The 44,124-nt window shown below is 34.9% G+C and carries 41 protein-coding genes and 2 tRNA genes; 23 read left to right on the top strand and 20 right to left on the bottom strand.

What is annotated here, in order from left to right:
- The first annotated feature begins 226 nt into the window (after nucleotides 1–226).
- The 3 genes from proS to rpsT all read left to right on the top strand — a co-directional run bounded on the left by proS (nucleotide 227) and on the right by rpsT (nucleotide 2,252).
- Entirely contained in the window at nucleotides 227–1,705 is a 1,479-nt protein-coding gene (gene proS / locus VKY47_RS12640) for a proline--tRNA ligase (RefSeq protein WP_324313174.1), read from the top strand.
- A gap of 196 nt (nucleotides 1,706–1,901) precedes the next feature.
- Nucleotides 1,902–1,973: transfer RNA gene (locus VKY47_RS12635), tRNA-Glu, on the top strand.
- Between the two features lie 27 nt (nucleotides 1,974–2,000).
- Nucleotides 2,001–2,252 (top strand): 30S ribosomal protein S20, encoded by a 252-nt coding sequence (gene rpsT, locus VKY47_RS12630; RefSeq protein ID WP_324313173.1) that lies wholly within the window; start codon nucleotides 2,001–2,003, stop codon nucleotides 2,250–2,252.
- Between the two features lie 142 nt (nucleotides 2,253–2,394).
- On the opposite strand, the gene rho is transcribed toward rpsT, so the two are convergent.
- Nucleotides 2,395–4,134, bottom strand: coding sequence for a transcription termination factor Rho (gene rho, locus VKY47_RS12625; protein ID WP_324313172.1), 1,740 nt, complete (start codon nucleotides 4,132–4,134; stop codon nucleotides 2,395–2,397).
- A gap of 197 nt (nucleotides 4,135–4,331) precedes the next feature.
- Between rho and VKY47_RS12620 the strand changes: the two genes are divergently transcribed.
- Entirely contained in the window at nucleotides 4,332–4,742 is a 411-nt protein-coding gene (locus VKY47_RS12620; RefSeq protein WP_324313171.1) for a DUF4293 domain-containing protein, read from the top strand.
- Nucleotides 4,743–4,821: 79 nt separating this feature from the next.
- Here VKY47_RS12620 and VKY47_RS12615 read toward each other — a convergent pair whose 3' ends face one another.
- A complete protein-coding gene (locus tag VKY47_RS12615; RefSeq protein WP_324313170.1) occupies nucleotides 4,822–5,316 on the bottom strand; it encodes a metallophosphoesterase family protein in 495 nt (164 codons plus the stop codon).
- Between the two features lie 119 nt (nucleotides 5,317–5,435).
- Here VKY47_RS12615 and truA point away from each other — a divergent pair, with 119 nt between their 5' ends.
- Nucleotides 5,436–6,182 carry a tRNA pseudouridine(38-40) synthase TruA gene (truA, locus tag VKY47_RS12610; protein WP_324313169.1) on the top strand — a complete coding sequence of 249 codons (747 nt, stop codon included), beginning with the start codon at nucleotides 5,436–5,438 and terminating at the stop codon, nucleotides 6,180–6,182.
- A 33-nt stretch (nucleotides 6,183–6,215) separates the two neighbouring features.
- On the top strand, nucleotides 6,216–7,979 hold the full coding sequence (locus VKY47_RS12605) for an ABC transporter ATP-binding protein (RefSeq protein WP_324313168.1): 1,764 nt from the start codon (nucleotides 6,216–6,218) through the stop codon (nucleotides 7,977–7,979).
- Between the two features lie 74 nt (nucleotides 7,980–8,053).
- Here the strand turns inward: VKY47_RS12605 and cdaA are convergent, their stop codons facing one another.
- From cdaA to folP, 3 genes are read right to left on the bottom strand one after another with little or no spacing between them, the layout of a single operon-like run.
- Nucleotides 8,054–8,839 (bottom strand): diadenylate cyclase CdaA, encoded by a 786-nt coding sequence (gene cdaA, locus VKY47_RS12600; protein WP_324313167.1) that lies wholly within the window; start codon nucleotides 8,837–8,839, stop codon nucleotides 8,054–8,056.
- Between the two features lie 48 nt (nucleotides 8,840–8,887).
- The gene (locus VKY47_RS12595; protein ID WP_324313166.1) at nucleotides 8,888–9,556 is read right to left on the bottom strand and encodes a hypothetical protein; all 669 of its coding nucleotides are present in this window, start codon (nucleotides 9,554–9,556) and stop codon (nucleotides 8,888–8,890) included.
- Between the two features lie 2 nt (nucleotides 9,557–9,558).
- A complete protein-coding gene (gene folP / locus VKY47_RS12590) occupies nucleotides 9,559–10,383 on the bottom strand; it encodes a dihydropteroate synthase (RefSeq protein ID WP_324313165.1) in 825 nt (274 codons plus the stop codon).
- A gap of 119 nt (nucleotides 10,384–10,502) precedes the next feature.
- Here folP and VKY47_RS12585 point away from each other — a divergent pair, with 119 nt between their 5' ends.
- From VKY47_RS12585 to VKY47_RS12560, 6 genes are all read left to right on the top strand, one after another.
- The gene (locus tag VKY47_RS12585) at nucleotides 10,503–11,045 is read left to right on the top strand and encodes a DUF1599 domain-containing protein (protein ID WP_324313164.1); all 543 of its coding nucleotides are present in this window, start codon (nucleotides 10,503–10,505) and stop codon (nucleotides 11,043–11,045) included.
- A gap of 130 nt (nucleotides 11,046–11,175) precedes the next feature.
- The gene (locus VKY47_RS12580; protein ID WP_324313163.1) at nucleotides 11,176–12,486 is read left to right on the top strand and encodes a BT_3928 family protein; all 1,311 of its coding nucleotides are present in this window, start codon (nucleotides 11,176–11,178) and stop codon (nucleotides 12,484–12,486) included.
- Between the two features lies 1 nt (nucleotide 12,487).
- On the top strand, nucleotides 12,488–13,564 hold the full coding sequence (locus tag VKY47_RS12575) for an ABC transporter permease (RefSeq protein ID WP_324313175.1): 1,077 nt from the start codon (nucleotides 12,488–12,490) through the stop codon (nucleotides 13,562–13,564).
- A 150-nt stretch (nucleotides 13,565–13,714) separates the two neighbouring features.
- Nucleotides 13,715–14,464: a triose-phosphate isomerase gene (gene tpiA, locus VKY47_RS12570; RefSeq protein ID WP_324313162.1), complete on the top strand. Its 750-nt coding sequence runs from the start codon at nucleotides 13,715–13,717 to the stop codon at nucleotides 14,462–14,464.
- Between the two features lie 33 nt (nucleotides 14,465–14,497).
- On the top strand, nucleotides 14,498–15,334 hold the full coding sequence (gene prmA / locus VKY47_RS12565) for a 50S ribosomal protein L11 methyltransferase (RefSeq protein ID WP_324313161.1): 837 nt from the start codon (nucleotides 14,498–14,500) through the stop codon (nucleotides 15,332–15,334).
- 18 nt (nucleotides 15,335–15,352) lie between these two features.
- Nucleotides 15,353–15,628, top strand: coding sequence for an ATP-dependent Clp protease adaptor ClpS (locus VKY47_RS12560; protein ID WP_324313160.1), 276 nt, complete (start codon nucleotides 15,353–15,355; stop codon nucleotides 15,626–15,628).
- A 183-nt stretch (nucleotides 15,629–15,811) separates the two neighbouring features.
- On the opposite strand, the gene VKY47_RS12555 is transcribed toward VKY47_RS12560, so the two are convergent.
- The 13 genes from VKY47_RS12555 to VKY47_RS12495 form a co-directional block, all read right to left on the bottom strand.
- Nucleotides 15,812–16,906: a mechanosensitive ion channel family protein gene (locus VKY47_RS12555; protein ID WP_324313159.1), complete on the bottom strand. Its 1,095-nt coding sequence runs from the start codon at nucleotides 16,904–16,906 to the stop codon at nucleotides 15,812–15,814.
- Nucleotides 16,907–16,930: 24 nt separating this feature from the next.
- Nucleotides 16,931–17,830, bottom strand: coding sequence for a DMT family transporter (locus VKY47_RS12550; protein WP_324313158.1), 900 nt, complete (start codon nucleotides 17,828–17,830; stop codon nucleotides 16,931–16,933).
- Between the two features lie 106 nt (nucleotides 17,831–17,936).
- The gene (locus VKY47_RS12545) at nucleotides 17,937–19,328 is read right to left on the bottom strand and encodes an NAD(P)/FAD-dependent oxidoreductase (protein WP_324313157.1); all 1,392 of its coding nucleotides are present in this window, start codon (nucleotides 19,326–19,328) and stop codon (nucleotides 17,937–17,939) included.
- Nucleotides 19,329–19,691: 363 nt separating this feature from the next.
- Nucleotides 19,692–20,591: a DMT family transporter gene (locus tag VKY47_RS12540; protein WP_324313156.1), complete on the bottom strand. Its 900-nt coding sequence runs from the start codon at nucleotides 20,589–20,591 to the stop codon at nucleotides 19,692–19,694.
- A 146-nt stretch (nucleotides 20,592–20,737) separates the two neighbouring features.
- Entirely contained in the window at nucleotides 20,738–21,511 is a 774-nt protein-coding gene (locus VKY47_RS12535; RefSeq protein WP_324313155.1) for a glucose 1-dehydrogenase, read from the bottom strand.
- An 18-nt stretch (nucleotides 21,512–21,529) separates the two neighbouring features.
- Entirely contained in the window at nucleotides 21,530–22,276 is a 747-nt protein-coding gene (locus tag VKY47_RS12530) for an SDR family NAD(P)-dependent oxidoreductase (RefSeq protein ID WP_324313154.1), read from the bottom strand.
- Nucleotides 22,277–22,405: 129 nt separating this feature from the next.
- The gene (locus tag VKY47_RS12525; protein ID WP_324313153.1) at nucleotides 22,406–23,044 is read right to left on the bottom strand and encodes an HdeD family acid-resistance protein; all 639 of its coding nucleotides are present in this window, start codon (nucleotides 23,042–23,044) and stop codon (nucleotides 22,406–22,408) included.
- A 46-nt stretch (nucleotides 23,045–23,090) separates the two neighbouring features.
- Nucleotides 23,091–23,507: a DUF2141 domain-containing protein gene (locus tag VKY47_RS12520; RefSeq protein WP_324313152.1), complete on the bottom strand. Its 417-nt coding sequence runs from the start codon at nucleotides 23,505–23,507 to the stop codon at nucleotides 23,091–23,093.
- On the bottom strand, nucleotides 23,504–24,526 hold the full coding sequence (locus VKY47_RS12515; RefSeq protein ID WP_324313151.1) for an NAD-dependent epimerase/dehydratase family protein: 1,023 nt from the start codon (nucleotides 24,524–24,526) through the stop codon (nucleotides 23,504–23,506). The genes VKY47_RS12520 and VKY47_RS12515 overlap by 4 nt, the downstream gene beginning before the upstream one ends.
- A gap of 32 nt (nucleotides 24,527–24,558) precedes the next feature.
- A complete protein-coding gene (locus tag VKY47_RS12510) occupies nucleotides 24,559–25,080 on the bottom strand; it encodes a DUF488 domain-containing protein (protein WP_324313150.1) in 522 nt (173 codons plus the stop codon).
- 54 nt (nucleotides 25,081–25,134) lie between these two features.
- Nucleotides 25,135–25,941, bottom strand: coding sequence for an META domain-containing protein (locus tag VKY47_RS12505; protein ID WP_324313149.1), 807 nt, complete (start codon nucleotides 25,939–25,941; stop codon nucleotides 25,135–25,137).
- A gap of 195 nt (nucleotides 25,942–26,136) precedes the next feature.
- A tRNA-Arg gene (locus tag VKY47_RS12500) sits at nucleotides 26,137–26,210 on the bottom strand.
- Between the two features lie 56 nt (nucleotides 26,211–26,266).
- Complete coding sequence (locus VKY47_RS12495; RefSeq protein WP_324313148.1) at nucleotides 26,267–26,419, bottom strand: SsrA-binding protein; 153 nt, start codon at nucleotides 26,417–26,419, stop codon at nucleotides 26,267–26,269.
- A 210-nt stretch (nucleotides 26,420–26,629) separates the two neighbouring features.
- Between VKY47_RS12495 and VKY47_RS12490 the strand changes: the two genes are divergently transcribed.
- The 10 genes from VKY47_RS12490 to VKY47_RS12445 all read left to right on the top strand — a co-directional run bounded on the left by VKY47_RS12490 (nucleotide 26,630) and on the right by VKY47_RS12445 (nucleotide 41,205).
- Nucleotides 26,630–28,579: an endonuclease gene (locus VKY47_RS12490; protein ID WP_324313147.1), complete on the top strand. Its 1,950-nt coding sequence runs from the start codon at nucleotides 26,630–26,632 to the stop codon at nucleotides 28,577–28,579.
- Between the two features lie 197 nt (nucleotides 28,580–28,776).
- The gene (locus tag VKY47_RS12485; RefSeq protein ID WP_324313146.1) at nucleotides 28,777–29,730 is read left to right on the top strand and encodes a calcium/sodium antiporter; all 954 of its coding nucleotides are present in this window, start codon (nucleotides 28,777–28,779) and stop codon (nucleotides 29,728–29,730) included.
- A gap of 130 nt (nucleotides 29,731–29,860) precedes the next feature.
- The gene (locus tag VKY47_RS12480; RefSeq protein ID WP_324313145.1) at nucleotides 29,861–32,053 is read left to right on the top strand and encodes a glutamine synthetase III family protein; all 2,193 of its coding nucleotides are present in this window, start codon (nucleotides 29,861–29,863) and stop codon (nucleotides 32,051–32,053) included.
- Between the two features lie 544 nt (nucleotides 32,054–32,597).
- On the top strand, nucleotides 32,598–33,254 hold the full coding sequence (locus VKY47_RS12475; protein ID WP_324313144.1) for a Curli production assembly/transport component CsgG: 657 nt from the start codon (nucleotides 32,598–32,600) through the stop codon (nucleotides 33,252–33,254).
- Between the two features lie 40 nt (nucleotides 33,255–33,294).
- Complete coding sequence (locus tag VKY47_RS12470; RefSeq protein ID WP_324313143.1) at nucleotides 33,295–34,473, top strand: AIR synthase related protein; 1,179 nt, start codon at nucleotides 33,295–33,297, stop codon at nucleotides 34,471–34,473.
- Nucleotides 34,474–34,491: 18 nt separating this feature from the next.
- Nucleotides 34,492–35,445: a DUF3078 domain-containing protein gene (locus tag VKY47_RS12465; protein ID WP_324313142.1), complete on the top strand. Its 954-nt coding sequence runs from the start codon at nucleotides 34,492–34,494 to the stop codon at nucleotides 35,443–35,445.
- A gap of 178 nt (nucleotides 35,446–35,623) precedes the next feature.
- Nucleotides 35,624–38,182, top strand: a complete 2,559-nt coding sequence (locus tag VKY47_RS12460; RefSeq protein ID WP_324313141.1) for an adenosylcobalamin-dependent ribonucleoside-diphosphate reductase — start codon at nucleotides 35,624–35,626, stop codon at nucleotides 38,180–38,182.
- Between the two features lie 255 nt (nucleotides 38,183–38,437).
- Entirely contained in the window at nucleotides 38,438–39,514 is a 1,077-nt protein-coding gene (gene prfA / locus VKY47_RS12455; RefSeq protein WP_324313140.1) for a peptide chain release factor 1, read from the top strand.
- A gap of 34 nt (nucleotides 39,515–39,548) precedes the next feature.
- The gene (pyrF, locus tag VKY47_RS12450; RefSeq protein ID WP_324313139.1) at nucleotides 39,549–40,370 is read left to right on the top strand and encodes an orotidine-5'-phosphate decarboxylase; all 822 of its coding nucleotides are present in this window, start codon (nucleotides 39,549–39,551) and stop codon (nucleotides 40,368–40,370) included.
- Between the two features lie 49 nt (nucleotides 40,371–40,419).
- Nucleotides 40,420–41,205: an ABC transporter substrate-binding protein gene (locus VKY47_RS12445; protein WP_324313138.1), complete on the top strand. Its 786-nt coding sequence runs from the start codon at nucleotides 40,420–40,422 to the stop codon at nucleotides 41,203–41,205.
- A gap of 39 nt (nucleotides 41,206–41,244) precedes the next feature.
- On the opposite strand, the gene VKY47_RS12440 is transcribed toward VKY47_RS12445, so the two are convergent.
- Both VKY47_RS12440 and VKY47_RS12435 read right to left on the bottom strand, forming a co-directional pair.
- On the bottom strand, nucleotides 41,245–41,445 hold the full coding sequence (locus VKY47_RS12440) for a Lacal_2735 family protein (protein WP_324313137.1): 201 nt from the start codon (nucleotides 41,443–41,445) through the stop codon (nucleotides 41,245–41,247).
- A gap of 194 nt (nucleotides 41,446–41,639) precedes the next feature.
- Nucleotides 41,640–42,353, bottom strand: a complete 714-nt coding sequence (locus VKY47_RS12435; protein ID WP_324313136.1) for a DUF4197 domain-containing protein — start codon at nucleotides 42,351–42,353, stop codon at nucleotides 41,640–41,642.
- Between the two features lie 134 nt (nucleotides 42,354–42,487).
- Here VKY47_RS12435 and VKY47_RS12430 point away from each other — a divergent pair.
- Nucleotides 42,488–44,124 (top strand): cobalamin-dependent protein (locus VKY47_RS12430; RefSeq protein WP_324313135.1); only part of this gene is annotated, 1,637 nt, incomplete at its 3' end.

Genomic DNA, 44,124 nt, shown 5'->3' with positions numbered 1-44,124 from the left:
GAACTATAAATACCATCGTTGTCCTGTGAGGCGTACTGTGACGATCCACAAGAAGCCAAGACAACAAACAAGCCAAAAACGGCTATCAACGGTGTTTTAGTTAAAAAGGATTTATTAATTTGCATATCTCTTGAATTTTATTGTTGAACATAACAAAAATAGTTAGTTTTGCGCAACTATTATATATATTTAACATAATCACAATATTTGTGCCAAAACCCTGAATATGAGTAAAAATCTTACAAGTAGAGCCGAAGACTATTCTAAGTGGTATAACGAACTTGTTGTAAAAGCAGATCTTGCTGAAAACTCGGCCGTTAGAGGTTGTATGGTTATTAAGCCTTATGGCTACGCCATTTGGGAAAAAATGCAAGCAGAGCTGGATAGAATGTTTAAGGAAACAGGACATCAAAATGCTTATTTCCCGATATTTATACCTAGAAGTTTGTTTGAAGCCGAAGAAAAAAATGCCGAAGGTTTTGCTAAAGAATGTGCTATTGTTACACACTATAGACTTCAAAGCGATCCAGATAATCCTGGGAAATTACGTGTAGATCCTGAAGCAAAATTAGAAGAAGAACTTATTGTTAGACCTACTAGTGAAGCCATTATTTGGAGCACTTATAAAGGTTGGATACAGTCTTATAGAGATTTGCCTTTGCTAATTAACCAATGGGCCAACGTGGTGCGTTGGGAAATGAGAACTCGTTTGTTTTTACGTACGGCCGAATTTTTATGGCAAGAAGGGCACACGGCACATGCCACCAAGAAGGAAGCTATCCAAGAAGCTGAATTAATGAATAATGTGTACGCAACTTTTGCTGAAAACTTTATGGCTATTCCAGTAGTTAAAGGCGTAAAAACCGAAAGCGAACGATTTGCGGGCGCTGTAGACACCTATTGTATTGAAGCCTTAATGCAAGATGGAAAAGCCTTGCAGGCTGGAACATCGCATTTTTTAGGACAAAATTTCGCTAAGGCATTCGATGTTAAGTTTACCTCTAAAGAAGGAAAACAAGAGTATGTTTGGGCAACGTCTTGGGGAGTTTCAACCCGATTGATGGGGGCTTTAATTATGACGCATAGTGATGATAAAGGCTTGGTGCTTCCTCCAAATCTAGCACCAAACCAAGTAGTTATAGTGCCTATTTATAAAACAGAAGAGCAGTTTGAAGAGATCTCCAAATTAGCAAAGCTGATGATTAGTGACTTAAGGGCCAGACATATTTCGGTAAAATACGACGACAGGACTACTTTAAGACCAGGAGCCAAGTTTGCGCAACACGAATTGCAAGGCGTGCCGGTGCGAATAGCTATTGGACCAAAGGATTTGGAAAACGGCACGGTAGAGCTGGCTAGAAGAGATACCTTAACCAAAGAGGTGATTGCTTTAGATAATTTAACATCTACGGTTGAAGCTTTAATGACAGAAATTCAAACTTCCTTATATAAGAAAGCATTGGATTTTAGAGATTCGCATATAACTCTGGTAGATACTTTTGAGGATTTTGAAAAGATTTTAGAAAGTAAAGGAGGGTTTATTTCAGCACATTGGGATGGAACCGAAGAAACCGAAACTAAAATCAAAGAATTAACCAAGGCAACCATTAGATGTATTCCTATGGACCAAGTCCATGAAAATGGCACTTGTGTGTATACTGGAAAGCCTTCAAAAGGGAGAGTTTTGTTTGCAAAAGCCTATTAATTCAAAATATTTTAAAAAAATATGGATTAGGTGTTGCAACATTTAAAAATAGTTGTATTTTTGCAGCCGCTTGAAAGATATAAAACAAGAATTGTTTTCTCTTGAAAGTTAACAATAGAAATATTGTTAGTTATTTTGAAATGATGTATTGCAGGTTTAAATATAATAATATATATTTGCACACTCAAAACAAAATGGCCCGTTCGTCTATCGGCTAGGACGCCAGGTTTTCATCCTGGTAAGAGGGGTTCGATTCCCCTACGGGCTACAATTTTTATTAAAGAAAGATAATACAATGGCAAATCATAAGTCAGCACTAAAGAGAATTAGAAGTAACGAGTCAAAACGTTTAACTAATAGATACAAGCATAGAACTACTCGTAGTGCTATTAAGAAATTACGTGAGATGGAATCTAAGGAAGAAGCACAAGCTGCTTTTCCAGACATTATGTCTATGATCGATAAGTTAGCTAAGAAGAATATTATTCATGCCAATAAAGCAGCGAATTTAAAATCTAAATTAACTAAGCACGTAGCTTCTTTATAAAAAAAGAATATCAAGATTTCTATATAGAAACCTTTCAATATTAATTGGAAGGTTTTTTTTGTTCCCTTTTTTAAAATACAAGTAAAAAGAAAAGCCTTGAATAAATCAAGGCTTTTCTTTTTGCAATATAAGTTAAGAGTTATTATCCGTTCATGGAAATTAAAAACTCTTCATTGTTTCTAGTCTTTTTAAATCGCTCGTTAATAAACTCCATAGCTTCTACAGGATTCATATCTGCAAGATACTTTCTCATCACCCACATTCTTTGAATGGTGTTGCTATCCAATAAAATATCGTCTCTACGAGTACTTGATGATGTTAAGTCGATAGCTGGGAAGATTCTACGATTAGAGATTTTTCTATCTAATTGTAACTCCATATTACCTGTTCCTTTAAATTCTTCAAAGATAACTTCATCCATTTTAGAACCTGTTTCGGTTAAGGCCGTAGCAATAATCGTTAAAGATCCACCATTCTCAATATTTCTGGCAGCACCAAAGAAACGTTTTGGTTTATGAAGTGCATTGGCATCTACACCACCACTTAATATTTTTCCTGAAGCAGGTTGAACAGTATTATAGGCTCTGGCCAAACGAGTAATCGAATCTAAAAGGATAACTACGTCATGCCCACATTCCACAAGTCTTTTTGCTTTTTCTAAAACAATATCTGCAATCTTAACATGTTCGTGCGCTTCTTTATCGAAAGTTGAGGCAATAACTTCACCACGTACATTACGTTGCATGTCGGTTACCTCTTCTGGACGTTCGTCTATTAATAAAATCATTTGGTACACTTCCGGATGGTTGGCCGCAATAGCATTGGCCACATCTTTAAGCAACATGGTTTTTCCTGTTTTTGGTTGAGAAACAATCATACCACGTTGCCCTTTTCCTATAGGTGAAAACAAATCCATGATTCGTGTGGAAATGGTACTTTGCTTACCAGCTAAATTGAATTTTTCTTGTGGAAAAAGCGGGGTTAAATGTTCAAAAGAAACTCTATCTCTAACAACATCTGGACTAAGTCCGTTAATTTTAATCACTTTTATTAAAGGGAAATATTTTTCCCCTTCTTTTGGAGGTCTTACGTTTCCTAAAACGGTATCGCCTTTCTTTAAGCCGAATAAACGGATTTGTGATTGTGAAACGTAAATGTCGTCTGGAGAAGATAGATAATTATAATCCGAAGAGCGTAAAAACCCATAACCATCTTGCATAACGTCTAAAACACCTTCACTTTCTATAATGGCATCAAACTCGTAATCTGGCTCTCTGTATCTGTTTCTAGTGTCTTTGTTTCCGTTGGAACCACTAGAGCTTTGATTTTTATTCGGGTTTTGATGTTTGTTATCTCTTTTAGGACGATTCTGATTGTCGCTTTTAGGATTGTTATTTTGATCCTCTTTATCACTATTACCTGTGTCCTTAGGTTCATTATCTGTATTATGAACAGGTTTTGAAGGTTTTGGTTGCTGAGGTTTTGGCTGTCTAGGCTTAGGTTGTTGCGGTTTTGCCTGTTGCGGTTTTGGTTGTTGAACTTCTGTCTTTGGAGCTTCTGTTTTTGGAGTTTCTGCTCTCGGTGACTCTGCTTTGGCATCTAAAGTTTCCTTTACAATTGGAGCAGGTGCGCTTTCTACTATATTAGTAGTTTGGGCAGGACGAGCAATACGTTCTCTTTGTTTTTTTTGTTGAGGAATTTCCTTTTTTGGTGCCTCCATAACAACTTCTTTTACTGCCTGGGGGTTGGCAGCTTGATGATCTAGTATTTGATATACCAAATCTAATTTTTTTAATGAACGATATTTAGACACGTTCAGTTTTTTAGCCATTTCCTGCAACTCAGGAAGCTTCATTTCTTTTAACTGTGAGATTTCAAACATTGATGTTGAATTGAATATTTGTATTAAATATTAAAATTGATTTTTTCTGAAAAAAATAGATTTTATTCTGAAGAATAACAACTTACAACTGTGGTAGTTGTACTTTGTTATTGCAATTATACAACTTTATTTTATTTAATTTAGTTAATTTATTAAAAAGAAACCATTATTTTTGCTGCTTTAAATAACAATTAAGAATGCTACAAAGAATTCAAACCATATATCTTTTACTTGCTGCTGGAGTTTCTGGTGGACTTATATTTGTGTTTGAATTATGGACAACACCTGAAAATGTACAAATTTTCGCAAAAGATGACCTTGCTGTTTTTGCACTGTTCATGTTGTCGGCTGTTTTGTCCGTTATTGCGATTTTTAGATTTAAACAAAGGAAATCTCAATTTATATTGGGACGACTAAACATCATATTAAATTTTTTTTTACTAGGGTTATTTTTGTATCGCTCTCTAAATGTATCTGGAGAAACGGAAGTTTCAGAGAAAGGTATTGGGATTTTTCTTCCTATTATTTCTATCGTGTTGTTGGCACTAGCCAATAAGGCCATTAAGAAGGATGAAGATCTTGTAAAATCTGTAGATCGTTTAAGATAAACCTAACATCTTAGTTGTATTAGTGCGTAAACCCAAGGTGAAGATCTTGGGTTTTTTTTTGAGTTGTTTTTAAAAACCTTTATCTACTTTCAAACTCAATAACCTCTAGGTCTTTTATATTACTACCATCAATTACAAAGCGCAGCATGGTTCTTACTTTATGAAAACCGTATTTTCCAACAGCTCCAGGATTCATGTGCAATAAATTTAATTTTTTATCTGGCATGACCTTTAGAATATGCGAATGACCACAGATAAACAAATCTGGCGGATTTTTTTTCAGGGCTTCCCTAATTCTTACATCATATCTATTAGGGTAACCTCCAATATGCGTGATCCAAACATCTACATTTTCACAAATAAACCGGTTGTTTTCTGGAAATTCGGCTCTAGCATCGTGTCCATCTATATTCCCGAAAACAGCTTTTAAAGGTTTTAGTTTTTTTATTTGATTGGTTACGTTTAAATCGCCAATATCACCAGCATGCCATACTTCATCTGCTTGTTTTACGTGTTTTAAAATAGCATCATCTATATAGCTGTGGGTATCAGAAAGGAGTAGGATTTTTTTCATATTATTTCCTATGAAACTGGTTCCGAAGCATCGGAATCAATTTTATATTTAACTTTTATTTGAAACTTCAAGAAAGATTTAAATTCTATCTTTGTTTTTTACAAAAATAGCATAATCCCTTGAGATATTTCTTAGAGCTTTCATACAACGGAAAAAATTATCACGGTTGGCAAAATCAGCCCAATGCCATTTCTGTACAAGAGGTTGTTGAAAAATCCTTGTCCACGCTTTTAAATCAATCTATAGCTATAGTTGGAGCAGGACGAACAGATGCTGGGGTACATGCCAAGCAGATGTTTGCGCATTTTGATACGGAAGTTTTTTTTGAAGTAATTGATTTAATTTATAAACTCAATTCATTTTTACCCAAAGATATTTCCGTTCAGGATATATTTGAAGTCAAACCAGATGTTCATGCCAGATTTCATGCGGTAAGTCGTGCTTATTTATATCGGATTGCTTTAAGTAAGGATGTTTTTACTTATGATGAATCTTATTATGTAAAGCCAGATTTGGATTTAAATAAGATGAAAGAGGCTACGAAATTACTATTGGGTCATAAAGATTTTCAATGCTTTTCGAAAAGCAATACAGATGTAAATACGTATAATTGTTATATTATGACGGCCGATTGGGAATTCGTGGAAAACGAGTTGCAGTTTCGTATAAAAGCAGATAGGTTTTTAAGAAATATGGTTCGGGCTATCGTTGGAACTTTAATAAATATAGGTTTAGGAAAACTGAAAGTTGAAGATATGCACAGCATTCTAGCTTCTAAAAATAGGAGTGAGGCTGGTTTTTCCGTTCCGGCGCATGGTTTGTATCTTACAGAGGTTGAATATCCAGAAACTATCAAATTAAAATAATAAAAAATTGACTCCTATTTTTGGGAAGTAAACATGAGCAAAATAGAATCCATACTTGAAATCACCTTGTTTAAAAAGCTTTTTAAGTTTATTAAGCCTTATAACCATGTGTTTGTTGGTGTGCTGGTTGCCGTTGTCCTATTGGCTATTTTTGGAGCTGTTAGACCTTATATTCTTCAACAGGCGATAGACCAGAACATTGTTACTAAAAAATTTGAAGGTTTTTTACCTTATATTTATATTATGGCAGGACTTTTATTAGCAGAAGTTGTTTGCCAATTACTTTTTATATACTATTCTGGATTTCTGGGTCAGAGTGTGGTTAAGGACATTCGTGTCAAATTATTTGACCACATGATCCGGTTTAGAATGAAATACTTCGACAACTCTTCCGTAGGAGTATTAATTACTAGAGCGGTTACGGACATGGAGCGTATTGCCGATGTTTTTGGTGAAGGATTCTTTATGATTTTTAGAGATTTACTTACCATGCTAGTCGTTTCTTTGGTGATGCTTTATATGAATTGGGAATTAAGCCTGATTGTATTTTTAATGTTGCCTTTGGTGTTATATGCCACCCGCTTGTTTCAAAAATATATGAAACGTGCGTTTGAAGAAGTAAGAACAGAAGTTTCTAATTTAAATTCCTTTGTACAAGAACGTATTACTGGAATGAAAATCCTTCAACTGTTTACAAGAGAAGCTACCGAATACAACAAATTTAAGGAAATAAATGAACGCCATAAAAAGGCTTGGTTAAAAACCGTTTGGTACAACTCCATTTTCTTTCCAATAGCCGAATTGTCCTCCTCAATTACCATTGGTCTTATTGCTTGGTATGGGGGTTTAAATGTGGTTATTGGACAAACAGCTTCACTAGGGGATTTAACGGCTTTTATTATGATGATTCCTATGTTGTTTAGACCTCTTCGTCAAATTGCCGATAAGTTTAATGCCCTGCAAATGGGAATGGTAGCTGCAAAAAGAGTGTTTAGAGTGCTTGAAACCACTTCGCAAATCGATGATCATGGTACTTTGGAGGTGACTTCATTTAAAGGAGATATTTCGTTTAAGGAGGTGTATTTTAGTTATGTAGAAGACGAGGAAGTTCTAAAAGGGGTTTCGTTTCAGGTGGAAGTTGGAGAAACAGTTGCTATTGTTGGAGCAACCGGAGCAGGGAAGTCGACCATAATTAATTTACTAAACAGGTTTTACGATATTAACAAAGGTGAAATCTGCATTGATAACATTAATATCAAAGACATTAAACTGGCTTCGTTAAGAACGCAGATTGCTGTTGTTTTACAAGATGTGTTTTTGTTTGCCGATACTATTTTAAATAATATCACCTTAAACAATCCTGCTATTAGGCAAGAAGATGTGGAACAAGCCGCAAAGGATATTGGAATTCACGATTTTATTATGAGCTTGCCAAATGGCTATCATTATAATGTAAAAGAACGTGGGGCCATGTTATCTTCAGGGCAACGTCAATTACTGTCGTTTTTAAGAGCTTATGTTACTAATCCAAGTATTTTGGTTTTAGATGAAGCTACGTCATCCGTCGATTCTTATTCTGAACAATTAATTCAAAATGCCACCTATAAAATAACCAAAGGAAGAACCTCCATAATTATTGCCCATAGACTGGCCACCATTAAAAAAGCAGACAAAATCATGGTTATGGATGCTGGAGAAATTGTGGAAGTAGGTACGCACAAAGAGCTACTTAAAAAAGAAAATGGTTATTATAGAAATCTATACGAAGTCCAATTTCTAAAAGAAGAAGTTGCCTAAATTTATTTAAACGCTCTTCTATTTTACACAGGTAATTTTAAAGGATAAAACCTTATCAGATTTTTGACTTCACTTTAAACCAGATCTTTTTTAATCAAGTCTACTAATTCTAGTGTGTCTTTAAACATAATAAATTTACCATCCTTAAAATAAGAAATCTGTCCAGTTTCTTCGCTTACAACAAGGGCTAAAGCATCGGTTTTTTCGGTAATTCCAACCGCAGCTCTATGTCTTAAACCAAAACGTTGTGGCAAGCTTTTATCGTTGCTTATTGGCAGAATTACACGTGTGGCCTTTACGATATTGTCTGAAACAATTATGGCACCATCATGTAAAGGACTGTTTTTAAAAAAAATACTTTCAATAATTGGTTGCGTGATTTTAATATTCATCTCGTCTCCGGTTGTTACTAGAAAATCCAGATTGTTGTTGCATTCAAAAACAATTAAAGCTCCTGTTTTAGAGGCTGACATTTTGTTGCAGGCGGCCATAATGCTTTCGACATCCGTTTCCGATTCACTTTCTGTTTTTAGAAAATTAAATCTCCCTAGAAACTTACGTCGTTTGCTAAAATTTGTAGAACCAACCATTAATAAAAACTTCCTGATTTCCTGTTGAAAAACCACAATCAAAGCAATTAAACCAACACTCATAAAGCCGCCTAGAATCTTGCTTAGCATTTTCATCTCTAAAGCTTCGGTTAGCAGATAAATAAAGTAAATAATAACTATTCCAATAAAGATGTTTATGGCTACGGTTCCTTTTACCAATTTGTAAATATAATAGAGCAAGAGTGCTACAAGTATAACATCTGCAATATCTATAACCGTAAATTTTAATAGGTCGTCAAAAATTTTCAAAGGTGTGAGGTTTTGGTAAATTTAAATAAAATATCCATAGAACTCATCTTAATTAAAAATGAACTCTTCATTGGCAATAACAACATTTTTATCTGTTAGCTTATTCAAAAGAGATTTTAAACTAATATAATCTTGAAAGCTTAAGTTTTGGCTGAAAAACAAATGGAGCGTTGTAGCTTCATCAGTTTTTGAAGCAAATTTATTTATATCCTGTAATAAAGTGGTTTCTGAAGATTTTAAAGCGTTTTCTTCTGTTGCAGAATGCATCTCAATATTTGAAGTAGAACGAATAACGATATTATAATTATTAGCCTTTAAATCAAAATCTATGGGTTGTTTTTCTATATAATAAACGTCGGTAAATTCAATGAAACCCAAGTTGTTAATACTTGTATTGTGACAGGTATAATAGTTTTTTGCTTCTTCGTTTTTATGAACTTCCGCATTGCGTTTTTTGTTTTGCAAATAGACAATTTTTGGAATGGCTTGCTTTAAAGTCAGACGTTTATCCACATTTACCAACCAATTTGTGGTGCCAATTAATGATTTCCTATTAAGCTCGATGCTGTCTTCTTTAGTTTCATCGTAAAACAAATAAGCTGGAGAAACATCTAAAATTTCGAAAATATCCGAATGGTCTATCTCTGGAAGTTGTACTACTTTTTTATTACCACATGAAACTAAAAAAATTAGCGCTAGTATTTGAAAATATTTCATTTTTAATATTTTAATTGTTCTATAAGTTTTACACATTCCACAGCCTCCTTAACGTCGTGGACCCGTAAAATAGAAGCTCCTTTTTGCAAGGCTACGGTATTTAAAACAGTTGTTCCGTTTAAAGCTTCTTTTGGAGAATTTTCCAGCGTTTTATAAATCATGGATTTTCTGGAAACACCAGATAGAATTGGTTTATCAAGCATTTTAAAAAGCTCCAAATGATTTAGGATTTCAAAACTCTGCTCTTTGGTTTTTGCAAATCCAAAACCTGGATCTATAATAATGTCTATAATTCCAAGAGCTTGAGCTCGGGCAATTCTTTCAGAAAAATAAAATAACATTTCTTTTATTAAATTTTCATAATTGGTATGTTGTTGCATGGTTTGTGGCGTTCCTTTCATATGCATCATAATATATGGAACTTTAAGTTTTGCCACGGTTTCCAGCATTTCTTCGTCTAATTTTCCAGCTGAAATATCGTTAATTAATGCAGCTCCAGCCTCAAGACCTTGTTTAGCTACTTGACTTCTAAAGGTATCGATAGAAATTAATATCTCTGGAAATTCTTTCAAAATTAAAGAAATAATTGGAAGCAAACGTTGTAGCTCTTCATCTTCATTAATGTGTTTGGCATCTGGACGAGAACTATAAGCGCCAATATCAATAAAAGCAGCTCCGTGTTTTAACATGGTATAAACCTGCGACAAAATTTCGTTGTCGTTTTTATATTTTCCGCCATCATAAAAGGAATCGGGAGTTAGATTTAGGATTCCCATAACTTTTGGAGTCGATAAATCTATAAGTTTGCCTTTGCAATTTATGGTCATAAAAAGGTTTGAAATTTAAGATTCAGTGATCAAAGTTTGACAAAGAAACGAAACTTTGAATTTAGAACTTTGAACTCTGAACTATTTAAGCGAAATTTACGCAAAATTCATTTTAATTCATGCAAGACACTTCAAAACAATACGACGCAGTTATAAAAACATGTCGGGATTTATTTATTAAAAAAATGAAAGATTATGGAAGTGCTTGGCGTATTTTGCGTTTACCATCGCTTACCGACCAGGTTTTTATAAAAGCACAACGTATTCGAGGGTTGCAACAAAATAAGGTTCAAAAAGTAAACGAAGGTCAAGAAAGTGAATTTATTGGCATTATAAATTATTGCGTTATGGCCTTAATCCAATTGGATATGGGCGTTGTAGAACAACCAGATTTATCCTTAGATGAAGCCACCAAGTTATATGATGAAAAAGTAACTATTGCCAAACAACTCATGATGGACAAAAACCATGATTATGGTGAAGCTTGGCGAGATATGCGCGTAAGCAGTCTAACCGATTTAATCCTTCAAAAGTTATTGCGTGTTAAACAAATTGAGGACAATCAAGGAAAAACTTTGGTTAGTGAAGGAATTGATGCAAATTATCAGGATATAGTAAATTATGCGGTTTTTGCTTTAATTCACTTGAGTGAATCAAAATAGAGAACAAAAGCTTAAAACAAAATGAGGAATGAGAAGACAAAATGAAGGTTTGGTCTAAGCGAAATAGAAATAAAATAATATTAGTATAATTAAATAGATTCTTGCCTTGGCAGGAATGCAAAATAGAGTTATGAAATACATAGTTAACATTAGTAGAATTTTAGTAGGTGTTTTATTTATTATCTCCGGATTTGTAAAGCTCAACGATCCTTTAGGGTTTTCGTATAAATTGGAGGAATATTTTAGTGCAGATGTACTTAACATCACATTTTTAGAACCTTATGCTTTAGCAATTGCCATTTTTGTGGTAATTTTTGAAGTTATTCTAGGAATTTTCCTGTTAATAGGATATAAACCAAAATTTACTGTTTGGAGTTTGTTGGGAATGATTGTGTTTTTCACCTTCCTAACATTTTACTCTGCTTACTTCGAAAAAGTTAAGGATTGCGGCTGTTTTGGAGATGCCATACCATTAACTCCTTGGGAAAGTTTTTCAAAAGATGTTATTTTACTCGTCCTCATTTTAATTCTATTCTTTGGGGTCAAATACATCAAACCCATACTTAGACCATTTGGACTAACAGTGGTTGCCCTCTTTAGTTTTATTGCATGTTTATGGTTTGGTTACCATGTTTTAATGCATTTGCCATCTATAGATTTTAGAGCGTATGCTGTGGGCAAAAACATTATGAAAGGAATGATTATACCAGAAGACGCTCCAAAACCTATTCAGCGTTTTACTTGGACTTTTAATGTGAATGGTGAAGAAAAGGACTTTGTTACCGATGGGAGTTACCCGGAAGTTGATGGGGAATATGTGGGAGTTGAAACAAAAATTATTGATGCAGGTTACGATCCTCCAGTAAAAGATTTTTCCATTGAAACTATGGATGAAGATTTTACCGAATATTATTTAAATGAAGACCATCTTATTATGATTGCCATGTATAATCTAGATAAAGCAGAAAAAGATGGCGTTGTAAAACTGAAAGCTTTTTCAGATGAAGCCCTTAGAAAGGGATATACGGTTATTGGCTTAACAGCTTCTGGTGAAGATGCAAAACAGCATATGAAAGAGCAATACAAACTCCATTTCGATTTTTTCCTTTGCGACGAAAAGGCTATAAAAACCATTGTTCGATCTAGTCCTGGAATTTTAAAATTGGAAAAAGGAACTGTTATTCAAAAAGTTCATTGGAACGATTTAGAGGATATGGATTTACCTGAAGTAGCACGTAAAGCAGAACCTTTAAAAGAAAAAGTGGTTGATGAACGCATCCTTTATCTTGTTGATGGCGAACCATATGAAAAGTCTTATGTGGATAACATTGCTCCGGATGTGATAGAATCGGTTAATGTTATTAAAGACACAACTTTAGTTAGAGAAAAAGGTGTTACAGATTTTGATTCGATAATTGAAATTATTTTAAAGAAAGAATAATCTGTTTAGCTATTTATTAAATAAAATCCTTTACGCCCTACTCACTTTATTTGGAGTGGTAACCGTAATATTCTTTTTATTTAATGTGCTTCCTGGAGATTCTGCTCAAATGATGCTTGGGCAGAATGAGGACAGTACGCAATTAGCAATTGTTAAGCAGAAATATGGTTTCGATAAACCCATAAGTACACAATATTTTTACTATTTAAACGATTTGTCGCCCATCTCGTTTCATTCAAAAACAAAAACGGATTACTCCTTTTTACGGGAAGGAAAATATACGGCTGTTTCTTTGTTTTCTATAGGAAACACCACAACGGTGTTCAAGTTTCCTTATTTAAGGGAATCCTTTACCAAACAAGGTAAAAAAGTCAGTCATGTTTTAGCTGAAACACTTCCAAACACGTTTGTTCTAGCTGTAAGCGCCATTTGTATTGCGCTTTTAATAGGCTTGATTCTAGGCATTGTTTCAGCTTTGTATAAAGATACTTGGTTGGACAAAGTCATCCAGATTGTAAGTACCGTTGGAATGAGTGTGCCTTCGTTTTTTAGTGCTATTTTATTTGCTTGGTTGTTTGGATTTGTGCTTCATAAATACACCCAATTGGAAATGACAGGAAGTCTATACGAGTTGGACGATTATGGTGAAGCCATGCACATTCAATGGAAAAACTTAATCCTACCAGCTATTGTTTTAGGGATTCGTCCTTTGGCTGTTGTTATTCAGCTTATGCGAAATTCGCTCTTGGAGGTTTTTAATCAGGATTATATTAGAACCGCCAGAGCCAAAGGTTTAAGCGAGTTTCAAATTATTAGAAAACATGCTATTAAAAATGCATTAAATCCAGTAGTTACAGCTATTTCGGGATGGTTTGCTTCCATGTTGGCTGGAGCTGTTTTTGTAGAATATATTTTTGGGTGGAATGGCCTTGGGAAAGAAATTGTAAACGCATTAAACACCTTAGATTTACCAGTAATTATGGGTTCTGTGTTAATTATTGCCCTACTCTTTATAATAATCAATATTTTTGTAGATATTATTTATGCTTGGTTGGATCCAAAGGTGAAGTTGGAATAATATTCCTGTAAAAACAGGATTTTCTTAAAAGCCCTTCGTAGAACTTCAGTTTTGTTCCTGAAGGCTTTAATGGCCTTATAGGATTTAAAACAGAGCATATTAAGGAAATGAATTATTAATTAAAAGATCCCTGCTTTCGCAGGCTTTGAAATGAGAAAACATATTGTTGCAGGAAATTGGAAAATGAATAATGATTTGGCACAGACAAAATCATTAATAAGCGAATTGAAGAAACAACATCAAACTTCGAATGCAGAAGTGATGATTGCACCATCTTTTACAAATCTTATGTCAGCTTTTGAAGCTTTAAAAGGTTTAGAGATTCAAGTGATAGCTCAAAATATGCACTTTGCAGAATCGGGAGCTTATACTGGAGAAGTAAGTGCAGATATGCTAAAAAGTATTGGGGTACAAACGGTTATTTTAGGACATAGCGAACGTCGTGCGTATTTTAATGAAACCGATGAACTGCTTGCTAAAAAAGTAGATTCGGCCTTGAAAAGTAAGCTGCGTGTTATTTTTTGTTTCGGAGAAGAGTTAAAAGATAGAAAAGCTGGAAATCACGAAACAATTGTTGAAAGCCAGATAAAAAACGCCTTATTTCATTTAAAAGCAAATGCTTTTGAAAGTATTGTAATGGCTTACGAACCTGTTTGGGCCATTGGAACTGGCGAAACAGCTAGTCCGGAGCAAGCGCAAGAGATGCACGCTTTTATTAGAAAAACCTTGGCCAATGAATACGGAAAGGAAGTAGCGGATTCTATATCTATTTTATATGGAGGAAGTGTAAAACCTAGCAACGCCAAAGAAATTTTCTCAAAACCAGATGTAGATGGTGGTTTAATTGGTGGAGCAGCGCTAAATGCTGAAGATTTTTATGCCATTGTTAACGCTTTTTAATTGTAAGTAAATTTCTGAGTAATAAAATAAAATATGTCAAATACAATATATATTGGTTACGATTTTAAGGTGTCGCCTTTACAACCAGGAACCGAAATTTTAATTGCCGAATTGGGTTATGCAGGCTTTGAAAGCTTTGTGGAAACCGAAGAAGGAGTTTCTGCTTACATTCAGAAAGAAGAATGGAATGATGCTATTTTAGAAGATATCCAGATTTTGGGTTCGACTGAATTTCAAATAAATTATTCGTTTAGTGAAATAGAGCAAGTAAACTGGAACCAAGAATGGGAAAAGAATTTCAATCCCATAATTGTTGAAGGTGAATGTTCTGTAAGAGCACCTTTTCATGAGAAACCAGATACAAAATACGATATAATTATTAAGCCAAAAATGAGTTTTGGAACTGGACATCACGAAACCACCCACATGATGATCCATCATATTTTAAAGAATGATTTTGAAGGAAAATCTGTTTTGGACATGGGATGTGGAACTGGAGTTTTAGCTATTCTAGCTGAAATGAAAGGGGCCAAACCTATAGATGCTATCGATTATGATAATTGGTGTTTTATTAACAGTCTGGAAAATGTGGAACGCAATAATTGCAAGCACATAACCGTTTTGGAAGGCGATGCCAGTATCTTGGGAGATAGAAAATATGATGTTATTATTGCCAACATCAATAGAAATATTTTACTAAATGATTTGAAAACTTATATTACATGCTTAAATACTCATGGAGACGTGTTTTTGAGTGGTTTTTATAAAGACGATATTCCTGCCATCGAAGAGGAATGCAATAAATATCATTTAAAGCTCGTTGATACTATTGAGAAAAACCAATGGGTTGCTTTAAAATTCATAAATTAGTAGGATAAATTTTTTAAGATGAGTACTAAAGAAAAAATACAAGAACAAGGAAGTGTTGACACTTTAGAGCAAAAAAACAATGAGATTGTATTGTATAACGACGAGGTTAATACTTTCGATCATGTTATTGAAACACTTGTTTATGTTTGCGATCACACCCCAGAACAAGCTGAACAATGCTCTATAATTGTTCACTATAAAGGAAAATGTACGGTTAAAACAGGGGCTTATAAAGAGCTGGAACCAAGATGCTCCATGTTATTGGAAGCTGGGTTGAGTGCGGAAATAATTTAAAAAGGCATCTACTTTTTACCGTAAATGTCTTTCTTAAAGGAACCAATCGGTTAAGATTCCTACTTCGATTAATAGCTACTTAAAGCTAAAAATCAGAAACGTTTTACCCTATGATTTTTGTCTGGAACTCGATTTTTTTAAAAAAACTTTAGAAGGTTTATTTAGGTATAAAACTAGTGATTTTTATTTTTCGGTAGTTTTCTCTTTCTTCATAACAATCGTTCTATAAGGGAAAGGTATTTCAATGCCTTCCTTGTCAAAGCGTTTTTTAACACTTTCCAGAACATCGCATCTCAAAGCAAAAGAATCTGAATAATTTCGTGCCCAAGCCCAAGCCCTAATGGTCATGGAAGAATCGTTAAGTTGTGTTAACGCAGTTCTTACAATGGGTTTGTTATCTTTTCTATCCATGTCTGTTCTATTATCGTATATAAGAGGGTGATTTTCGCATTCTTCTCTCATAATTTTTTTCGCCAAATCGATATCGCTATCATACGAAATGCCTATTTCAATACGCTCGCAGCATTTTAGTTCTCCTAAATTGTAATTGATTAATTTTTCCTTGTTCATGATGGCATTGGGTATCACGATCATTTTATTTTCAAAATTACGAATAATCGTATGTCGCAAAGTAATATCTGTAACCGTTCCAACCATAGTGTCGGTTATCTTAACAATATCACCAATTCTAAATGGTTTAAATGAAATGATAAAGACACCGCCAACTAAATTAGACAGGGCTTCTTGTGAAGATACTCCAGCGATTATAGCAATAATACCAGCTCCTCCCAAAGCAGTCTGTGCAACGCCTTTAAGAGAAGGAAAGGCCAATAGTCCAAATAGAAAACCAACAAAACAAATAGTGAATACAGCTACATAACGTAAAAATTTAAAGCTAGTTGGATCATATTGAAGTGCTATTTTTTCTTGAATTTTATATTTAAACCACATATTACAAATGGTAGCGGCTATTATGGTAATAATGGCTACAACTCCTAAATAAGAGGCTAATTTAAAGCTGTTAATTAAAACTCCACTTTTGTCGCTATCAACATAAATTAGACCTAAGGCAATTAGCCCTAAAACCAACCACAAAATATTTAAGATGCGTTTAATAATATTAAACGGTCTAATAGGTGCGTTGGAAAATATATTTTCTTCTTTCTTTCGCAGCCATTTATGCAAGATGTTAGTTGCAAAATAGAGAATAACAACAGTTCCAAGAACTATTAAAGTATGTATTAATTGCGATTTATAGGTTACGAAAAACTCCGTCATATCTACTATTTTTTAAATTATTTGTTACCTCGGTACCAATTGAGGTTTCTTTTTCTTTTCTCGAATGAGATAGATGCCAATAAATATTAAAATACCACCTACAAGATACCAAATGGTAAACTCTTCTCCATCCAGTAATCCCCAAATAACAGCAATTAAAGGCATTAAATAGGTAACTGTACTTGCAAATATAGGCGACGTATTTTTAATAAGTTTATAATATAAAATGATGGCTATTGCTGTTCCTAAAATAGTAAGAATTCCTAAATATCCCAAAGCTTCCCAGGTTTCTGGATTTGATTTAAAAGTATTGAAAAACCCCGAATTAATTAAAATTAAAAATGAAGGAATCATCCAAAAGCTAAAAACACCTCCAGATAATTGTTTTGAGGGTACGTGCTCCAGCTTCACTTTTATAATTAAACCTGCCATGGCATAGCAAGCAGTTGCTAATACAACCAAAAGCGTATAGCCTATTTGCGAATCTTCGCTTTTAGTTTCTGAAAAATACATTAAAGTGGCAGCACCTAGAAATCCAATAAGTGCTCCTACAACTTGTGTGACTTTACTTTTTATTCCGAAAATAGAGAAACCTAAAATGAGGACAAATGCTGGTACAAGTGAATCTAAAATCCCAGCCATAGAACTACTTACTTTGGTTTGTGCTATAGGAAAGAGAAACATAGGAAAGAAATTGCCAAAAAAACCAGCAAGGGCCACCCAAAATAAGGTGTTCTTATTCATTTTAAGTAAGGCAGGAACTCCTAAAAAGGCAAGTAGTATTCCAGAAACTCCAACCCGAATGGCACCAATTTGAAAGGGTGTAAAAACGAGTAAGGATTTTTTAATTAAGATAAAGGAGCTTCCCCAAGTAAGTGCTAATATAATGAGTAGGAACCAACGGTTTTCAAATATTTTTCCCATGAGCACAAAGTTAAAAAGCAATTGCTTAATACAATTGCTTTTTAATGGATTTTATATAAAAATATCTGTTACCAGAAACCTTAAAAGGAATGTTGTGATTACTAGTTTAAACAGGACTGGTTTCCAGCTTCTCCGTTATTGCATCTTCACTTTCGTCTAGATATAAATAACGCTCTTTACTATCGTCTAATTCGTCCATCCATTCCGTATGATGTGTTTCTGCCATAGTTCCGGTAACCACACTTTGGAAATTTTTGTCTCTATATGTTAAAATGTTTTCATCTTTATCTTTTAACCACTCTTTAAACATGATGGCTACTTTATCCACATTAAAATCTGGATAATCGGAGATAGCCAATAAATCTTTAATATAAGCCGATTGGAAATCGACATGATCGAAACTCGTGGCTAATTTTTCATTTTCCTCTAACCATTTATCAATGTCCAATCTGCGTTCTGCTTTTGATGGTAATTTAAAAGTCCCCATCATATAATCTCTGGCTACCCAAGCTTGGGTATCGAACATATTAAAAGTGTAATATTGATCTTGCATTCCAAGATAAATCAATCGAGGCAAGTCGTTAAAAAATATGCCTTTGTACAGATTGTCAGGATAGAGATTGTTTTTTGTTTTTAAGCGCATTTCATCTGGGAGAAATGGAAATTTATGTTGATAACCCGTACACATAATAACAGCATCAAATTTTTCAGATGTACCATCTTTAAAGTGGGCTATATCATTTTCAAAATGTGTTAATAAAGGTACTTCCTTGATACCATCTGGCCAATTAACACCAATGGGATTGCTTCTATAGCTAAGGGTTACCGAGTTTGCGCCATGTTTATAACATTGCACACCAATATCTTCAGCGGAATAACTACTACCTATAATAAGCAAGTTTTGATCTTTAAACGGATCGGCGCCACGGAAATCGTGTGCATGCATTACCTGTCCAGGAAACTGTTCAATCCCTTTAAAATACGGCATGTTTGGCGTAGAAAAATGCCCGGAAGCCACTATTAGATAATCAAATTTTTCCGAATAGGTCTTATCAATTTTCAAATCGTCTAAAACAACAGTAAACTTCTTCGTTTCGTCGTCATAACTAATCCAGCGTGCTGTGGTATCAAAACGAATGTAATCACGCACATTGTTTTTTTTAATTCGACCTTGAATGTAATCGAATAAAACAGGTCTTGGAGGATAGGATGAAATGGGCTTTTTAAAATGCTCGTCGAACGAATAGTCCGAAAACTCTAAACATTCTTTAGGGCCATTGGACCAAAGGTATTTGTACATACTACCGTGAATTGGCTCGCCATATTTACCGACACCCGTTCTCCAAGAATAGTTCCACATACCTCCCCAATTACTTTGTTTTTCAAAACAAACAATTTCAGGAACGTCGTGTCCATCTTTTTTTGCCGCTTCAAATGCCCTTAATTGGGCCAAACCACTAGGTCCTGCACCAATAATTCCAATTCGTGTTTTTTTCATATTATGATAATAAATTTATAGACCTGTATATGTGTGATATACAGATTGTAATTAATAATGTATTAGGTAAATGACTGCGTGTTGCAGTGAGAAAGACTTTAATCTGAAAATAGACTGAAAGAAAATACGATGTTGTTAAGTTTTCTTGAAGTCGATAGATCGCCTTATACCGAAGCCGATAAGATACGATTTTCGCTCTGTAAAACCTAATGAAATAAGGTGAAATAGGGGAGTTTCATCAGGTTTTATAGATAAGAAGTCCTGATTTTGAATAATTTAGATAATTTAAAAGCGCTTATTTCTGTAAATAATGAATGAGCGTTTGTTCTATGGCAATTTTAAAGAGCTTACTTGAGATACTTTTTACTTAGAATCATCCAGTGGTTTCTTCTTTTTATCGTTAATGAGATATATACCTATTAAAATTAACACGCCACCAAAGATATACCATGCAGTAAATTTTTCTCCATCTAGAATTCCCCAAATAACCGCAACGATAGGAAGTAAGTAACTAACAGTACTAGCGAAAACGGCAGAAGTATTTTGAATTAATTTATAGTACAAAAACATGGCTATTGCCGTGCCAAACAGAGTTAAGAACGCCAAATACCCCATGGGTTTGATGTATTCTGGACTCATTTCGAAATTTTGAAGGAATCCTGTAAAGTATAATATTATCAATGATGGTATGGTCCAAATAGTATAAATGGCAGCTGTTAATTGTACGGCATTTACATGAGGTGTTCGTTCTTTAATAAGTACGGCATTTACACCATACGACGCACCTGCGATAACTACCAACATAACATACCAAAATTGTGAAGCCTCGGTATTTGCTTCTGAAAAATAAATAAGACTGGCTGCTCCTAAAAACCCGATAATAGCACCTATAACTTGAGATAATTTGCTTTTAATTCCGAAGAGTAAAAATCCGAATATCAATACAAAAATCGGAAACAAGGAATCTAAAATACCGGCTAAAGAACTACTTACTCGTGTTTGTGCAATAGGAAACAAATACATGGGCAGGAAATTACCAAAAAAGCCAACCACGGTTACCCATAGCAAGGTCTTTTTAGACATTTTTAAAATTGCTGGAATGCCAATAATCGCAAATATTAAACCAGAACCCAAAACACGTATGGATCCGATTTCGTATGGTGAAAAGGCTATAAGAGATTTTTTTATCAGTATAAATGAGCTGCCCCAAGTTAAAGTGATCACGAACAGCAGAACCCATCGATTATTAAATAACTGACCCATATTTGCAATATTACTTTTTAAAAACACCTAGGTTAAATAATAAGCGCAGTCGAAAAGTGAAAACACTGCTTTTTGACTGCGCTAAATGTAATTATATTTTAAAACCGAATTTAGTTTTTATTTAAATTTATATAATTTTTACTTGTTTACTCCAGTGTTTGCTCGCCACCGCCATTAACAAAAATAGTTTGTCCACTAACCCATTCCGAAATTGGCGAAGCAAAATACAACATGGCTCCAGCTATATCCTCTGCGGTTCCTAAGCGTTTAATTGGGGTATGTGCCAACATTGCTTTTTCAATTTCAGGTGTCAAGACACTTTCCAAGGCAGCTGTTCTTGTTGCTCCAGGACCAACAGCATTGATGCGGACTTCTGGGCCAAAATCGTATGCCAAATTAGCTACGGTATGATTAACGGCTGCTTTAGAACCACCATAACCACTCATGTTCGGACTTTTGTTGATGCTAGACATGGAAGTTGTAAATACGATGGAACCATAACCCGCTTTTTTCATATGTGGTACGGTTAATTGACATAATCTCCAACCGCTAAAAACGTTGAGTTCATAATCGCGTTTGATGTCTTCTATGGAGCATTTAAAAGGGTTTTCGCGTCCGCCTCCGCCACCTCCAGCGTTGTTTATTAAAATGTGGATCCCGCCTAATTCTTTAACCGTTGTATCGACTAAATTCACCAAATCCTCATCTTTTAATACGTTACATGATACCGCAATCGCTTTTACGCCTAAAGCTTCAATTTCTTTGACTGTTTTTTTAGCATCCTCTAAATTAAAATCCCCAATAGAAATATTGGCTCCGTGTTTTGCTAAAATTATAGCCGTTGCTTTTCCTATGCCGTTGGCACCACCAGTAACGATGGCTGTTTTTCCTTTAAGGTTGAATAACTCTGATGTGTTCATAGTATTATAGTTTTTCTACTATCTCAATTTTATATCTCCACCATCTGCCATAAGTGTTTGACCCGTCATGTATTGACTGTCATCACTTAATAAAAAGGCGACAATTGGTGCGACATCCTTTTGTGGATCTCCAAAACGCTGCATCGGATTTTTACTGATTATCTCTTCATATTGTTCTGGGAAATTTTCTTTCCATTGTTTAACACCCTCGGTAAACGCTAACGGACAAACAACATTTACACGAATGCCATCTTCTGCCCATTCATTAGCTGCCACACGAGATAATCCTCGAATAGCTTCTTTAGCTGCCGCATAGCTTCCTTGATTTTTTTGACCCAATAATCCAGCTCCAGATCCAAAATTCACAATCGATCCTCCAGTTTTTTTAAGTTCTGGATAAGCCGCTTTCATAAAGTTTAACGTGCCTTTTAAGCCTGTGTTCATGGATAATTCCCAGTCTTCTTCTGTGAGCTCCATTAAGGGTTTTTGGCGAGATGCGTGTGCGTTATTAACTATACTTGTTAATTTTCCGAATTTAGAAATAGCTAATGCAACCGCTTCTTTTGCAACTGATTCTTTGGATATGTCTCCTTTTAAAAATGCAATTTGTTTTGGATTGGAAGCTACTTTTTTCTTGCCAGCATCTTCATTTAAATCTACAGCAACTACGCAAGCACCTCTTTCTGTTAACTCAGAAGTCATTGCCCCACCAATTCCCGCGGCTCCACCTGTTACGATGATTACTTTATCTTTTAAATTTTGCATGATACTATTTGTTTAAATTATATTCCACATTAATACTTTAAATTTTAAAGCCTATTGTTTTTTTAATATTTGGATATCTTTAATTTCTATCGGTTTTCACTAAGAATAACAAAACTGTATTTATGTGTTTTAATCTTTCCATTCCTCACGAATTTCTTCCATAAGATCATCATAACGGGCTTTCAATTTAGTTGAAATAGTTTTAGAGGATTTATGAATTTTTCGTAATTGAAAGGCTAAGAAAATACTGAAGAGACCAGCAAATAGGAAGCTTAATGCCACTAGAATAACTATATAAGCCCCTGCGAAAAGTGGGTTCCAAATTAATATGAAGGAAAAAATAGTTCCTAAAATTCCCATCACTAATAAAAGACCCCAGTTTTTACTGCCATATCTTTTTAAGTCCAATGCAAAACTGATGGATGCTACCGAACGAAACATAATAATAAAACCCACATAAAATGCAAGCACTGTCATAGATAATCCTGGGTGCATTAAAAGAGATGTACCCACTATAAAAGTGATAATTCCGAAGGCCAACGACCAGCCCCAATTTTCCAATTGATGTCTGTTAACAATTGAAAATATAACTTCTGATAGGCCTCCAAATAAAAACGAGAATGCAAAAAGAATAGATAGAGTAAGTAATGAGCCTGCTGGCGAAGTGAACGCCACAATACTAACAATAATGAAAAATAAGCCTACAAGTAATGGGATGTACCAATGTTTTATAGCTTCTTTGATTGATTTTAAAAATGATGCTTCCATAATAATAGTTGTTAATTAATTGGTTATTAGTTTTAAATTTACTGTTTTAATTTATAAGTTTAATGTCTAATTTATAATCCTTAAGAAGTGAGAACTTACAATCCTTAAATTTAGGAGCAGAAAACCTGGGTTTAAAATTATTTGAAAAACCGTAGGGTTCTTTAGGGATTCCTATAAAATTAAGATTACAGATGTTATCCGAGTTTTTATCGTGATATAGGGAAATGGCATAATCGCCATGAGGTAAATCTGTTATTATAAGCTGCTCTGTCGTTTTATTTGCAGGTATCCTATATTCTTTAAAAACAGCGTTGTCTTCTAGAAATCCTTTTTCTGAATTAAAAACACCAACAATAATTTCACCTTGAAACGATTTTATATTTTGAATGTTGATGGTTAATTGCGGGTTTTCATTGGATAGAAAACCTAACAAAAACGAAAAATAAATGAGGATTGAATTCATGATGTAGCTTCTAAGTTAAAATAATGTTGCATTTGCTTTTTGTCTTTGGCTTTAAAAGCATCATAAGGCTCAGAAAGCTTCAATAAATACCATTTTATTGGTTTTTTAAACAAGGAAGCTGCTATTCTTTTTATAGTTGAAACCTTAGTGGCTTCCATTTTAAAAAAGTCTTCGAGGGTGTCTTGTCTAAAAGTAACGATTTTTTCGAGAAATTCACCATCAGCATAGTAGCCACAATGAAAATTCTTATCTGCAAAGGCGTGCTTTGGAAAATCGAGTTTTCCTAATCCAAAAATAGCAAACGAGCGTTCTAAAAAATGTTCATAACTAATTCGGCAGCTTTCACCACCACCTAAATTGTATATTTGTTTGGATAAACTATTCTGTTTTTCAATACCATTTACAAAAGCGCGAGCCGTATCGCGAGGAGTAGCAATTTCCAAAGCGGTATTTAATGGTTGATGAAACATGAGTTTGGATATTTTATGGTTACCCATAATGGCTGCCAATCTAAAAATAGTCCAATCTAATTTGCTCTTCTGCACATGTTGTTCTGCTTCAATTTTTGTTAGAGCATAGGCATCACCTTCACTAGGAATAAGCGGATCGCCTAATTGGATATAAGGGTTTTCTATACGATCGCCATAAACCGAAATACTCGAACTATACATGAAAAAGGCTTTTGGTGAATGCTTTTCCAATTGTTGAATTAAGTTTTGTGTGCCTTTTGTATTGACGTTTTTGGCAAGTTCTGGCATCTCGTCTGCTAAGGGTGGAATAATAGCGGCTAAATGAATGACGGCATCCATATTGACGATTTTCTCTAAATCTGATGGGTTGGTAATATCCCCAAAAATTAGATTTATTTCATTTTCGAAAGGCGCTAATTTTTCAACTGACAATTTTGATTTTTTATCAAAAACGGTCACGTTGTAACAGCCTTTTTCCAGTAATTGATTTAATGCTTCAAAACCAACCGTTCCAGAGGCACCCGTAAGTAATATATTTGTTTTTTTCATAGGAAAATTTATTGATTTTGATTACTACTTGCTTAGTGATAGCTCAACACGCCATCTGTTACCTTTGCAGGTTTTGTATATGGATGCTCTTGGACTTGATTTTTCCCCATAATATGCAATACCTGCCAAGAGTTTGCTTTTAATCTATCTGAAATCATGGATCGATGACAACGCCACCAAACAGCTTCCGAGCACATGATGGCCGATGGTTTTTTGACCGCTAGTTTTTTAAGTGCATCTATGGCTTGTTCAAATTCAGCTGTTTCCATATAATCGGCGTAACCTTTAAATGATGGATGATGCCAAACAGAGTTTTTGGAATCTGGCGTTGATTTTCTCCGTCCGCCCAAACTTTCTAAATGAACATAAGAAATACCGTTTTCAGGTATTACGGTTTCAAGATTTTCTTTATTAAATTGTGGATACTTTCTTGATCCTGGAAACCTTCTAACGTCGATGAGCTGTTCAATTTTAAAAGACTTTAGTAGACTTAGAAACTCTTCTTCCGTTCTGGTAGAGTGCCCAATAGTCCAAATCGTCTTTTCTGTGGTCATGCTGTTATATTAGTTTCTTTTTCAATTATAAAGATATTATATAAATGGAAATTATTAGAAATAGACAGCTTCAAAAACAGCCAAAGCTGCCCGTTTACCTACATTAAGAGATAAGATGTCATCCTTAATGCTGTAGTTATCTGTCAATTCAAATACTTTTAGAAATTCACTTTCATTTACGTCCACATCCGGGCAAGCTTTCATGGTCGAGGCCATTTGTGTAAAACGGATTCTATGTCCTTCTTCTAAGGTGTAAGAACCAGCAAACATGTTGCAACCAGAGAATCCCTCAAGTCGGTTCTCATTTGTTTTCAACATAAAATATATTTCACGTTCTTGATTATCGGCCATTTGAAACTCTTCGCCTTCTAAGGTTTTAAGTTTCCAATATTTCTCTGTAATTTTTTCTGTGTGCGATTTATAAAATACGGCCAAGGGCGCTCTTTTTGCTTTGTTTAAAGTTAAAGTATTTCCTGAAGTACTGTAGTTATCGGCTAAATTGAAAATGTCCAGAATTTCCTGTTCTTTAATTTGGGAATCAGGACAAGCCATTCGTGTGCTTGCTAATTGAGAAAAAGATATTCGGTTGCCTTTTTCTACAGTATAGATGCCCATAAATGTATTGCATCCAGAGTAACCACTAACGCGATTGTCTTCGGAGTGTAAAGTAAAATGAATGGTTTGTCCATTCTGTTCGGAGTTTTCCAATGTTGCTCCGTCTAATTTAGAGAGGGTCCAAGTGATATCAAAAATAATTTCAGATGGTATGGCAGTTGTTGTTTCTGTATTTGAATCTTTAACCGATTTGCACCCTATTATTGTTAGGGCAAATAAGGATATAGCAGTTATTTTTGTTGTCATTTTAGTTTCTTTAACGTTCTGTAGAACAAATGTACGATTAGTTCGGATGCTTCCGAACTAATTAGTTTTAAAGTATTGTTAAAGTTCTCTTGGATCTGGCTATAGGCTATGTAAAGTGATGCAGATGGCGCTTTTAGGTGCTTATATAAAAAAATAAAACCACATTCTTTTTAGAATGTGGTTTCTTTAGTGTTGTGACCTCGACTGGATTCAAACCAGTAACCTCTTGAGCCGTAATCAAGTGCGCTATTCAGTTGCGCCACGAGGCCGATTTTGAGGTTGCAAAGATATTCTTTTTTTAATGAAACTTCAAAAAAAAATGGAATTAATCTAAAGCATTTTTGGTTACGAATAATTTCCAACCAAAAATAGCCATTTGGAATTTACTGGCTTTGCTTAAGTCCAAGCGTTGCTTGGTGTAGCTTGGTAGAATAGTTTTGTTTAATTTGGCCAAGAATTTAAAGAATTGTTTTTTCATATGTTTCCTAGAAATCGGGTCTTATAAACTTCATAAATTGGATGTTTAGAATTTATTAGAACCTTTTGTTTCAAATTTTTCAATACAAAAGTAAGACATTCATTTCAATTGAGTTTTTATCTTCCCAAAGATGTTAAATTTAAAGATTTAATAATTGAGTTATCAATATATGCTCTAACAGTTGCCTATATTTGTGACAAACTTTTTTTTATGAAACAATTAATTACTTTTCTTAGTTTTTTACTTTTAGCACAATTTTCTTATTCACAAATAGTAATAAACGAACTGGATTGCGACACCCCAGGAATTGACGACAAAGAGTTTGTGGAGTTGAAATCAGATACGCCATACGCGTCCTTGGATGGATATGTTCTTGTGTTTTTTAACGGATCTGCTTCTGGAGGAAACACGAGTTATTTGACCATAGATTTAAATGGGTATACCACAGATGTTAATGGCTTGCTTTTAATAGGAAGCACTTTTGTTGCGCCGTTTCCTCAGCTATTAATTCCACCCAATGTTATTCAGAATGGAGAAGATGCAGTAGCTATATATATAGGTAGTGAAGAAGATTTCCCGGAACGAACACTTGCTACTCAAACCAATTTAATTGACGCTTTGGTTTATGGAACCAACGACCCAGATGCTACGGGTTTAATGACTCTTCTAGGGGTTACAGAACAAATAAATGAGGGTCCAGCCAATAATACCAATTCCATACAACGTAATAACGACGGTACATATAGTGTAGGTCCGCCAACACCTAGATTATTGAATGATGGCGCAGGAGAGATTTTTAATGCTATTTCTATTTATACAGATCAAGAACAATACGAAGAAGGAGATGTTTTTGATATTGTTTTTACAGCACAACAAAATGTAACTGAAGATGTGACCTTTAATATTTCGTTGAACAATTACGGATTTAACAATGATGATTTTACGGGAAATACAACCCTTACCATTCCATCTGGACATAATTCCGTAACCACAACCATTACTTTAGTTGATGACGATTTTGATGAAGGAGATGAAGAACTCATTATAAAATTCACGGATTTGCAATGGCCTTATGTGCCTTATAATAACTTTTTATTGCTTCGAGTTGTAGATAATGATTTTACAATTGCACCTTTTGGAACACCTATAAACTCGACTTATGGTGTTGTGGCTAGTACACAACCTAATGGTTATTACAACAGTATAGATGGATTAGCAGATGTGGATTTGCGTCAAGCATTGCAAGATATTGTAGCAGATCCAAATGTGGTAAGAGCTCAAACCTATGCAGATGTTATTGATATTTTAAAAGAAGTAGATCAAAACCCAGAAAACAGTAATGAAGTGTGGTTGGTGTATTTAGAGCAAGGAAGAGCTAAATTGGATTACCAAACAACTTCTGTAAGTACAGGTAAGTGGAATAGGGAACATACTTTCCCAAGATCTCGAGCGGGATATTACAGTATTAAGGATGATGAAATTGCTGATGGAAAAGACATTTTTTGGACCACGACAGCTGATTCTTTGCGTCACGGACATAACGATGCTCATGCACTGAGAGCAGCCGATGGTCCTGAAAACAGTTCTAGAGGAAATAAGTTTTATGGAGAATATAATGGGCCAGTTGGAACCCTAGGCGGTTTTAAAGGCGATGTTGCTCGTGGTGTATTCTTTTTGGCCTTACGCTATAACGGATTAGAGATTGTTAATGGGTACCCAGATGGTTTAGTAGGGCAGTTGGGAGATTTGCAAACCTTGTTGGACTGGCATAGAAACGATCCACCAGACGATTTCGAAATGAACAGAAACAACCTTATTTACGACTGGCAGTACAATAGAAACCCGTTTATTGATCAACCAGATTTAATAGAATACATTTGGGGAAATATGGTGGGTGAGACGTGGAGTCAGAATTTATCCATCGAACAGAATAAAGGGTTAAACTTGAGTGTCTATCCAAATCCTACAAATGGAAGGTTATTTATAAAAGGGATTACAACTACAACAACCATTGATGTGTTTTCTGTGGATGGCAGACGCTTACAGTCTGAAGTTATCAGGGAAAGCGGTTATTTGGATTTAAATCTAGCAACAGGAGTTTATATTTTAAATATACAAACTGAAAAAGGGATGATTGTTAAAAAAATAATTAAAAATTAATTTTCTTTAAAACGCGGATATTCACTTCGGGGTTTGTGAAAACAATAAAAAGAGGCTGCCATAATGGTAGCCTCTTTTTGTTTGTTTATTGAATTTCCGTGAGACAACTTTCTTTTAATTATTGATTTTATTGCATAACGAAATGTTTGGTTTTTACTTCCTTTTCAAAGGAAATGTTATCTTCGCAAAAAAAAACTATGAGTTTACTTTGGATTGTTTTGGGTTTGGTTTTATTGGTTGTAGGAGGGGAGTTTTTAGTTCGATCTTCAGTTTCTTTATCTCTTAAATTTAATATTTCCAAGCTAGTAATAGGAATGACGGTAGTGTCTTTTGCCACTTCAGCTCCAGAGCTTTTGGTTAGTTTGCAAGCTGCTTTAGACGGTTCGCCAGATATAGCGCTAGGAAATGTAATAGGTTCCAATATTGCCAATATTGGCTTGGTATTAGGAATTACTGCTATTATTTCACCATTAACCATGAGTAGGGATTTTTACAGGCTTAACTGGCCCATGATGATGATTTTGTCAGTAGCTCTATACTTTCTTTTAAAAAGCGGGCAAGTTTTAGATTTTAAGGAAGGTCTGGTACTTTTTATTTCACTAATTATTTTCTTAATCATATTAATTAGACAATCCAAAGGTACGCCTGTGGAATCCATTGGAGAGATTGTTGACGACAGCTTGAAAAAGATTTCAAATTTCAAAATTATTATTTGGCTTTTAATTGGAGGTGCTGCACTTTATTTTGGAAGTTCTTGGTTGGTATTTGGGGCAAAGGAAATAGCCTTGTCTTATGGCGTGAGCGAACGTGTTATCTCTATAACTATGGTCGCCGTTGGAACAAGTATCCCAGAGTTGGCCGCTTCTGTAATTGCCGCTATAAAACAGGAAAAAGCTATTTCTCTTGGGAATTTAATTGGTTCCAATATTTTTAATATTTCCTCTGTACTTGGAATTACCGCTATGATTCATCCTATTGCTTTGGTAAACACAAAATTATTGACTAACGATATTTTTTGGATGATTGGTTTTGCTGCCATTTTGATTCCGTTTATGTTATTGCCTAAAAGGTTTGAAATAGGAAGATTGAAAGGTTTTTTTATTCTTGCAGCTTATATGGTTTTTATTTATTTAACCATTTCTTTAGATTAAGCAGGGGTCGGCGCGCTTAATGTGTGTTTTTTTTGAATGACACCCTATATTTTTAGGGGGTGAGTGTTGTGGAAAAAGATTTTTTTTATAAATTTGTCATATTCAAATTCATAACTAACACATTCACGTCATGTCCACATTAAGATTTTACGCCATTAAGCAAGCGCTTAATAAAAAAGCCATTAAAATTGAAGAAACCGAGCGCAGATCAGCCATATTCGGCAGAAATGTTTTCAATGAAGATAAGATGCGTCAGTACCTTACTAAGGAAGCTTTTGTAAGTGTCATGGACGCCGTTTTAAACGGCACAAAAATAGATAGAGTAGTCGCAGATCACATATCTACCGGTATGAAAGAATGGGCTATTTCAAAAGGCGTTACCCATTATACACATTGGTTTCAACCATTAACTGGTGCCACTGCCGAAAAGCACGATGCTTTTTTTGAGCCCATAGGAAATGGTCGTGCCATCGAAAAATTTGGCGGCGGACAATTGGTGCAACAAGAGCCAGATGCATCTAGTTTTCCTAATGGAGGCATAAGAAACACTTTTGAAGCTCGTGGATATACCGCTTGGGATCCAACGTCTCCCGCTTTTATTTATGGAACAACTTTATGTATTCCAACCGTATTTGTATCTTATACAGGAGAAGCTTTAGATTATAAAACACCTTTATTACGTGCCTTGCAAGCCATTGATAGTGCTGCTGTGGACATCTGTAAATACTTCGATAAAAATGTTAAAAAAGTCAATACTTCTTTAGGTTGGGAGCAAGAGTATTTTTTAATCGATCGTGGATTGGCTGCCTCCCGACCAGATATCCTTTTAACAGGAAGAACGCTTTTAGGGCATTCTTCAGCCAAAGGACAGCAATTAGATGACCATTATTTTGGAACCATTCCAAAACGAGCTATGCAATTTATGCGTGACTTAGAGACCGAATGTATGTTACTTGGAATTCCTGTTAAAACACGTCATAACGAAGTCGCTCCAAACCAGTTTGAGCTTGCACCGGTTTACGATGAGGCCAATTTGGCAGTGGACCACAACTCTTTGCTCATGGATCTGATGAGCAGAGTAGCAGAACGCCACGATTTTAAAGTGTTGTTTCACGAAAAGCCTTTTAAAGGAGTTAATGGGTCTGGAAAGCATAACAACTGGAGTTTAAGTACCAATACAGGAATTAATTTATTGGCTCCTGGAAAAACACCTATGAGCAACCTTCAGTTTTTAACCTTCTTTATAAATACCATAAAAGCAGTAAACGACAACGAAGAGCTAGTTAGGGCTTCAATTGCATCTGCCAGTAATGACCATCGATTGGGCGCCAACGAAGCGCCACCGGCCATTATATCTGTTTTTATAGGAGAGCAATTGACTAGAGTGCTGGAAGAATTGGAAAATGTAACCAATGGCAAGCTTTCCCCTGAGGAAAAAACAGATCTTAAATTGAATGTCGTAGGTAAAATACCAGAGATTTTATTGGACAATACAGATAGAAATAGAACATCATCTTTTGCTTTTACAGGTAATAAATTTGAATTTAGAGCTGTTGGGTCTACCGCCAATTGTGGTAAGCCCATGACGGTACTAAGTACCATTGTTGCTAACCAGTTAATTGCGTTTAAAGCTGAGGTAGACGCCCTAATAGATAAAAAAGGTAAAGGATTAAAGAAAGACGAGGCCATATTTAATGTGTTAAGAGAATACATTAAGAAATCCAAAAATATTTTGTTTGAAGGAAATGGTTATAGTGAAGAATGGGAAATAGAAGCTAAAAGAAGAGGTTTAAGTAATTATAAAACCACGCCAGAAGCATTGAAAGCAAAGATCTCTGAAAAAACCATTAAAATGTTTGAAGATTTGAATGTTTTAAATCGTGTAGAAAGCATCTCTCGTTACGAAATTGAAATGGAGGATTATGTGATGCATATTCAAATAGAGGGAAGGGTTCTAGGTGATATTGCTAGAAATCATGTGGTTCCTATTGCTGTTAAATACCAAAATGTTTTAATAAAGAATGTCAAAGGTTTAAAAGACATCTATGGCGATGGGTTTAAAAAGTTTGCCAAAGAGCAAATGACTTTAATTGAAGAGATTTCCGAACATATAGAATCTATCAACTCCAATGTTACTAAGATGATTAATGCTAGAAAAGAAGCCAATAAAATTGAAAACTTAGAAGAAAAAGCTGACGCTTACTGTTTTCAGGTAAAACCGCTTTTCGACGAAATTAGATATCATTGTGATAAATTGGAAATCATGGTAGACGATGAGCTTTGGCCATTAACAAAATACAGAGAATTACTGTTTACCAGATAAGTTTAAAGTCCATAGAAATCCTGTAAAATAATTAAGTTTTTGCAGGATTTTTTTATTAAAAATCACAAATTATACCGTTTGTCTGAAATATTTTGTAGGTCAACGAAAAAGTAATGTAGGAGTCGCTAGTTAGTCTGTTTTTTAGTATTTTAGCAGTGCTATTAATCAATTATTCAAATTAACATGAAAAGGCTCATTATAAGTGTTCTTATGCTTATGGCTGCAACCTTTATATTCTCGCAAAGAAACAGCGATAATAAGAAGGAAATGCAAAAGGACTTAGTTGTCAACCAACAAGTAAAACAATAGAATTTTAATCAATAAATTATTTTTAAGAGTTATTAAACAATAGTTTATTTAAAGAGAATCTTTTAATTAAGGTTTTAATAAGTACTAGTTATGTAAAGAAAGAGAATTTCCTACATAACTAGTATTTCTGTTTTTAAAAGAGTCATTTGTTTATGAGTGTTTTTGCTGTTTATAATTCGGTTAATTTAAAGTTTGTTTCATATTAACCAGAGATAATAGAAAATACGTGTTGCATATGAAAAATTCAAAACATCATCTTAAGTTTCTTTTTGTCCTCTTTTTTGGCTTGGGCTGTTTTTTTAATGTGTGGGCACAAAGAAGTAAATACAACGAAATCGAGTTTAATAATTTAAGAGCAAATAATGTCGTAGAAGTCGCAGTGGGTTCTGCGGTGCCAAATGGAGATTATGCCGACCCTATGTTTGAATTGTTTATGCGTGCAGGTTATAAGCGATACATCATTCATTATCTAAACGTAAACGTAAGTTTTAACAAATTCAACTTGGCATATAAAGATGATATAAACGAGGGTTTTATGTCCTTCGATTTGAATTTGGAAGCTACGCTTTTGCCCTACAATAGGTTTACCCCTTATATTTATATTGGAGGAGGTGTAAATGCTTCAAACTATTTTGAATCATCCGAAATGAAAATGCAGGGTGGGTTAGGTTTGGAATATCTTCTGGCAGATCGCGTTGGAATTAAAATATTTTCAGATTATAATGAAGTCTTTAGAGACGAAATAGATGGGGAAATAAATGGAAATATAGAAGATGTTTATTGGAGGATGGCCGTAGGTCTTAATTTTTATTTTGGAGGTTCTAAAAGAAAAGTTAAATCTAAGAAGAATGCGCCTACAATTATCAATTCCAATCAGATTATTAACAAATAAGTAGATAACAATTGCTATTTTTGCACTTCAATTCAATTTTATGAGTGGAGAAATAAGCAAAAGATATTCGCAAAGAGGTGTTTCGGCTTCAAAAGAAGATGTGCACAACGCTATCAAAAACATCGACAAAGGCCTTTTTCCAAAAGCCTTTTGTAAAATTGTGCCAGATTATTTAACCAATAGTCAAGAGCATTGTCTTGTAATGCATGCTGATGGGGCTGGTACCAAAAGTTCCCTCGCGTATATGTATTGGAAAGAAACAGGAGATCTTTCGGTTTGGAAAGGAATTGCTCAGGATGCGCTTATAATGAATATCGACGACTTGCTTTGTGTTGGAGCCACAGAAAATATCATGCTATCTTCTACAATAGGGAGAAATAAAAACTTAATTCCAGGCGAAGTCATTTCAGCAATAATTAATGGTACTGAAGAGCTTATTTCAGAATTGAAATCTTTTGGTGTGACTATTCATTCCACAGGGGGAGAAACTGCAGACGTGGGCGATTTGGTTAGAACCATCATTGTGGATTCTACAGTTACTGCCAGATTAAAGCGTGCAGATGTTATAGATAATGCCAATATTAGACCAGGCGACGTTATTGTTGGTTTAGAGTCTTTTGGTCAAGCTTCTTACGAAAAAGAATACAATGGTGGCATGGGAAGCAATGGCTTAACTTCTGCCAGGCACGATGTGTTCCATAAATATTTAGCGGAAAAATACCCAGAAAGTTATGATGCTGCCGTTCCTGAAGATTTGGTTTATTCTGGACGGGTAAAACTAACAGATAAAGTTAAAGATTCGCCTATCGATGCGGGGAAATTAGTTTTATCGCCAACAAGGACTTACGCCCCAATTATTAAGAAAATATTATCCCAATATACTAGCGACACCATCCATGGAATGATTCATTGCAGTGGAGGTGCCCAAACCAAAATACTTCACTTTATAGAAGAACTTCATATTATAAAAGATAATATGTTTCCTGTTCCTCCGTTGTTTAAACTTATTCAAGAGCAATCTAAAACAGATTGGAAAGAAATGTATCAGGTATTTAATTGTGGACACCGTATGGAGTTGTATGTTTCTCCAGAGGTTGCACAAGATATTATCGCCATCTCAAAATCGTTTCAAGTAGATGCTAAAATTATTGGACGCGTAGAAGCCTCAGATAAAAAACAGCTTAGCATTTATAGCGAATTTGGAGAGTTTATTTATTAAGTTTAAAATTTCGAATGCGTGAGGAAGGTTGTTTTTATTTTATTTTTAGTTAGTTTTCAATTTATTTTTGCACAACCTGATTCTTTGTTTTTTAAAATAGAGGATATCAGTGTTCCAAAATGGACCCATAAAAACAAAGCGAGTATGCTTATGAGTGAAGTGGCCTTTGTAAACTGGAACTCTGGTGGAAGTAACTCCATTTCTGCATTAATTAATTTTGAAAGTGCTTTAAAATATCGCTACAAGCATTTAATCTGGAGCAGTCTATTAATAACGCGATATGGCGTTAATAGTCAAGAAAATCAAGGACTGCGTAAAACCGATGATATCATTGATATTAGTTCAACCCTGGGCTATAAAAAAGAGGAATATACCAATTGGTATTATTCCGCAAGATTTAATTTTAAAACACAATTTACAGCAGGTTATAATTATCCAGACGAATCCAATGTATTGTCCAGTTTCATGGCGCCAGGCTATTTGTTTGTTGGAGGAGGAATTGAATATGGAAAAAATATAGATAAATTTTCGCTGTACTTTTCGCCATTAACCATAAAAACAACCTTTGTTTTAGATAGTAAACTAGCAAATGCTGGGTCTTTTGGGGTGACTCCGGCTGTTTACGACAGTGATGGAAATGTGCTTGTTGCTGGAGAACGAATACGAAATGAAGTAGGAATCTTATTAACAAGTGCCTACGAGGTCCAAGTTTTTGAAAATGTTTTTCTTGGTAATTATGTGAGTTTTTATTCCGATTATTTAAACGATTTCGGGAACATTGATGTTGACTGGCAAATTAATTTAGATTTTAAAGTGAATAACTTTATAAAAGCCAATTTCGGGTCGCATCTTAAATACGATAATGATATAAAAACACAAGTTGAAACCTCGGTTGAAGGTGAGTATGATATCAAGGGAGCCAAGGTGCAATGGAAACAATTGCTAGGCGTTGGGGTGGTTGTTGACTTTTAATTCAAAACAAAATATTTGTTAACTTTTTATTGTTGATAAATAGTTAATCACCTGAAGGTTAATGTTGTAAGTATTTTTTCTGGAAACTTTATGATTTAACTTATTTTTTAAATGGGAAATTTTTGCTTACTTTACGCTTTAGTAAAATAATCAAAATATTTTAAAACAAGATTAGAAAATGAGTGCTCAAACCCAACAAAAAACCCTTCCAACAACGTATTCCCAAGACGAGGCTTTTGAAGCTTCTGTGAAATATTTTAATGGCGATGATTTGGCTGCTCGCGTATGGATTAATAAATATGCCTTGAAAGATTCTGAGGGAAATTTATACGAATTGACTCCAGACGATATGCATAAACGTATTGCCAAAGAAATTGCAAGAATAGAAGTGCGATACCCAAATCCGCTATCCGAAAAAGAAATTTTCGACTTAATTAAAGATTTTAAATACATTGTCCCTCAAGGAAGTCCTATGGCTGGGATTGGTAATCCTTATCAAATAGCCTCACTTTCCAATTGTTTTGTCATTGGGAATAGTGGCGACTCTGATTCTTATGGTGGGATTATGAAAATAGATCAAGAACAGGTTCAACTCATGAAACGTCGTGGAGGTGTTGGTCACGATTTATCACATATCCGACCAAAAGGATCTCCAGTAAAAAACTCCGCATTAACTTCTACTGGAATTGTGCCTTTTATGGAGCGATATTCTAACTCTACCAGAGAAGTGGCGCAAGATGGGCGTCGTGGTGCTTTAATGTTATCGGTATCTATTAATCATCCAGATTCTGAAGATTTTATAGATGCTAAATTAGAGCAAGGCAAGGTTACGGGTGCCAATGTATCCGTAAGAATAGATGATGAGTTTATGAGAGCTGTAAAATCCAATGGTACTTACACTCAAAAATACCCGATATTTAGTGCCGACCCAAAATTCACCAAAACCATTGAAGCCAATAAAGTTTGGAAAAAAATAGTCCATAATGCCTGGAAATCTGCTGAACCTGGTATTTTGTTCTGGGACACTATTATTAATGAATCTGTACCAGATTGCTATGCCGATTTAGGTTATAAAACCGTTTCGACAAATCCATGTGGTGAAATCCCTCTTTGTCCATACGATTCTTGTCGTTTATTGGCCATTAATTTATTTTCCTATGTAGAAAATCCGTTTACAGATAAAGCTGCTTTTAATTTCGAGTTGTTCAAAAAACATGTGCATGTGGCGCAGCGTATCATGGACGATATTATCGATTTAGAACTTGAGAAGATTGATGTTATTATCGCTAAAATTGATGCAGATCCAGAATTAGATGAAGTAAAAGCTACCGAAAGAAATCTTTGGTTGAACATTCAAACAAAAGCAAACGAAGGCCGAAGAACAGGAATTGGAATTACTGCCGAAGGAGATATGCTTGCAGCTTTAGGCATTAAATACGGAAGTAAAAAAGGCAATGAGTTTTCTGTTGAAGTACATAAAACTTTAGGAATAGAAGCTTATAGAGCCTCTGTTTATACAGCAAAAGATAGAGGTCCATTTGCTATTTTTGATGCCGAAAGAGAAAAAAACAATCCGTTTATCCTGCGTTTAAAAGAAGCAGACAATAAGTTGTACTACGACATGCTGGAACACGGAAGAAGAAATATTGCCTTGTTAACCATTGCTCCAACTGGAACTACTAGTTTAATGACGCAGACTTCTTCGGGGATTGAACCTGTTTTTATGCCGGTTTATAAACGAAGAAGAAAAGTAAACCCAAACGATAAAAATGTTCGTGTGGATTTTGTAGATGAAGTAGGTGATTCTTGGGAAGTATATGTGGTTTTTCATCATAGATTTAAACAATGGATGGAAGTAAATGGCATAGATTCATCTAAGGATTTTACACAAAAAGAGTTGGATGTTTTAATTAAGAAATCGCCTTATTACCAAGCCACTTCTAACGATGTGGATTGGATGAGCAAAGTAAGCATGCAAGGCGCTGTTCAAAAATGGGTGGATCATTCCATAAGTGTTACCATAAATTTACCTAACGATGCTACTGAGGAATTGGTTGGACAATTGTATCTAGAAGCATGGGAAGCAGGTTGTAAAGGCGTAACTGTTTATAGAGATGGATCCCGTTCTGGGGTTTTAATTTCAAATGAAGAAAAACCTGAAGACGAAACTCAAGATACACTAACAGCTTTCCCAACAAAGCGTCCTCAAGTCTTGGAGGCCGACGTGGTTCGTTTTCAAAATAATAAAGATAAATGGATTGCATTTATTGGTTTGATTGATGGAAAACCTTACGAAGTCTTCACGGGGTTGGCAGACGACGAAGATGGAATTTTAATTCCTCGTTGGGCAAATAATGGTGTGATCATTAAAAACAGAAACGAAGACGGAACCTCTCGATACGACTTTCAATATAAAAATAAAAGAGGTTATAAGACTACTATTGAAGGGCTTTCACATAAATTCAATCCAGAATATTGGAATTATGCCAAGCTCATTTCAAGTACTTTACGTCATGGAATGCCTATAGATAAGATTGTCGATTTAATCAATAGTTTACAATTGGACAACGAATCCATTAACACTTGGAAAAATGGGGTGGTTCGTGCTATAAAACGTTATGTGGAAGATGGCACACAAGCCAAAGGACAGACTTGTATGAGTTGTAGTTCTACCAATTTAATTTACCAAGAAGGCTGCTTGACCTGTAAGGATTGCGGTTCTTCTAAGTGTGGATAATTGTTGTAAATAGTTATGGTTTTAAAAAGGAAGTTGTTAGCAGCTTCCTTTTTTTATTTAAAAACTTTTATAGTATCTAGGAAACTGTTATTGGCATAGAATCGTCAATTAAAATAGGGCTATTAGTAGTATGGCCTTGAAATGAAAACCTTAGAGCTTGTAAAATATTTTATGTTTTAGGAAAAACTCAGGCTGTAAAAAAAAACTAAAATCCATAATTTATCGTATTTTTGACCACATAATTTAGTAAGATACATGTTAGATAAGTTACAAATAGTAAAGCAACGTTTTGATGAGGTGAGCGATTTAATCATTCAGCCTGATATTATGACCGATCAAAAACGCTATGTGGAATTAAATAAGGAATATAAGGATTTACGAATTTTAATGAATAAGCGCGAGGAGTATCTAGAGCTTACCAATAATCTGCAAGAGGCTGAAGAAATAATTTCAGATAGTAACGATCCGGAAATGGTGGATATGGCTAAAATGCAATATGACGAAGCCAAAGAAGGAATTCCGAGATTGGAAGAAGAAATAAAAGTCCTTTTAATTCCTAAAGATCCAGAAGATTCCAAAAACGCCGTGATGGAATTACGTGCAGGAACAGGAGGAGACGAAGCCAGTATTTTTGCTGGAGATTTGTTTAGAATGTACTCCAAATATTGCGAAAGTAAAGGTTGGAAAGTAGATACTGTTGATTATAGTGAAGGAACCAATGGTGGTTTTAAAGAAATTCAATTTGAGGTAACAGGAGATGATGTGTACGGCACTTTAAAATTTGAAGCTGGCGTGCATCGAGTGCAACGTGTGCCACAAACAGAAACGCAAGGCCGTGTACATACAAGTGCTGCAACGGTTATGGTATTTCCAGAAGCCGAGGAGTTTGATGTAGAAATAAATCCAAAAGACGTACGTATCGATTTTTTCTGTTCGTCTGGACCTGGAGGGCAATCGGTAAATACAACCTATTCGGCTGTGCGTTTAACGCATATTCCAACAGGATTGGTGGCGCAATGTCAGGATCAAAAATCCCAACATAAAAATAAAGAGAAAGCTTTTAAGGTATTGCGTTCTAGATTATATGATATAGAATTGGCGAAGAAAAATGCTGAAGATGCTGCAAAGCGTGGTTCTATGGTAAGTTCTGGAGATAGAAGTGCTAAAATTAGAACCTATAATTATTCTCAAGGTCGCGTAACCGATCATAGAATTGGTTTAACCCTATACGATTTAGGAAATATTGTAAATGGCGATATCCAAAGAATTATAGATGAACTTCAGTTAGCTGAAAATACCGAGAAGCTAAAAGCAAATACAGACGTAATTTAAAACCTAGCCTCTTTTCTGAGGCTTTTTTTATAAGATGACCACACAGCAATTAACAGAACAAATCCTAAAAAAGAAATCCTTTCTCTGCATCGGATTAGATGTCGACTTACATAAAATCCCACAGCATTTATTAGAAGAAGAAGACCCGATTTTCGCTTTCAATAAAGCCATTATAGACGCCACCCATCAGTTGTGTGTGGCGTATAAACCCAATACTGCTTTTTACGAAGCTTATGGTTTAAAGGGTTGGAAGTCTTTGGAAAAAACCATTCAGTATCTCAATCAAAATTATCCCGAAATCTTTACCATTGCCGATGCCAAAAGAGGAGACATTGGGAATACAAGCAGTATGTATGCCAAGGCTTTTTTTGAGGACTTAGGTTTCGATAGTGTTACCGTAGCTCCCTATATGGGAAAGGATTCTGTTGAACCGTTTTTGGCTTTTAAAAACAAGCACACTATTATGTTGGCTTTAACTTCCAATGAAGGTGCTTTCGACTTTCAGACGAAAATGATGGATGGAAAAGAATTATACAAGCAGGTTTTAGAAACGTCTAAAGCTTGGAGGAATTCCGAAAACTTAATGTATGTGGTAGGAGCAACCAAAGCTGAATATTTTGCTGACATAAGAAACATTGTTCCAAACAGTTTTTTATTGGTTCCAGGAGTTGGCGCACAAGGAGGAAACTTGCAAGATGTTTGTAAATATGGCTTGAGTACAAACGTTGGGTTGCTTATTAATTCTTCAAGAGGTATTATTTATGCTTCCAAGCAAGAAGATTTTGCCCAAGCTGCAGCAGGTAAAGCAAAAGAACTTCAGCAGGAAATGGAAGTCATATTAAGAGCAAAGTTGTAGTAAAAAGTCTATAAATTATAAGTAAAACGAAGACTAGCATCTATTCCAAATGAAAGACCAGTTAGATAGAATTATTAGTTTCAAGTCGACACCCAAACGAATTGTTTCCTTGGTGCCTTCGCAAACGGAATTATTGTACGATTTAGGTTTGGAATCATCTTTAGTTGGGATTACTAAGTTCTGTGTGCATCCGCATCATCTTCTTTCTAATGTAGCGGTCGTTGGAGGAACAAAACAAGTTCATTTTGATAAAATAAAAGCGCTCCAACCCGATATCATTTTATGTAATAAGGAGGAAAACACGCAAGAAATGATTGAAGAACTGGAGAAAATAGCTCCTGTTCATTTAAGCGATATTTATACTATTGAAGATTGCTTAGAGCTCATTGCTATGTACGGAGCCATTTTTTCAGTAGAGCGTCGTGCGGAAGCTATTATTTTAACCATTAAAAAGGAACATCAAGAATTTCAAGACTTCATAAAAGATCAGCCAAAATTGAAAACGGCCTATTTTATTTGGAAAACCCCCTGGATGGTTGCTGCTAATACTAATTTTATAAATGCCTTATTGACTGTTGGAAAGTTTGAAAATTATTTTCTGTACCTAGATAGGTATCCAGAAATTGATTTAGAAAAAGATCTAAGGAAGGATGTTGAAGTTATTATGCTTTCCACAGAACCATTTCCGTTTAAGGATGCGCATGTAGAAGCCATGAAAATAGCTTTTCCAAATGCAAAGGTGTTGTTGGTTGATGGCGAATTGTTTTCTTGGTATGGATCCAGATTGGCAAAATCCTTTAAATATTTTAAGGCACTAAGACTTGAATCTTTATAAAATAAAGATTGAGACGAAGTTTTAGTTGAAATGAAGAGCTTATATCAATCTTTGTTTTCCAAATTCCCTATTCAAGTATTTCAACCGGTTTAATTTGTGTAAAAGTTTGATGGCTTTATACTCCGAAATATCACTCATAGCGCAATCCGTTTGGCGTAGATTGTAAGCTTGTTCTATAAGCTGCTTATAACGATTTTGTAACTTGATTTGGTTTTCTTCGATTTTTTTTGAATTTTCCATGGCTCATACCTTTGAATATTAAATATATCTAAAAATATAGAATAGAGCAAGTTAACAGTGTGTTAAATGTTGAGATTGTTGATAAAAAAAATCGATTCTGTAGGAATCGATTTTGATTTGGAGAATTAACTTACTTTTTTTCAACTATTTAAATACATAGTCAGTAGGCTTATTTTAAAATATCCACAGAAACTTTATTTTTTATCTTGTAAAGCAAATACTTGTTTCAATAAATCGGTTGTTCTGGAAGAGAAGTTGGTTCTAATATCTTTTTCTTCAACAGCTATCATTTTATAAACTCCTTTTAGCGCTTCTTCCGTAACGTAATTTGTTAAGTCTGGGTTCACTTTAGAAGTAAATGGAATGCTATTGTATTTGCTAATTAAATTAGACCAGATTTGGTCGGCTCCAACCTTTTTAAACGAGTTGTCTATTACTGGGTGAAATTCGGTATACAGCGCAGATTCTGTTTTTCCGGCCAAATAGAGGGTGGCAGAATCGTCACTTCCAAGAAGGATAGTTTTTGCATCGGCAAAAGTAATTCCTTTAACTGCATTTATAAAAATAGGAGTAGCTGTTCCAACAGCGTCTTCAGCTGCACGATTCAATACCTTTAAACCTTCATCTGCCAAAGAGCCTAAGCCTATATCACGAAGGGCTTTATCTACTTTTTGTAATTCTTCGGGAAGTAATATTTTCACCAAATCGTTTTTAAAATAACCATCGGTTTGGGTTAATTTGCTTACCTGTTTGTCAATTCCTTGATCCAAGGCTTCTCTTAAACCAGCTGCAATTTGGGTGTTGCTAATTCCTGCTGTGTTTTCAGGTAATTGATTGACTACTTCTTGTAATTCGGCACAAGACATGAAGTTGATAACTAATAAAAAAGCAAAACATTTTTTGATCATGATATAAATTTTTGACAAATATAATGTATCAAATTTATAATTTCAGATTTAGACAAAGATTATAAATTTATGGAGGGTGGAGGTTTGTTGAATATTGCGTAAATTTGTGCCACTAAAAAATAAGAATTTTATACATGGAACCTATAGCACCTTATAAACCCAAACATAAAGTACGAATAGTAACAGCCGCATCTCTATTTGATGGTCATGATGCTTCTATAAACATCATGCGACGAATTATTCAATCCACAGGGGTGGAAGTGATTCATTTAGGTCATGACAGAAGTGTTGAAGAAGTTGTAACTACAGCCATTCAAGAAGATGCCAACGCTATTTGTTTAACTTCTTATCAAGGAGGACATAACGAATACTTTAAGTATATGTACGATTTGTTGAAGGAAAGAGGCGCAGAGCACATCAAGATTTTTGGTGGAGGTGGAGGTGTCATTCTTCCTTCGGAAATAAAGGAATTAATGGATTATGGGATTGCTCGTATCTATTCGCCAGACGATGGAAGAGCGCTTGGTCTTCAAGGAATGATTAACGATTTGGTGGAGCAATCGGATTTTGCGGTTGGAGACATCTTAGACGTTGACGTAGATTTACTTCCAAAGAAAAATGCCAGATCCATTGCTAGAATTATTTCTTCGGCTGAAAATTATCCAGAGGTAGCAAAAGATACTTTAGATAAAATTCACATTATAAATAAAAATTCAAAAACACCTGTTCTGGGAATTACTGGAACTGGAGGTGCAGGAAAATCGTCTTTAGTGGATGAATTGGTACGTCGGTTTTTAATCGATTTTCCAGAAAAAACAGTAGGTCTAATTTCTGTAGATCCTTCCAAACGAAAAACTGGTGGCGCCCTTTTAGGTGATAGAATTCGTATGAATGCCATTAACAATTCTCGAGTTTATATGAGAAGCTTGGCTACGCGTCAGTCTAACCTAGCACTTTCAAAATATGTACATGAAGCCATTCAGGTTTTAAAAGCTGCCAAATACGATTTAATTATTATTGAAACTTCAGGTATTGGGCAGTCTGATACCGAAATTATAGAACATTCAGATGTTTCCTTATATGTGATGACTCCAGAATTTGGAGCAGCCACCCAATTGGAGAAAATTGATATGCTTGATTTTGCCGATTTGGTAGCCATCAATAAATTCGATAAACGCGGGGCTTTAGATGCCTTACGCGATGTGAAAAAACAATATGTGCGCAACCATTTATTATGGGATGCGAAACCAGAAGATTTACCTGTTTTTGGAACCATTGCCTCTCAATTTAACGATCCAGGAATGAATACGCTTTATAAAGCGATTATGGATGAGGTAGTGGAAAAAACAAAAGCTGATTTAAAATCTAAATACAAGATTACAAACGAAATGAGCGAGAAGGTGTATGTTATTCCACCTGCACGAACGCGTTACTTATCTGAAATCTCTGAAAACAATCGCGCTTACGATAAGAAAGCCAACGATCAGGTTGAGGTTGCTCAAAAATTATATGGTATCTATAAAACCATGGAATCTGTTGTTGGACATACTCCTGAATTGGATAAAGCCGGAATCGATTCCAAATCGATAACATCAAAAGAAAACAAAGACTTTATTAAGTTGCTTGTTGGCGAATTTGACCGTGTTAAACTAAATCTAGATCCTTACAACTGGGAAGTAATTACTGGTTGGGAAGAGAAAGTAAACACCTATAAAAACCCGATCTATTCTTTTAAAGTAAGAGATAAGGAAATTAAAATTGAAACGCATAC

Origin of the sequence: Xanthomarina sp. (genome assembly GCF_035306705.1) — a bacterium.
Lineage (GTDB): Bacteria > Bacteroidota > Bacteroidia > Flavobacteriales > Flavobacteriaceae > Xanthomarina.
Note: the sequence above shows the minus strand (reverse complement) of the source record. Positions and strands in the feature narration are given on the sequence as shown.

Bases quoted from the DNA above. Each gene is read 5' to 3' on its own strand.
- proS (WP_324313174.1), top strand. From the start codon at position 227: ATGAGTAAAAATCTTACAAGTAGAGCCGAAGACTATTCTAAGTGGTAT.
- rpsT (WP_324313173.1), top strand. From the start codon at position 2,001: ATGGCAAATCATAAGTCAGCACTAAAGAGAATTAGAAGTAACGAGTCA.
- rho (WP_324313172.1), bottom strand. From the start codon at position 4,134: ATGTTTGAAATCTCACAGTTAAAAGAAATGAAGCTTCCTGAGTTGCAG.
- VKY47_RS12620 (WP_324313171.1), top strand. From the start codon at position 4,332: ATGCTACAAAGAATTCAAACCATATATCTTTTACTTGCTGCTGGAGTT.
- VKY47_RS12615 (WP_324313170.1), bottom strand. From the start codon at position 5,316: ATGAAAAAAATCCTACTCCTTTCTGATACCCACAGCTATATAGATGAT.
- VKY47_RS12605 (WP_324313168.1), top strand. From the start codon at position 6,216: ATGAGCAAAATAGAATCCATACTTGAAATCACCTTGTTTAAAAAGCTT.
- VKY47_RS12595 (WP_324313166.1), bottom strand. From the start codon at position 9,556: ATGAAATATTTTCAAATACTAGCGCTAATTTTTTTAGTTTCATGTGGT.
- folP (WP_324313165.1), bottom strand. From the start codon at position 10,383: ATGACCATAAATTGCAAAGGCAAACTTATAGATTTATCGACTCCAAAA.
- VKY47_RS12585 (WP_324313164.1), top strand. From the start codon at position 10,503: ATGCAAGACACTTCAAAACAATACGACGCAGTTATAAAAACATGTCGG.
- VKY47_RS12580 (WP_324313163.1), top strand. From the start codon at position 11,176: ATGAAATACATAGTTAACATTAGTAGAATTTTAGTAGGTGTTTTATTT.
- tpiA (WP_324313162.1), top strand. From the start codon at position 13,715: ATGAGAAAACATATTGTTGCAGGAAATTGGAAAATGAATAATGATTTG.
- prmA (WP_324313161.1), top strand. From the start codon at position 14,498: ATGTCAAATACAATATATATTGGTTACGATTTTAAGGTGTCGCCTTTA.
- VKY47_RS12560 (WP_324313160.1), top strand. From the start codon at position 15,353: ATGAGTACTAAAGAAAAAATACAAGAACAAGGAAGTGTTGACACTTTA.
- VKY47_RS12555 (WP_324313159.1), bottom strand. From the start codon at position 16,906: ATGACGGAGTTTTTCGTAACCTATAAATCGCAATTAATACATACTTTA.
- VKY47_RS12550 (WP_324313158.1), bottom strand. From the start codon at position 17,830: ATGGGAAAAATATTTGAAAACCGTTGGTTCCTACTCATTATATTAGCA.
- VKY47_RS12545 (WP_324313157.1), bottom strand. From the start codon at position 19,328: ATGAAAAAAACACGAATTGGAATTATTGGTGCAGGACCTAGTGGTTTG.
- VKY47_RS12540 (WP_324313156.1), bottom strand. From the start codon at position 20,591: ATGGGTCAGTTATTTAATAATCGATGGGTTCTGCTGTTCGTGATCACT.
- VKY47_RS12535 (WP_324313155.1), bottom strand. From the start codon at position 21,511: ATGAACACATCAGAGTTATTCAACCTTAAAGGAAAAACAGCCATCGTT.
- VKY47_RS12530 (WP_324313154.1), bottom strand. From the start codon at position 22,276: ATGCAAAATTTAAAAGATAAAGTAATCATCGTAACAGGTGGAGCCGCG.
- VKY47_RS12525 (WP_324313153.1), bottom strand. From the start codon at position 23,044: ATGGAAGCATCATTTTTAAAATCAATCAAAGAAGCTATAAAACATTGG.
- VKY47_RS12520 (WP_324313152.1), bottom strand. From the start codon at position 23,507: ATGAATTCAATCCTCATTTATTTTTCGTTTTTGTTAGGTTTTCTATCC.
- VKY47_RS12515 (WP_324313151.1), bottom strand. From the start codon at position 24,526: ATGAAAAAAACAAATATATTACTTACGGGTGCCTCTGGAACGGTTGGT.
- VKY47_RS12510 (WP_324313150.1), bottom strand. From the start codon at position 25,080: ATGACCACAGAAAAGACGATTTGGACTATTGGGCACTCTACCAGAACG.
- VKY47_RS12505 (WP_324313149.1), bottom strand. From the start codon at position 25,941: ATGACAACAAAAATAACTGCTATATCCTTATTTGCCCTAACAATAATA.
- VKY47_RS12495 (WP_324313148.1), bottom strand. From the start codon at position 26,419: ATGAAAAAACAATTCTTTAAATTCTTGGCCAAATTAAACAAAACTATT.
- VKY47_RS12490 (WP_324313147.1), top strand. From the start codon at position 26,630: ATGAAACAATTAATTACTTTTCTTAGTTTTTTACTTTTAGCACAATTT.
- VKY47_RS12485 (WP_324313146.1), top strand. From the start codon at position 28,777: ATGAGTTTACTTTGGATTGTTTTGGGTTTGGTTTTATTGGTTGTAGGA.
- VKY47_RS12480 (WP_324313145.1), top strand. From the start codon at position 29,861: ATGTCCACATTAAGATTTTACGCCATTAAGCAAGCGCTTAATAAAAAA.
- VKY47_RS12475 (WP_324313144.1), top strand. From the start codon at position 32,598: ATGAAAAATTCAAAACATCATCTTAAGTTTCTTTTTGTCCTCTTTTTT.
- VKY47_RS12470 (WP_324313143.1), top strand. From the start codon at position 33,295: ATGAGTGGAGAAATAAGCAAAAGATATTCGCAAAGAGGTGTTTCGGCT.
- VKY47_RS12460 (WP_324313141.1), top strand. From the start codon at position 35,624: ATGAGTGCTCAAACCCAACAAAAAACCCTTCCAACAACGTATTCCCAA.
- prfA (WP_324313140.1), top strand. From the start codon at position 38,438: ATGTTAGATAAGTTACAAATAGTAAAGCAACGTTTTGATGAGGTGAGC.
- pyrF (WP_324313139.1), top strand. From the start codon at position 39,549: ATGACCACACAGCAATTAACAGAACAAATCCTAAAAAAGAAATCCTTT.
- VKY47_RS12445 (WP_324313138.1), top strand. From the start codon at position 40,420: ATGAAAGACCAGTTAGATAGAATTATTAGTTTCAAGTCGACACCCAAA.
- VKY47_RS12440 (WP_324313137.1), bottom strand. From the start codon at position 41,445: ATGGAAAATTCAAAAAAAATCGAAGAAAACCAAATCAAGTTACAAAAT.
- VKY47_RS12435 (WP_324313136.1), bottom strand. From the start codon at position 42,353: ATGATCAAAAAATGTTTTGCTTTTTTATTAGTTATCAACTTCATGTCT.